46 protein-coding genes and 1 pseudogene (1 of these 47 running past the window's edge) are annotated in these 57347 nt (G+C 70.1%); 25 read left to right on the top strand and 22 right to left on the bottom strand.

What is annotated here, in order from left to right; genetic code table 11:
* Window positions 1-2522, bottom strand: partial view of a TonB-dependent receptor gene (locus tag ACFWZU_RS04510; protein WP_439700224.1) — the 5' portion only. 193 nt of this gene lie to the left of the window's left edge; 2522 of the gene's 2715 nt are visible here — the first part of the coding sequence; the start codon lies at window positions 2520-2522; its stop codon lies beyond the left edge, outside the window.
* Between the two features lie 94 nt (window positions 2523-2616).
* Complete coding sequence (gene glk / locus ACFWZU_RS04505) at window positions 2617-3651, bottom strand: glucokinase (protein ID WP_439700223.1); 1035 nt, start codon at window positions 3649-3651, stop codon at window positions 2617-2619.
* Between the two features lie 401 nt (window positions 3652-4052).
* Here glk and ACFWZU_RS04500 point away from each other — a divergent pair, with 401 nt between their 5' ends.
* The 4 genes from ACFWZU_RS04500 (at window position 4053) to nagA (ending at window position 8788) form a co-directional block, all read left to right on the top strand.
* Entirely contained in the window at window positions 4053-5354 is a 1302-nt protein-coding gene (locus ACFWZU_RS04500; protein ID WP_439700222.1) for a sugar MFS transporter, read from the top strand.
* Window positions 5355-5419: 65 nt separating this feature from the next.
* Window positions 5420-6451: a LacI family DNA-binding transcriptional regulator gene (locus ACFWZU_RS04495; protein ID WP_439700221.1), complete on the top strand. Its 1032-nt coding sequence runs from the start codon at window positions 5420-5422 to the stop codon at window positions 6449-6451.
* A gap of 148 nt (window positions 6452-6599) precedes the next feature.
* Entirely contained in the window at window positions 6600-7634 is a 1035-nt protein-coding gene (locus ACFWZU_RS04490) for an SIS domain-containing protein (RefSeq protein ID WP_439700220.1), read from the top strand.
* A complete protein-coding gene (gene nagA / locus ACFWZU_RS04485; protein WP_439700219.1) occupies window positions 7634-8788 on the top strand; it encodes an N-acetylglucosamine-6-phosphate deacetylase in 1155 nt (384 codons plus the stop codon). The genes ACFWZU_RS04490 and nagA overlap by 1 nt, the downstream gene beginning before the upstream one ends.
* Before the next feature lie 47 nt (window positions 8789-8835).
* On the opposite strand, the gene ACFWZU_RS04480 is transcribed toward nagA, so the two are convergent.
* The 6 genes from ACFWZU_RS04480 to ACFWZU_RS04455 all read right to left on the bottom strand — a co-directional run bounded on the left by ACFWZU_RS04480 (window position 8836) and on the right by ACFWZU_RS04455 (window position 15049).
* The gene (locus ACFWZU_RS04480) at window positions 8836-9081 is read right to left on the bottom strand and encodes a hypothetical protein (protein ID WP_439700218.1); all 246 of its coding nucleotides are present in this window, start codon (window positions 9079-9081) and stop codon (window positions 8836-8838) included.
* Between the two features lie 177 nt (window positions 9082-9258).
* Entirely contained in the window at window positions 9259-9507 is a 249-nt protein-coding gene (locus ACFWZU_RS04475) for a hypothetical protein (protein WP_439700217.1), read from the bottom strand.
* A 140-nt stretch (window positions 9508-9647) separates the two neighbouring features.
* Window positions 9648-11744 (bottom strand): S9 family peptidase, encoded by a 2097-nt coding sequence (locus tag ACFWZU_RS04470; RefSeq protein WP_439700216.1) that lies wholly within the window; start codon window positions 11742-11744, stop codon window positions 9648-9650.
* Between the two features lie 114 nt (window positions 11745-11858).
* On the bottom strand, window positions 11859-13703 hold the full coding sequence (locus tag ACFWZU_RS04465; RefSeq protein WP_439700215.1) for a hypothetical protein: 1845 nt from the start codon (window positions 13701-13703) through the stop codon (window positions 11859-11861).
* Window positions 13704-13714: 11 nt separating this feature from the next.
* Window positions 13715-14620, bottom strand: a complete 906-nt coding sequence (locus ACFWZU_RS04460; RefSeq protein WP_439700214.1) for an ABC transporter ATP-binding protein — start codon at window positions 14618-14620, stop codon at window positions 13715-13717.
* A 21-nt stretch (window positions 14621-14641) separates the two neighbouring features.
* Window positions 14642-15049 carry a GntR family transcriptional regulator gene (locus tag ACFWZU_RS04455; RefSeq protein WP_439700213.1) on the bottom strand — a complete coding sequence of 136 codons (408 nt, stop codon included), beginning with the start codon at window positions 15047-15049 and terminating at the stop codon, window positions 14642-14644.
* Window positions 15050-15224: 175 nt separating this feature from the next.
* Between ACFWZU_RS04455 and ACFWZU_RS04450 the strand changes: the two genes are divergently transcribed.
* The 3 genes from ACFWZU_RS04450 to thrC all read left to right on the top strand — a co-directional run bounded on the left by ACFWZU_RS04450 (window position 15225) and on the right by thrC (window position 19781).
* Window positions 15225-17255 carry a bifunctional 2',3'-cyclic-nucleotide 2'-phosphodiesterase/3'-nucleotidase gene (locus ACFWZU_RS04450; RefSeq protein ID WP_439700212.1) on the top strand — a complete coding sequence of 677 codons (2031 nt, stop codon included), beginning with the start codon at window positions 15225-15227 and terminating at the stop codon, window positions 17253-17255.
* Window positions 17256-17547: 292 nt separating this feature from the next.
* Window positions 17548-18477: a homoserine kinase gene (locus ACFWZU_RS04445; RefSeq protein ID WP_439700211.1), complete on the top strand. Its 930-nt coding sequence runs from the start codon at window positions 17548-17550 to the stop codon at window positions 18475-18477.
* Window positions 18474-19781, top strand: coding sequence for a threonine synthase (gene thrC, locus ACFWZU_RS04440; RefSeq protein WP_439700210.1), 1308 nt, complete (start codon window positions 18474-18476; stop codon window positions 19779-19781). The genes ACFWZU_RS04445 and thrC overlap by 4 nt, the downstream gene beginning before the upstream one ends.
* A 141-nt stretch (window positions 19782-19922) precedes the next feature.
* Here thrC and ACFWZU_RS04435 read toward each other — a convergent pair whose 3' ends face one another.
* Window positions 19923-21029 (bottom strand): diguanylate cyclase, encoded by a 1107-nt coding sequence (locus ACFWZU_RS04435; protein WP_439700209.1) that lies wholly within the window; start codon window positions 21027-21029, stop codon window positions 19923-19925.
* A gap of 199 nt (window positions 21030-21228) precedes the next feature.
* On the opposite strand from ACFWZU_RS04435, the gene ACFWZU_RS04430 reads away from it, so the two are divergent.
* Window positions 21229-21399, top strand: coding sequence for a hypothetical protein (locus ACFWZU_RS04430; protein WP_439700208.1), 171 nt, complete (start codon window positions 21229-21231; stop codon window positions 21397-21399).
* 245 nt (window positions 21400-21644) lie between these two features.
* The gene (ubiA, locus tag ACFWZU_RS04425; RefSeq protein ID WP_439700484.1) at window positions 21645-22538 is read left to right on the top strand and encodes a 4-hydroxybenzoate octaprenyltransferase; all 894 of its coding nucleotides are present in this window, start codon (window positions 21645-21647) and stop codon (window positions 22536-22538) included.
* Window positions 22539-22628: 90 nt separating this feature from the next.
* Here ubiA and ACFWZU_RS04420 read toward each other — a convergent pair whose 3' ends face one another.
* Both ACFWZU_RS04420 and ACFWZU_RS04415 read right to left on the bottom strand, forming a co-directional pair.
* The gene (locus tag ACFWZU_RS04420; RefSeq protein ID WP_439700207.1) at window positions 22629-23345 is read right to left on the bottom strand and encodes a ComF family protein; all 717 of its coding nucleotides are present in this window, start codon (window positions 23343-23345) and stop codon (window positions 22629-22631) included.
* A gap of 16 nt (window positions 23346-23361) precedes the next feature.
* A complete protein-coding gene (locus ACFWZU_RS04415) occupies window positions 23362-23568 on the bottom strand; it encodes a hypothetical protein (RefSeq protein WP_439700206.1) in 207 nt (68 codons plus the stop codon).
* Between the two features lie 139 nt (window positions 23569-23707).
* On the opposite strand from ACFWZU_RS04415, the gene bioB reads away from it, so the two are divergent.
* The 5 genes and pseudogenes from bioB (at window position 23708) to bioC (ending at window position 28343) form a co-directional block, all read left to right on the top strand.
* Entirely contained in the window at window positions 23708-24709 is a 1002-nt protein-coding gene (gene bioB / locus ACFWZU_RS04410; RefSeq protein WP_439700205.1) for a biotin synthase BioB, read from the top strand.
* Between the two features lie 8 nt (window positions 24710-24717).
* Window positions 24718-25905 (top strand): 8-amino-7-oxononanoate synthase, encoded by a 1188-nt coding sequence (gene bioF, locus ACFWZU_RS04405; protein ID WP_439700204.1) that lies wholly within the window; start codon window positions 24718-24720, stop codon window positions 25903-25905.
* A gap of 26 nt (window positions 25906-25931) precedes the next feature.
* Window positions 25932-26645, top strand: a pseudogene (locus tag ACFWZU_RS04400) (sulfurtransferase); the annotation flags it as partial.
* A gap of 49 nt (window positions 26646-26694) precedes the next feature.
* Window positions 26695-27468: a pimeloyl-ACP methyl ester esterase BioH gene (bioH, locus tag ACFWZU_RS04395; RefSeq protein WP_439700203.1), complete on the top strand. Its 774-nt coding sequence runs from the start codon at window positions 26695-26697 to the stop codon at window positions 27466-27468.
* Window positions 27465-28343: a malonyl-ACP O-methyltransferase BioC gene (gene bioC / locus ACFWZU_RS04390; protein WP_439700202.1), complete on the top strand. Its 879-nt coding sequence runs from the start codon at window positions 27465-27467 to the stop codon at window positions 28341-28343. Before bioH ends, bioC begins: the two co-directional genes overlap by 4 nt.
* A 253-nt stretch (window positions 28344-28596) precedes the next feature.
* Here the strand turns inward: bioC and ACFWZU_RS04385 are convergent, their stop codons facing one another.
* Complete coding sequence (locus tag ACFWZU_RS04385) at window positions 28597-29724, bottom strand: acyltransferase family protein (RefSeq protein ID WP_439700201.1); 1128 nt, start codon at window positions 29722-29724, stop codon at window positions 28597-28599.
* Between the two features lie 189 nt (window positions 29725-29913).
* Here ACFWZU_RS04385 and ACFWZU_RS04380 point away from each other — a divergent pair, with 189 nt between their 5' ends.
* Window positions 29914-30681, top strand: coding sequence for an SDR family NAD(P)-dependent oxidoreductase (locus tag ACFWZU_RS04380; RefSeq protein ID WP_439700200.1), 768 nt, complete (start codon window positions 29914-29916; stop codon window positions 30679-30681).
* A complete protein-coding gene (gene treF, locus ACFWZU_RS04375) occupies window positions 30678-32264 on the top strand; it encodes an alpha,alpha-trehalase TreF (protein ID WP_439700199.1) in 1587 nt (528 codons plus the stop codon). The genes ACFWZU_RS04380 and treF overlap by 4 nt, the downstream gene beginning before the upstream one ends.
* Before the next feature lie 116 nt (window positions 32265-32380).
* Here treF and ACFWZU_RS04370 read toward each other — a convergent pair whose 3' ends face one another.
* Both ACFWZU_RS04370 and ACFWZU_RS04365 read right to left on the bottom strand, forming a co-directional pair.
* On the bottom strand, window positions 32381-33256 hold the full coding sequence (locus tag ACFWZU_RS04370) for a DUF72 domain-containing protein (RefSeq protein WP_439700198.1): 876 nt from the start codon (window positions 33254-33256) through the stop codon (window positions 32381-32383).
* Window positions 33257-33520: 264 nt separating this feature from the next.
* On the bottom strand, window positions 33521-34075 hold the full coding sequence (locus ACFWZU_RS04365; protein WP_439700197.1) for a DNA-3-methyladenine glycosylase I: 555 nt from the start codon (window positions 34073-34075) through the stop codon (window positions 33521-33523).
* Between the two features lie 80 nt (window positions 34076-34155).
* Between ACFWZU_RS04365 and ACFWZU_RS04360 the strand changes: the two genes are divergently transcribed.
* Entirely contained in the window at window positions 34156-35052 is an 897-nt protein-coding gene (locus tag ACFWZU_RS04360) for a DMT family transporter (protein ID WP_439700196.1), read from the top strand.
* A 68-nt stretch (window positions 35053-35120) separates the two neighbouring features.
* On the opposite strand, the gene ACFWZU_RS04355 is transcribed toward ACFWZU_RS04360, so the two are convergent.
* Both ACFWZU_RS04355 and ACFWZU_RS04350 read right to left on the bottom strand, forming a co-directional pair.
* Window positions 35121-36068 carry a pyridoxal-phosphate dependent enzyme gene (locus tag ACFWZU_RS04355; RefSeq protein WP_439700195.1) on the bottom strand — a complete coding sequence of 316 codons (948 nt, stop codon included), beginning with the start codon at window positions 36066-36068 and terminating at the stop codon, window positions 35121-35123.
* Window positions 36065-37060, bottom strand: a complete 996-nt coding sequence (locus tag ACFWZU_RS04350; RefSeq protein WP_439700194.1) for an aldose 1-epimerase — start codon at window positions 37058-37060, stop codon at window positions 36065-36067. The genes ACFWZU_RS04355 and ACFWZU_RS04350 overlap by 4 nt, the downstream gene beginning before the upstream one ends.
* 63 nt (window positions 37061-37123) lie before the next feature.
* Here ACFWZU_RS04350 and pepN point away from each other — a divergent pair, with 63 nt between their 5' ends.
* Window positions 37124-39754, top strand: coding sequence for an aminopeptidase N (gene pepN, locus ACFWZU_RS04345; protein WP_439700193.1), 2631 nt, complete (start codon window positions 37124-37126; stop codon window positions 39752-39754).
* 63 nt (window positions 39755-39817) lie between these two features.
* Here pepN and ACFWZU_RS04340 read toward each other — a convergent pair whose 3' ends face one another.
* A complete protein-coding gene (locus ACFWZU_RS04340; protein ID WP_439700192.1) occupies window positions 39818-40003 on the bottom strand; it encodes a hypothetical protein in 186 nt (61 codons plus the stop codon).
* A gap of 571 nt (window positions 40004-40574) precedes the next feature.
* Here ACFWZU_RS04340 and mnmG point away from each other — a divergent pair.
* The 4 genes from mnmG (at window position 40575) to ACFWZU_RS04320 (ending at window position 48296) form a co-directional block, all read left to right on the top strand.
* The gene (mnmG, locus tag ACFWZU_RS04335; RefSeq protein WP_439700191.1) at window positions 40575-42449 is read left to right on the top strand and encodes a tRNA uridine-5-carboxymethylaminomethyl(34) synthesis enzyme MnmG; all 1875 of its coding nucleotides are present in this window, start codon (window positions 40575-40577) and stop codon (window positions 42447-42449) included.
* Window positions 42450-42571: 122 nt separating this feature from the next.
* Window positions 42572-43324, top strand: a complete 753-nt coding sequence (locus ACFWZU_RS04330; protein WP_439700190.1) for an RDD family protein — start codon at window positions 42572-42574, stop codon at window positions 43322-43324.
* A 120-nt stretch (window positions 43325-43444) separates the two neighbouring features.
* On the top strand, window positions 43445-45757 hold the full coding sequence (locus tag ACFWZU_RS04325) for a Tex family protein (RefSeq protein ID WP_439700189.1): 2313 nt from the start codon (window positions 43445-43447) through the stop codon (window positions 45755-45757).
* Between the two features lie 511 nt (window positions 45758-46268).
* A complete protein-coding gene (locus tag ACFWZU_RS04320; protein WP_439700188.1) occupies window positions 46269-48296 on the top strand; it encodes an autotransporter domain-containing protein in 2028 nt (675 codons plus the stop codon).
* Window positions 48297-48392: 96 nt separating this feature from the next.
* Here ACFWZU_RS04320 and ACFWZU_RS04315 read toward each other — a convergent pair whose 3' ends face one another.
* Window positions 48393-49247, bottom strand: a complete 855-nt coding sequence (locus ACFWZU_RS04315) for a DUF1481 domain-containing protein (protein WP_325165447.1) — start codon at window positions 49245-49247, stop codon at window positions 48393-48395.
* 280 nt (window positions 49248-49527) lie between these two features.
* Between ACFWZU_RS04315 and ACFWZU_RS04310 the strand changes: the two genes are divergently transcribed.
* A complete protein-coding gene (locus ACFWZU_RS04310; protein WP_439700187.1) occupies window positions 49528-50091 on the top strand; it encodes a helix-turn-helix domain-containing protein in 564 nt (187 codons plus the stop codon).
* Window positions 50092-50174: 83 nt separating this feature from the next.
* On the opposite strand, the gene glyS is transcribed toward ACFWZU_RS04310, so the two are convergent.
* Together glyS and glyQ are read right to left on the bottom strand one after the other, a co-directional pair.
* A complete protein-coding gene (gene glyS / locus ACFWZU_RS04305; RefSeq protein WP_439700186.1) occupies window positions 50175-52319 on the bottom strand; it encodes a glycine--tRNA ligase subunit beta in 2145 nt (714 codons plus the stop codon).
* The gene (glyQ, locus tag ACFWZU_RS04300; protein ID WP_439700185.1) at window positions 52316-53227 is read right to left on the bottom strand and encodes a glycine--tRNA ligase subunit alpha; all 912 of its coding nucleotides are present in this window, start codon (window positions 53225-53227) and stop codon (window positions 52316-52318) included. The genes glyS and glyQ overlap by 4 nt, the downstream gene beginning before the upstream one ends.
* A 98-nt stretch (window positions 53228-53325) precedes the next feature.
* Here glyQ and ACFWZU_RS04295 point away from each other — a divergent pair, with 98 nt between their 5' ends.
* Together ACFWZU_RS04295 and ACFWZU_RS04290 are read left to right on the top strand one after the other, a co-directional pair.
* On the top strand, window positions 53326-55143 hold the full coding sequence (locus ACFWZU_RS04295) for a GspE/PulE family protein (protein WP_439700184.1): 1818 nt from the start codon (window positions 53326-53328) through the stop codon (window positions 55141-55143).
* A 23-nt stretch (window positions 55144-55166) separates the two neighbouring features.
* Window positions 55167-55889, top strand: a complete 723-nt coding sequence (locus tag ACFWZU_RS04290) for a glutamine amidotransferase (protein WP_439700183.1) — start codon at window positions 55167-55169, stop codon at window positions 55887-55889.
* A gap of 40 nt (window positions 55890-55929) precedes the next feature.
* Here the strand turns inward: ACFWZU_RS04290 and ACFWZU_RS04285 are convergent, their stop codons facing one another.
* Together ACFWZU_RS04285 and ACFWZU_RS04280 are read right to left on the bottom strand one after the other, a co-directional pair.
* The gene (locus tag ACFWZU_RS04285) at window positions 55930-56253 is read right to left on the bottom strand and encodes a DUF1820 family protein (protein ID WP_439700182.1); all 324 of its coding nucleotides are present in this window, start codon (window positions 56251-56253) and stop codon (window positions 55930-55932) included.
* Between the two features lie 10 nt (window positions 56254-56263).
* Entirely contained in the window at window positions 56264-56947 is a 684-nt protein-coding gene (locus ACFWZU_RS04280) for a rhomboid family intramembrane serine protease (RefSeq protein ID WP_439700181.1), read from the bottom strand.
* Between the last annotated feature and the right edge of the window lie 400 nt (window positions 56948-57347).

Raw genomic sequence — 57347 nt, 5'->3', positions numbered from 1 at the left:
TGGAAGTAGGTGTCGGTACGGCTCACGCCGGCGTAGAACTCCGAGCGGTAGGTGTAGCTGACGCGGGCATTGAAGCGCTTGTTCTCGAAGTAACCCGACACGTTGTAGGTGTTCTTCGAGGTGCCCTGCAGCGGCACGTCGCCGGTGGCGTGTGCATCGGCGTAGGTGTAGTTCGCCTGCACGCCGAAGTTGTCGCCGATCGGCTGGATGTAGTTGAGCTCGACGCCGCGCACCTTGCCGTCGACGTTGCGCGGCACGCTGATCAGGTAGTCGGAGAAGACATCCTGGCCGGCGGCCTGGCTGGCCTGCATGTCCTTGAAGGTGCGTACCTCGTTGCCGAAGTTGACGTAGTCCTTCAGGTTCATCGCGTACACGCCGGCGGACACCAGCCCGCGTGGCGAGAAGTACCACTCCAGTGCCGCGTCGAAGTTGCTCGACACCAGCGGCTTGAGCTGCGGATTGCCGCCGCTGCCGGTGTGCGTCAGGTCGTCGGCGGAGACGTAGCCGGCGAGCGCGGAGTAGTCCGGCCGGGTCATCGTCTGCGACGCGGCGAAGCGCAGCAGCAGGTCGTCGGTGAGGGCGAACTTCAGGTTGGCGCTGGGCAGGAACTTGTCGTAGCTGGTCTGGTACGTGTTCCAGTAGTAGTCGCCGAAGGCCGAGCCGGTGATCGGCCCGGTGACGGTGGTGGCCTCGGCATCGGGCGCCGTGCTGGTGTAGCCGATGTTTTCCTTGGTCTTGACGTAGCGCACGCCGACGTTGCCGCTGACGATGCCCGACTGGAAGTTCAGCTGCAGGTAGGCGGCCGAGTCCTTCTCCTCGACCTTGTAGACGTCGTTGAAGTAGAAGCGCGCGACCGGATCGCGGTTGGCGTAGGCGTCATCGATCGCGGCCAGCTGAGCGGGCGTCCAGTACCAGATCGGGCCGGGGAAGCTGCCGCCCACGGAGCTGCCGAAGTCGCCCGGGTAGTGCTGCACGTCGGTCGGGTAGCCGGCCGGGTCGGTCCAGTTGGTGGCGAAATTCGGGCCCTGCGCGATCTCGCTGGGATTCTCGCGGGTGTGCTTGGCGTAGCGCGCGCCGAATTGCAGCGAGCTGATGGCGCCGTCGTCGAACGCCAGTTCGCCGTCGAACTGGCCCCAGTCCTCCTTGTCCTTCACCTTGATGCCCTGGCCGCCGAAGATCCAGCCCATGTCCGGGCGGATGCCGGAGGTCGAGCTGTTGTCGCCACCGAGCGTCCAGTTGATCGGCTTGCCGAGGCCACGCATGTCCCAGCTGGCGCCGGCGCCGACTGCGGTACCCAGCTCCATCACGTCCTGGGTCGGGCTGGAACCGGTGCCGCGGGTGGTGCCGACCTGGCCGCTCAGGGTGAGGTGGTCGCTGACGCGCCAGTCGGCATCGAGAGTGAGGTACTTCGATTCGGACGCCGCGCCCGGCCGGGAGATCTGGTCGTACACGCCATAGGCGCCGGTGCCGCCACTGATCGAGCCGCTGGTGACCACGTTGTTGTCGATCGACCCCGGCGTCAGCACGCCGCCGTTGGCCAGCGCGCTGCTGGCCCACATCATGTAGTTGCGGTTGAAGTTGTCGGCCTTGAGCTTGGAATAGAAACCGTTGAGGTCGAGCGTGAGGTTGTCGGTCGGCTTGAACTCGATGTCGATCACGCCGCCCTTGCGCTCGCGCTGCTGGGTGAACAGCACCGCGCCGATTTCGTTCGGGTAGTAGACGGTCTGGCCATCGATGGTCGTGGGCAGGTAGCCGCCGACGACTTCCTGGCCGTTGCGCTGCAGGCTGCGCTTCTCGTAGAAGGCCTGCACCATCACACCCGCGGTGCCGCCGTCGTTCTTCCAGTTGAACAGGCCGCTGAACTGCGGCTTGGTGTCGCCGGGCAGGTCCGAATAGACGCCACCGACGGAGGCCTCGGCCGTGATCGGCTTGGCGAACTCCAGCGGCTTGCGCGTGATGATGTCGACCGAGCCGGCGCTGCCACCCTCGACCAGATGCGCCTCGGAACTCTTGTAGACCACGACCTGGTTGACGATCTCCGACGGCAGCAGGCTGTAGCTGACGCTGCGGCCGACGGTCTGCACCTGGCTCAGCACGAACCAGTCGCCGGTACCGATGCTGTGGCCGTTGACCAGCGTCTGGGTGAGGCTCGGCGCGGTGCCGCGCAGGCTCACGCGGTCGCTCTCGTCGAAGCCGCCTTCGCTGGCGCTGGAGGAACTGATGTTCACGCCGGGCAGGCGCTGCAGGGTGTCGGCCACGTTCTTGGCCGGCAGCTTGCCGACGTCTTCGGCGGTGACCACCTCGACGTGCGAATCGAACGCCTTCTTGGTTTCCAGCGATTCGGTTTCGGCGTTGCGGATGCCGGTGACGGTGACGGTGCCCAGCTGCTTGACCTTGTCGCGGTCGGTGCGCTGGGTGCTGGCGTTGTCGCCCGTGGGCGTGACGTCCTGGGCGTGCAGCGCCCCGGCCAGGCAAAGGCCGGCGACGATGCTTGCGGCTAACAGCGTCTTGCGGTGTGACATGGTGCTCCCCTCCAGTCGGATCAGCAGCACGCGCGTCGCGGTGATGCTGGTTGGTTGCAAGGGCTTGCGCCCGTTTGTTATGCGGTCTCGAAGCTCACCCGGCCTCGACGTGGCCGGCCAGGGCCAGGCCGGCCGCGCCGATCACGCCGTGCTGGCCGTGCTCCATCAGCCGTACGGGAACCTGCTGCAGGTACGGGCGCATCACGCCCTTGTTGAAGAAGCGCTCGCGGAAGCGGCTGGCCAGCAGCAACTGGCGGATCTGCGGCAGGATGCCGCCGGCGAGGAATACCCCGCCGCGCGCGCCGTAGAGCAGCACCAGGTCGCCGACGAAGCTGCCGAGCAGGCCGCAGAACACCTCCAGCGCCTCGACCGCCGCCGCGTCGCTCTGCATCAGCGCCGCGTGGGTGATCGCGCTGGGCTCGCCCAGCACGGCCGGCGTGCCGCGCAGCGCGCTGATCGCGCGATACAGGTTGCGCAGGCCGGGGCCGGACAGCGCGTGTTCGAAGGCGACGTGCGTACGCTCGCGCGCGAGCAGCCGCAGGATCTCGATCTCGCGCTCGTTGCCCGGCGCGAGCGCGATCTGCCCCGCCTCGGTGGCGAGCACGGTCGCGTGCGGCTGGCCCGGCAGCAGCACCGCCGAGCCCAGGCCGGTGCCCGGACCCATGACCAGCACCGGGCCGCGCTGCGGCGGCGCGCTGGTCTCGATCACCGGCAGCGTGTCGGCGTCGGTGAGGAACTGGGTCGCCCAGGCGACCGCCTCGAAATCGTTGATCACCGCCAGGTGGTCGAGCGCCAGGTTCTCGCGGATGTCGCTGATCGACACCGGCCAGGCGAGGTTGTCGTTGACGATGGCGTCGTCCAGCACGTAGCCGGCGCTGGCGACCACGCACTGGTCGATCGGTGCGGGCGCGTCGAGGTAGGTGACGAAGTGCTGCAGTACCGCGGTGAGGCTGGGCCACTCGGCGCAGGCGTAGCGCTGATAGCGCAGCACGGTGACCGGGCTGGCACCGTGGGGCTGCCGGCTGAGCAGGCCCACGCGCGCATGCGTGCCGCCGACGTCGGCGGCCAGCAGCAGCGACTCCTGCGGCAGGCGCTGCGGCGCACTCCTCGGGTTGGCGACCTCGGCCACGACTCCTCCCTTTGCACTGGCCCGGCGTCGCGGGACGTCGGCGGAGGCGGAGTCTGGCCAGCGATGACAACGTTGTCAACGCGTTTTGGCGACATTTTCGGAAGGCCGGTTCACGCACTGCAGCAACCGGCTTCCCAATTACTTGTCGCGGCATACGAAAAGCGCGCAGCAACGGCGCCAGTACACTGAATCTCGGCGTTCGCGCCCAAGAACAATCGCGATGCGGCATTGCACCAGACAAACTGCGGATAGGCCGTTGGTCAGGGCCGGCGCAGACGCCATTTCGGCCTTCACGAAAGACATAAATTGACAACGTTGGTCTGCGAGGCCATAAAGCCGGCCAGGGGAGTGCCCATTGACGGCGCTCGCATCGCCATGCGTTTGCCTGACAGGAGCCGTCCATGTCGTCCACCACGCTCGCGACCGATCAATCCAAGCCATCGGCGCTGGGGCCGATGCTGGTGATCGGGCTGCTGTTCTTCATCTTCGGCTTCGTGACCTGGCTCAACGGGCCGCTGACGATCTTCGTGAAGCTGGCCTTCAATCTCGACGATGTCAGCGCGTTTCTCATCCCGGTCGCGTTCTACCTGTCCTATTTCGTGCTCGCACTGCCCTCGGCCACCGTGCTCAAGCGCACCGGCATGAAGAAGGGCATGGCGCTCGGCCTGTTCGTGATGGCGGTGGGGGCGGTACTGTTCGGGCAGTTCATCGATCTGCGGCAATACCACGGGGCTTTGGTTGGCCTGTTCGTCATCGGTGCCGGCCTGTCCCTGCTGCAGACAGCGGCCAACCCGTACATCAGCGTGCTCGGTCCGATCGATAGCGCGGCGCAGCGCGTCGCAGTGATGGGGATCTGCAACAAGGCGGCCGGCGCGTTGGCTCCATACGTCTTCGGCGCGCTGGTGCTCAGCGGTATCGACAGCTTCGCCCAGCAAGTGCAGGACGCGCCCACTACCGATGCGCGCGAAGCGCTGCTGGCCGCGTTCGCCTCGCGGGTGTATTGGCCCTACATGGGCATGGCCTTGTTGCTGGCGGGGCTGGCCGTGTGGGTGGTGCGATCGCCGCTGCCGGAGATTCGCCCCGCCGCGGGAGATCCCCACGCGCCTGCGTACGATGCGCGTGGCATCTTCGGCCACCCGCACCTGTGGCTAGGCGTACTGTGCCTGTTCCTCTACGTGGGCGTGGAGGTGATGGCCGGCGATGCGATCGGCATCTATGGCCAGGGCTTCGGGTTGCCGCTGGATGCGACCAAGCATTTTACCTCGTACACGATGCTGGCGATGCTCGCCGGCTACCTTGCCGGCCTCGTACTTATTCCGCGCCTTGTCTCGCAGCAGCGCTACCTTGCCATCTCCGCGACCATGGGCGTGCTGTTCTCGCTGGGCGCCTACGTCACCCAGGGTTATGTCTCGGTCGGCTGCGTGGCGGCGCTGGGTTTTGCGAACGCCATGATGTGGCCGGCGATTTTTCCGCTCGCCATCAGGGGGCTGGGACGGCATACCGAAGTCGGCTCCGCGCTCCTGATCATGGGTATCGCCGGTGGCGCAATCGTGCCGCAGCTGTTCGCCCACCTGAAGCAGCATGCCAACTTCCAGCTCGTGTTCACCGGCCTGATGGTGCCCTGCTACCTCTACATCCTTTTCTACGGCCTGCGCGGCTACCGCGTGGGCCTGCGTGACGGCGATGGCGCCCGTTCGCGGTGAAGGCGCCGCCACGCCGGCGTGGCGGTGGGCTAGGATGGCGCGCCGATCCGAAGGAGAACCCCTCGTTGCGTCACGCCACCATCAAGGACGTCGCCAAGCGCGCCGGCGTGTCGCTGAAGACCGTATCGCGGGTGATCAACCGCGAGCCTTCCGTGCGCGAGGACACGCGCGAGAAGGTCGAACGCGCCATCGAGACGCTGGGTTACCGCCCGAATCTTTCCGCGCGCAGCCTGCGCGCGGCGCACTCCTACGCGATCGGGCTGGTCTACGACAACCCGAACGCGCACTACGTCATCAGCATGCAGAACGGCGTGCTCTCGGCCTGCCGCGAGCGCGGCTTCGGCCTGCAGATCCATCCGTGCGACTCGTCCTCGCCGCACCTGGCCGAGGAGCTGTGCGCGCTGGTGCGCCGTTCGCGCCTGGCCGGGCTGGTGCTGGCGCCGCCGATGTCCGAGCAGCCGCAACTGGTCGCCACGCTGAAGGCGCACGACATTGCCTTCGTGCGCATCCTCGCCGCGCGCCAGGATCCGTGCGACGGCTCGCCCTGCGTGTGGGTGGACGACCGCGACGCGGCCTACGCGATCACCGAGCACCTGATCCAGCTCGGGCACACGCGGATCGGCTTCCTGTGGGGCGAGCCGCACCACCGTTCCAGCCCGGAGCGGTACCAGGGCTATGCCGATGCGCTGAAGGACTATGGCATCGCGCTCAACAAGAAGCTGATCCTGCCCGGGCGCTATGCGTTCGACGACGGCTTCCGCGGCGCGCGCAAGCTGCTCGCGCTGAAGGAGCCCCCGACGGCGATCTTCGGCAGCAACGACGAGATCGCTGCCGGCGTGCTCGCGGCCGCGCGCTCGGCCGGGCTGGACGTGCCTTGGGATCTCTCGATCGCCGGCTTCGAGGACAATCCGTTTTCCAAGCAGGCCTGGCCTGCGCTCACCACCGCGCGGCAGTCGACCGCCGAGATCGGGCGGCATGCGGCCTTGCGGCTGATGGCAGAGCTGCAGCAGGACGGGTCGGCGCCGGATACGGCCAACGAGGGCTTCGTGCCGGAGCTGGTGGTGCGCGGCTCGACGGCGCCGCCGCGGAAGGGCTGAAGCCTCCACGACCGGGCCCCTCTCCCCCGCGGGAGAGGCGAAGGGCCGGCGCCGCTGCGCACCCCGCTCCATTCGAACCGACACCTGCCTCCGGGCAACCTCTCCCGGAGGGGGAGGGAACGTCCATGCGCCATTCCCCGGGACTCCCATGAAATCACCCCATGACACGCTGATGTACCAGGAGGCGCAGTCGGCCGCCGACGTGATCGCGCACCAGCTCGCCGCCAATGCGGGGCTGCTCGCCGAGCTCGGCGAGCGCCTGCGCGCAAGGCCGCCGCGCTGCATCGTGACCTGCGCGCGCGGCAGCTCCGACCACGCCGCCGCCTACGCCAAATACGTGTTCGAGACGCGCCTGGGCGTGGTCACCGCCTCGGCCTCGCCGGCGGTGAGCTCGATCTACGACGCGCCGCTGCAACTGGAAGGCGCACTGTTTCTGGCGATCTCCCAGTCGGGCAAGAGCCCGGACCTGCTGCTCAGCGCGCGGGCGGCCAAGGCGGCCGGCGCCGAGGTGGTGGCGCTGGTCAACGACACCGACTCCCCGCTCGCGCAGCAGGCCGACACGGTCGTGCCGCTGCATGCCGGTCCCGAGCGCAGCGTCGCGGCGACCAAGAGCTACCTGGCCACGCTCTCGGCGGTGCTGCAGCTGACCGCCTGCTGGAGCGGCGACGAGGCGTTGCATGCCGCGCTCGACCGCCTGCCGACCGACTTGCGCCAGGGCTGGGCGATGGACTGGCGTGCGCTGGGCGAGGGCCTGCGTGAGGTGCACAACCTGTTCGTGGTCGGCCGTGGCTATGGTTTCGGCGCGGCCCTGGAGGCGGCGCTGAAGTTCAAGGAGACCTGCGGCCTGCACGCCGAGGCGTTCAGCGCCGCCGAGGTGAAACACGGGCCGATGGCGCTGGTCGGCGCCGGCTTCCCGGTGCTGGTGTTTGCGCAGGACGACGGTTCGCTGGAGGGCACGCTCGCCGTCGCCAGCGAGTTCCGCGCGCGCGGCGCACGGGTGTGGGTCGCGGCACCGGGCGCGAGCGGACCGGACGCCCTGCCGCTGCCGGCCGGCGTGCCGGCGATCACCACCCCGCTGCTCGCCGTACAGAGCTTCTACCGCGCAGCCAGCGCGCTTTCACTGGCGCGCGGCTACGATCCGGACGTGCCGCCGCACCTGCGCAAAATCACGGAGACGTTGTGATGACCCAGCCCCTGCTCGCCCTGGTCCACGGTCGCGTGCTGACCGACGAGGGCCTGCGCGAGGACGTCGCGGTGCTGGTGCACGACGGCCACGTGCTCGCGCTGGCCGCGGCCGATGACCCGCGCCTGGCGCAGGCGCAACGCCACGACCTGGCCGGCGCGCTGCTGCTTCCGGGCTTCATCGACGTGCAGGTCAACGGCGGCGGCGGGCTGCTGTTCAACGACGCGCCCACGGTGGCTACGCTGCGCGGGATCGCCCAGGCGCACCGGCGCTTCGGCACCACCGGCCTGCTGCCGACGCTGATCACCGACACCGCGGAGAAAATGCGCGCGGCGCTGGATGCGGTCGACGCAGCGATCGCGCAGTGCGTGCCGGGCATCCTGGGCATCCACCTGGAAGGCCCGTTCCTTGCGCCCGCGCGCAAGGGCATCCACGACGCCTCGCTGTTCCGCACGCCCGGAGCGGACGACCTGCTCGCGCTCACTGCGCAGCGCCGCGGCGTGGTCATGCTGACGCTGGCGCCGGAACAGGTGGAGCCCGCCGTGATCGCGCGTCTGGCCGGCGCCGGCGTGCGCGTGGTGGCCGGCCACACCGCCGCCGACTACGCGACCACGCGCGACGCGCTCGACGCCGGCGTGTGCGGTTTCACCCACCTCTACAACGCGATGACTCCGCTCACCAGCCGCGAACCGGGCGTGGTGGGCGCGGCGCTGGACGACCCGGCCAGCTGGTGCGGGCTGATCGTCGATGGCCACCACGTGCACCCGGCTTCGCTGCGCATCGCCATCAACGCCAAGCCGCCGGGCAAGTGCGTGCTGGTCACCGACGCGATGCCGCCAGTGGGCAGCGCACGGCCGGACTACACGCTCAACGGCCAGACCATCGTCGCCCGCGAGGGCATCTGCATGAACGACGCCGGCGTGCTCGCCGGCAGCGCGCTGGACATGGCCAGCGCCGTGCGCAACACCGTCAACCTGCTCGGCCTGCCGCTGGCCGAAGCCTCGCGCATGGCCAGCGCCTATCCGGCCGAGTGGCTCGGGCTGGAACAGACCCATGGCCGCATCGCGCCCGGCCAGCGCGCCGACTTCGCCGTGCTGGACGACACCCTGCACGTGCGCGAGACCTGGATCGGCGGGCAGCGCCAGGCGGCGTAGGCCGCAACCTCCCGGCCGGCACGCGCCGACCGGGAAGCCGCTACGCGTCAGTGCTTCCTGACCGCCTCGAGCAGCGCATCCACCGCATGGGGCGGGATGGCCCCACCGCTGCATTGTTCGAACGCCTGGTTGCAGATCATCCGGTCCCTCAGCGAGGCCGCCTGCGCCATGCAGGTTGCCCGGGCGGTATCGCACTTGGCCGGGTAGGCCTGCGCGGTCCGGGCGGGAAAGAGGGTGAAAGCGGCTGCTGCCGCCGCCACCGGCAAAGCGATCGTCACGATCTTGCGAAGCATGCTCGAACTCCTTTCAAGCAAGTTTCCCCTGCATCGCCGAGTAACACGCGCCCGGACTGCGGCAACCGCCAGCCAGGCAAACGGCGAACGTCGCCACAGTCCCGGTCGTGGCCGCAAGGCGGGTCCCGGCCACCGCCCCCGGGGGCATCAGGGCGGTGGCGGGCGCTCCGTTGCCTGTCAGGGCTGCCGCAGGGCCATGCCGCGGGCGCGCGGTGGCGGGGGCGGCGGGGTGGCGCCGCCGCTGCAGACCTGGAAGTCCAGCACGCATTGCTGCAGGCCGGCGATCGAGGTGGCGCTGTACATGCAGGTCCAGTAGGTGCTGTCGCAGACCGCCGGATAGGCCTGCACCGGCCGGGCCGGGAAGAACGTGAAAGCGGCCGCCGCGATCGCGGTGGGCAGTGCGAAAGCGAGAATCCTGCGAAGCATGCTCGAACTCCTTTTAAGCAACTTTTCCCCCGCACGGACCGGACTAACACGTACCTCGCTTCTCCAACAACGGCGGAGCCCCCAAACGGAGAACCGTGCCGCAGTCCGGCCGCCGCGCGCGCCGGTGAGCCGACGCCACCCTACGGCGATGGCGCGAGCCCGGCCGCACGCAGGTCGCTGCCGGCGATGCGCAGGGCGCGCGCGAGGTATTGGCGCAGGGCCGGGTCGGGCGGCTCGGGCGCGGCGCCGCCCAGATGCCGGTGCAGCATCAGCACGATCAGGTAAAGCTGCGCTTCGCGCGCCAGTGGATCGGCATTGGCGTGGCCTGCATCGGCATCGACCAGCAGGCTGACGTCCTTGCCCCGTTCCTTCAGCCGCGCCGCGTAACCCAGCACGCCGCGGATCGCCACGCGCCGGTCCTCGCCGCCGGCGAACAGCAGCAACGGGCGGTCCATCCGCGAGGCGTGGGCCAGCGGCGACTGCGCATGCAGGCGCGCCATCGTGGCCGCATCGCGCGGGTCGAGCGAGAGCGCGGCGAGCCAGGATTCGAACGGGACATAGCGCGCCAGCTCCAGCGCCTCGGTGCTGCGCCCGACCCAGCGAAGCGTCCAGGCGAAGTCCGCCGGCGGCACGGTCGCCACTCCGACCTTGAACAGCCACGGCTGGAAGGTGACACCCAGCAGCGTGCTGTAGCCGCCGAAGGAGGCGCCGACGATGCCCACGCGCCCGGCATCGCCGATCCCCTGGGCCAGCAGCCAGAGGGTGCCCTCGACGATGTCCTGCTGCACGCGCCCGTTGCCGAAGTCGCCCTGCGCCGCCATCGAGTACGCACGCCCCAGGCCGGTGGAGCCGCGGAAGTTCGGTTCGAACACGGCATAGCCGCGGTTGGCCAGCGCCTGCACGGAACCTCCGCCGAACTCGTCCGGGCGCGAGGCGTTCCATGGACCGCCGTGCACCAGTACCACCAGCGGCAGGTGCGCCGGATCGACCCCGGGCGGCAGCCACACGAAACCGTGCAGGCGCATGCCGTCGGAGGCGGTCCACGCCAGCGGGATCTTGCGCGGCATGGCCGCTTCCGGAAGCCACCGCGCCGGGCGACCGTCGCGGCCGGACAGCGGCGGGAACGCGAGGATGTCGCGCAGCGCGCCGCCGTGCACGTCGAACACGTGCCAGCGCGCGCCCTGCAGGGTGCTGGCCTGCTCCTGGACCAGCCAGTGCGTCGCGCCCAGGGCGATGTCCAGGTTGCGTCGGGGATAGCGGGCCTGGAGCTTGTCCAGTGCAGTTCGCGCCGACGCGTCCACTGCATGGTTGGCGGCCACCGTGCTGCGGTAGCTGGCGATGCGCGGGGTGCCGTCGGCGGGGTCGAGTGCGAGCGTGTCGAGGTCGGCCTCGCCGCGCGGATCCTCCTCGAGCATGCCGAGCGTGCCGTCGGGTTCCAGCCGGCGCAGCGCCTCGAAGCCATCACCGAGATCGCTGCGCAGCAGGAGCCGGCCCTGGGCGTCGGTCAGCGGAAGCGGTGCGCAGCGATGCAGTCCGGCGCAGCGCAGGACCTCGTGCAGTTCGCGGGCAGCATCGACCCGATGGAACACCAGCGCCGCACCATCGACGCGCTCGATGAAGGCCACGCGCCCGCTGCCATCGATCGCGGCGTCGACCAACTGCTGCGCATCCTCGCGCAGCAGCGTCCGGCGTCCCTGCATGTCGACGCGCACGAGGCGCCAGCGCTCGGGCGTCTCCAGCGTGGCCGGCACGCGCTCGCGCAGCAGCACCGCGGCGGGATACCACGGATCGATCCGCAGCAGTTCGCGCTGTTCGCGCCCACCCAGCGGGGCGACGAGCCGCGAGCCGCCCTGCTCACGGGCGGCTACGGCGAACAGCTGGCCGGGCGAGGCGAGCAGCAACCAGCGGCCGTCGTGCGACCAGCCGATCTGCCGGGCGTCGGTGCGGCCGAGCAGGCGGCGCGGCGTGCCACCGTCGGACGGCAGCAGCCACAGGCTGCGCTGGCCAGCCTGTTCACGCAGGTAGGCGACCTGCCGACCGTCGGGCGACAACGCCACGACAGGCGTCGCGCTGCGCACCAGGAAAGCGGCGCGGGGGAAGTGGGGTGCGGCCGGGCGGGCACGTTCGCGTGCGACGGCGGCGCGGAGCGCGTCGCTGTCGGCGGCGAGGGAGGGCAGCGCCGGCAGCAGGCATGGGAGGGCGCACAGGAGGCGCAACAGGTGGATCGTCGAGCGCATGAGCGTCTCCTCGGGCGTCGGACGCTTCGTGGGTAGGTGCCAGGCAAGAACGGCCTCTCACCCGGCCGCTCCCTGCAGGGAGAGGCCGCGGCTCCGGGCAGGTGACAAAACGGGCTACGCGGCGGCCGGCTCCAGGCGACTGCGCGGCGCCGGTTCGCAGGCCGGATAGAGCAGCCACAGGCTTGCCAGCGCCGGCAGGCCGATCGCACCGCACGCGACCACCCAGGCGACCTGCCCCGGCAACGGCAGCGGGCGTCGGCGCACCAGCCACAGCGCGGCCAGCAACGACGCGAACATCAGGATCCCCGCCAGCCCGAGCACGCCGGGTGGCCGTGGCTCCGGGTTGGCGACCTGCATCGGATCGGGCACGGCAAACAGGCCGGTCACGCCCTGGCGCAGCCCGTACAGCACCGGCGAGGGCCACCACGACTGGTAGCGGAACCACGCCGGGTAGTCGAACACGATCGGCCGGCGCGCGGCGAGCGTGACGCGGCCGTCGTCGTGCACCCAGGTGACGCTCTGGTAGGGCGCGGCACCGGCCATCGTGTAGTCGTAGCTGGTGTACGCGTTGGAGACCAGGTAGCCGTCGACCAGTTCGATCAGCTCCAGGTTGTGCAGGCCGCCGGGGCCACCCGGGATCGGCATGCGCTGGCGTGGCCGGAGCAGGTCCTCGCTTGCCACCACGTCGCGCCCGTCGAAGAAGTACAGCGCCCGGTTGCTCAGCGCAGCCAGGTTCTCGCCGACCGGCGCGGTGCCAAGCAGCCACTCCCCGGCCGGCAACCGGATGCGCGGGAACACCCGCCCGGTCTCGCTGACGTAGTGGTAGAGCATGTTGCCGGCGAGCAGGCTGCGGTCGTCCTTCGGCTGGCCGGGCAGGCCGCGGGTGGCCACCGCCGGCGCCGGGAACGCCGCGTTGGCGCCGCCCACGCCGAGCATGCCGACCGCGCGACCGCCGGCGATGCGGTAGCCGGACAGGCGCATGCGATCGTGGCTGAAGGTCCAGCGCACGCCATGTGCCGGATCATCGAAGTCGACCGGCGCGGCGTTGGTCAGCGCGCCGCGCACCGGCACCACGTCCAGGTCCGGCGCGATCGCCACCACGTCCGACAGCGCCACCTGCTCGCGCCACAGCGGCGCTTCGGGCGCGGTGCTCAGCGCCAGCCCGGCGAGCATGCGCTGCTGCGGGGTCATGCGCTCGGTTTCGTTCTGGCCGCCGCGCGGCGGCGTCTCGGTGTTGTTCGGATGGGTGCCCTGGACCACCCAGATCACCTGCGCACCGACCTGCACCACCACGATGATCGCCACATAGACGGCCATCTGCAGCGGCAGCGCCAGCAGCACGGTAGCCGGCACGCCGCGGGGCGGCGCAGACAGGTCGGGCTTGAACGATACCGTTGCCATCGCGGCCAGCCCCGCCAGCGCGCCGGCCTGCATCAGCAGGGCCCACGCGCCGCTGGCCTGGCTCGCCACCGGCACCAGCAGCAGCACCAGCGCCGCGATCGCGCTGCGCGGGCGCCCCAGCATGCAGCAGGCGCCGGCAAGGTAACCGCAGGCGGCGAGCGACCACGCGGCCAGCGGCAACAGCCAGTGGCGCAGGTCGACCACGCGCGCGGTGAGGCCAGCCTGGTAGCCCGCGGCGAGCAGCACCGGCAGCGCCACCGCGGCCACCAGCCACGCCAGCCCCGCGCCGAGCAGCGCGGCGGCGATGCGCCCCGGCGCGAGCGGGCGGTGCAACAGGTTCAGCCACACGTTCGGCCGGCGATAGCTGCCCATCTGGTACAGGCCCAGCAGCACGCCGGCGAGCACGTCGACGCCGCCGGCCACGCGGTAGACGAACACCGGCTGCTGCGCCAGGTCGACCAGGCGGGTGAAGAACAGCAGCACCAGCAGGTGCGCCCCGAACGCACCGAGCGCCCAGCCGCGGAAGCGCAGCAGCTCGGCCGTGAACAGGTCACGCATGTCGCCCCTCCTCATGCCGCCGCCGGCATCGCGTGGTTCTTGGCCAGGAAGCCGTTGACCGCGCGGTCCAGGCTCACCGGCATGCTCTGCACCGTGCGCGCGCCGGCGCCGCGCAGGAACTGCGCGAAGTCCCCGTCCTGGTCAAGCACCAGATAGTGGTGCAGGCCGTCGATGCGCTGCACCTGCAGCAGACCGGGCACGCTGGCTGGCGGCGGCCCGGCGAACGGGATGTCGGCGACCCAGTGGGTGACCCGTGCGCAGAACTCCTCCGGCGCCGACATGTGCGCCAGGCGCCCGCGCTCGAGGATGATCAGGTTCTCTGCGACGCGCTCGATCTCTTCCATCTGGTGCGAGCAGTAGATCACCGTGCACGACTCGGCCGCGCTCGAATACATCAGCGATTCGAGGAAGGCGCGCTTGGCGACCACGTCCAGGCCCAGCGTCGGTTCGTCCAGCACCAGCAGTTCCGGCCCCTGCGCCAGCGTCAGCGCGAGGTTGAAACCGGCACGCTCGCCACGCGAGAGCTGGCCGACCTTCTGCTCCGGCAGGACGTGGTAGTGGCCGATCACCTCGTCGTAGGCGCGCTGGTTCCAGCGCGGGTACTGGCGGCGCTGCATGGCGGCGACCGCCGAGACGCGCATCCAGTTCGGCAGCGTGTGCTCCTCGTTGACGAAGCCGATGCGGCCGCGATCGTCCGGCGTGAGACGCTGGCTGTCGCGGCCGAGGATGCGCGCGCTGCCGCTGGTCGGCGGCAGGAAGCCGAGCAGGATGCGGAACAGCGTCGACTTGCCCGCGCCGTTGGCACCGACGATGGCGTGGATGCGGCCCGCGGCGATGGAAAGATCCAGCGCGTCGAGCGCGAGCTTGCTGCCGTAGCGCTTGCTCAGCGCGAGGGTTTCGATGACGTGGTCGGTCATGGCTCAAGGTTCCCGGGCAGGTCAGGCGCTTTTGCGGGACAACACCTGGAGCGCGCGGTCCAGCCGTGCCAGCGCGCGCTCGGGCGGGTAATCCAGCGCCGCCACCTCGTGCACGAAGGCCTGGACCGCCTCGTCCATGCGGCGGTCGCGCTCGGTGTTGGACAGCCGCTGGCGCGGCGTGGCGACGAACAGGCCCAGACCCTGGCGCGACTCCAGCCAGCCCTCGCTGGTGAGTTCGGCGTATGCCTTGGCCACGGTGTTGGGGTTGATCGTCAGTTGCTGGGCGAGGCCGCGCACGCTGGGCAACTGATCGCCGGGACAGAGTTCGGCGGTGGCGATCTTCATGCGCACGCCGTCGACGATCTGCTTGCTGATCGGGCGCGCATCGCCGGTGGCGATCTGGAGCATCAGGGCCTGGCTGCGGGGCATGGTGGTCCGTCCTGTCTGTACTATGTGTAGTAGTACAGATGGATTGGGACCGCGTCAAGCACTCCCGTCGCCGCGCAGGAGCGGCGATGGGGGGACAGGACAGCGCAGCGCCCGCCCCTCGCCCCATCGATCTGCTACGTTCCCGGCCCTGCCCGTTTGCCGCTGGACGTTCCCGATGTCGCTCCGCCCGCTGTTGCCCCTGCTCGCCGCCGCCGTGCTCGCCGGCTGTGCCGCCAGCCCGACCATGCCCGCCGCCGCACCCGACGGCACGCGCGCGGACGTGGCGATCCTGGAAACCACCGACGTGCACGCGAACGTGCTGAGCTGGGACTACTTCAAGGCCAAGGGCGATCCCACCGTCGGCTACGAACGGGTCGCCACGCTGATCCACCGTGCGCGTGCCGAATTTCCCAACAACTTCCTGTTCGACAGCGGCGACACCATCCAGGGCACCGTGCTGGCCGACTATCAGGCGCTGGTTGCGCCGGTCGGCTGCGAGCAGGAGCTGGCCATCTACAAGGCGATGGACGCGATGGGCTACGACGGCGGCACGGCCGGCAACCACGAGTTCAACTACGGGCTGCCGTTCCTGTCGCAGGTCACCGGCACGCCGATGGACATCGACGGCAAGCGCACCGAGCGCTGCGCCGGCCCGCACTTTCCGCTGGTGCTGTCCAACGTGTTCGACGCCAGGAGCGGCAAGCCGATCTTCAAGCCGTGGACGATGGTGAAGAAGACCATCGAGGCGTACACGTCCGATGGCAGTCGCCTGCAGGTGCCGCTCAAGGTGGCGATCATCGGCTTCACGCCGCCGCCGATCCTGAAGTGGGACCAGCGCAATCTCGAAGGCAAGGTGACCGTCAGCGGCGTGGTCGAGGCGGCGCAGCGCTACCTGCCGCAGATCGAAGCGCAGCACCCGGACCTGGTGGTGGCGATCCTGCACGGCGGCCTCGACACCGCGCCCTATACCAGCGACATGGAGAACGGCGGCTGGTACCTGGCCGGCCTGCCGGGCATCGACGTGCTGCTGCTGGGCCACTCGCATACGGAGTTCCCGGGGCCCCGCTACGCCGGCATGAAGGACGTGGACGCCACGCGCGGTTTCGTGCGCGGCAAGCCCGCCGTGATGGGCGGCTTCTTCGGCAAGGACCTGGGGGTGATCAAGCTGGCGCTCGAACGCGCAAACGGCCACTGGATCATCGACCGCGACGACACCCGCAGCGAGGTGCGCCCGATCTGCCCGCAGAAGAACACGTGCGTGCCGACCGACCCGGCGATCGCGCCGCTGGTGGCGCAGGCGCATGCGGCGACGCTGGCCTACGTGAACACGCCGATCGGCCAGAGCACGCTGCGGCTGTCCAGCTATTTCTCCGACGAAGGCGACATGACCGCGCTGGCGGTGGTCAACGCGGCGCAGCGTGACTACGTGCAGCGGGAGTTGCCCAAACTGCATCCCGAACTGGCAGGCGTGCCGGTGCTGGCCGCGGGGGCCGCCTTCCGCACCGGCTTCGGCGGTCCGGACGACTACACCGACGTGCCGCCCGGTCCGCTCACCCTGCGCAGCGCGGCGGACCTGTACTTCTATCCGAACACGCTCGCCGCGGTGAAGACCGATGGCGCGGGCGTGAAGGCCTGGCTGGAGCAATCGGCGGCGCGCTTCAACCGCATCGATCCGGCGAAGGCCGGCGAACAGGCGCTGATCAACACCCACGTGCCGGGCTTCAACTTCGACCAGATCCAGGGCGACCTCCGCTACGCGATCGACCTGAGCAGACCGGTGGGCCAGCGCATCGTGTCGCTCACGTACCAGGGCAAGCCGGTCACCCCGACCCAACCGTTCGTCGTCGCCACCAACAACTACCGCGCCAGCGGCGGTGGCAACTTCCCGGGGCTGGACGGCAGCAACACCGTGCTCGCCTCGCAGGATGGCGTGCGTGAGATCGTCGCCGCGTGGCTCAGGCGCACCGGCACGCTCGATCGCGCGCAGCTGCCGGCCGCCTCCTGGCACTTCGCGCCGCTGAAGACGCGTGGCGCGGTCACCTTCACTGCCGCCGCGGGCAAGCAGGCGATCGCGGCGGACGACGGCGTGCCCGGCATCCGCCAGTTGCGCGAGAACGGCGACGGCACGGCGGTGTACGCGATCGACCTCGGGGCTGGAGCCCCGCGCGGCGGACCGGCCGCCCGTCGCCATCGCCCGCGCCGGTAGGGCGGCCTGGCGAGGGCGGTGGGTCTTCGCAGGGCTTCCCCCTCCGCCCTTCGGCACCTTCCTCCGTGAGACGGGGGGAAGGATTTCCTTACTGCGCGGCACCCAATCGACCCTTCCTCCGCGAACGCGGGGGAAGGTGCCCGAAAGGGCGGATGGGGCGCTCCTCGGCCCCGACAGAGGCGGCCACCCCCTCTCGCGCCCGCGCTGCGACAATGGCGAATCGTGCAAAGCCCCCCTGCACCCGGCTTCCCGCCAGGCGCACAGGCCAGAACCTTCGAACCGGGAACCGCCCATGTCATCCGTCCGCACAGCCAGCGCCTTTGCCCCCGCCTGCGTGGGCAATGTCGGCGTGGGCTTCGACATCCTCGGCCACACCCTGGCCGGCGCCGGCGATCGTGCGCAGGTGACGCGCATCGACGCACCGGTGGTGCGCATCGCGCGCATCGAGGGCGTGGTCCGCGACCTGCCGACGGAAGCCGGGCGCAACACCGCCGGCGCCGCGTTGATTGCGTTGCGTGACGCGCTGCGGCTCGAGCACGGCTTTGAACTGACCTTGCACAAGGGCATCGCGCTGGGCTCGGGCATGGCCGGCTCGGCCGCCTCCTGCGTGGCCGCGCTGGTCGCCGCCAACGCGCTGCTGGACGAACCGCTGCCGCGCGAGGCGCTGTACGGCTTCGCGATGGACGGCGAGGCGGTGGCCAGCGGCGGCCGTCACGGCGACAACGTCGGCCCCCAGTTACTGGGCGGGCTGGTGCTCGCCACCGCCACCCGGCTGGTACGCATCCCGGTGCCGGCGGCCTGGCATTGCGCGCTGGTGCACCCGCACTGCGTGCTGGAAACACGCCGCGCGCGTGCGGCGCTGGCCGGCAGTTATGCGCTCGATGAGTTCGTCGCGCAGAGCGCCAACCTGGCGCAGGTGATCGCCGGCTGTTGGCAGGGCGACGCGACGCTGGTGCGCGAAGGCCTGCGGGACGTGCTGGTCGAGCCGCGCCGCGCGCCACTGGTACCCAACTTCGCCCGCGTGCAGCAGGCCGCGCTCGACCATGGCGCGCTCGGCGCCAGCATCTCCGGCGCCGGGCCGAGCGTGTTCGGCTGGTTCGAGGACGCGGGCACGGCGCAGGCCGCGGCCAACGCGATGCGTGCGGCGTTCGCCGAGGCGGGGCTGGGCAGCGACGTGCTGGTCGGCCCCATCGACGGCCCCGGCGCGCAGCTGCTCGCATGAGCGTGCGGCGCTACCTGAGCACGCGCGATCAGGCGCCCGCGGTGTCGCTGGACGAGGCGATCGCCGCCGGCCTGGCGCCGGACGGCGGGCTGTATGTACCCGAGCGCCTGCCCCGCGTGGATCTGTCTGCGTTCGACCCGGATGGCGACCTCGCCGCGACCGCGGCCACACTGCTCGGGCCTTTCTTCGAGGACGGCGTGCTGGTCCAGGCGCTGCCGGCGATCTGCGCCGAGGCATTCGCGTTCGACGCTCCGCTGCGCCCGCTCGCGCGGCCGGATGCCTCGGTGCTGGAGCTGTTCCACGGCCCCACCGCGGCCTTCAAGGATTTCGGCGCGCGCTTCCTCGCCGCCTGCCTGCGCCGCCTGCGCACCACCGATGCGCCGCCGCTGACCATCCTGGTCGCGACCTCCGGCGATACCGGCGCTGCGGTCGGCGCTGCGTTCCACCGGCAGCCCGGCGTGCGCGTGGCGATCCTCTATCCCGACGGCCGCGTCTCGCCGCGCCAGGCGCACCAGCTCGGCAGCTTTGGCGACAACGTGCACGCATTGCGCGTGGCAGGCAGCTTCGACGACTGCCAGCGCATGGTGAAGGCGGCGCTCAACGACACGGCGCTGCAGCGCGAGATGCCGCTCAGTTCCGCCAACAGCATCAGCCTGGGCCGCCTGCTGCCGCAGATGGGCTACTACGCGCATGCGGCCCTGGGCTGGTGGCGCCGCCATGGCGCGCCTCTGGATTTCATCATCCCCACCGGCAACCTCGGCAATGTCCTGGCCTGCCTCTGGGCGCGCGGCATGGGCCTGCCGATCGGCGACATCCGCCTGGCCTGCAACGCCAACCGCACGCTGCCGGAGTTCTTCGCCGGTGCCGACTACCGCCCGCGCGACGCCATCGCCACGCTGGCCAATGCCATGGACGTGGGCGCACCGAGCAACTTCGAACGGCTGCGCTGGACATTCGATGGCGACGACGACGCCCTGCGTCGCACCCTGCGCGCGACCAGCGTCGACGACGCAACGATCCGCGCCGCCCTGCTGCGCCACGCCCGCGACCACGGCGAAGTGGTCTGCCCGCACACCGCCACCGCGCTGGCGGTGCTCGACCAGGCGCCGCGGCGCGACGGGCGCGCCTGGGCAGTGGTCGCCACCGCGCATCCGGCCAAGTTCGAATCGGTGCTCGAACCGCTGCTCGGCCAGCCCGTCCCGATGCCACCCGCGCTGGCCAGCATGCTCGATCGTCCGGAGCACTCCGCGCCGATGCCGGCCGACGACTCCGCGTTCGGACAATGGCTTCGGGCGCTGCGCTGAGCGCCCTCCGCGATGCCGGGAACGGCGGAATGGTTACGCCGGACCGGCCCGTGTGAGGGACGGCATCCGGCGGAGCGGGCTATTTACCTCGCCACACGCGGCACGGCGGAAATCCTCCCGCTTGAGGGGAGCGGACGCTGCTCAGAAAAGATCGATGCTGCCGGTGCTCACCACCTCGGAAGCCAGCGCGCCGCGACCGACCAGTTCCTCGTAGCCGTGGGTCCGGTTGCGGCCGTTTTCCTTGGCGTAGTACAGCGCCTTGTCGGCGCGGTCGATCACCGTTTCGGGGTAATCGCCGGCCGCAGCCAGCGCGTAGCCGACGCTGACGGTGACGTGGCCGACCTGCGGGAACAGGTAGTTGGCCACCCGCTCACGGAAGCGCTCCAGCGCGTGGCGGGCTTGTGCCTCGTCGTGGCCGGCCAGCAGGATCACGAACTCCTCGCCGCCGAAGCGGAACAGCACATCGCCCTGGCGGAAGCTGGCGCGCATCTGCTGTGCCAGCAGCAGGATCACCTCGTCACCGTAGATGTGGCCGTAGGTGTCGTTGATGCGCTTGAAATGGTCGATATCGAAGATCGCCAGCCACACGCCTGCCGGCGCGCGGCTGGCGCGGCGCTCGTCGGTGGCACGGGCCGCGGCTGGACAGTGGAACAGCCGCTGCAGGTGGCGCTCGAAGGTGCGCCGGTTGTACAGGCCGGTGAGCTTGTCGCGCTCGCTCTCGTTGAGCAGGGTGATGTAGTTGGCGTAGATCCGCGCGAAGCCCTCGGCGAGGGCATGGGCGCCGTCCAGCGGCGTATCGGATTCCAGCTGCAGCGCGCCCAGCGCGCGTCCCTCGTGCACGATCGGCACGTACAGGCGATGCTCGTCCGCCTGCGTCCAGGCGTGGCTCTGCTGCTGGTCCATGCAGCGCCATACCGGCTCCAGCGCGGGATCGTCGGCGGCCGGTTCGCTGGCGCACAGCGCGAACACGCCCTGCGCGTCGGCGGCGCATCGCACCAGGCTTTCCAGCCGGCGGCCGTCGGCTGCCCGCTTGCACAGCACCACGGCGCGCGCCGGTGCCAGCTCGGCCAGCGACAGCGCAAGGCTGTGGTCCAGTGCGTCGATGTCGCGGTGGTGGGTGAACGCGGCGACCGAGGCGAGCAGGCGCGCCTGCGCCGGCGCCATCGGGCTTCGCGGCACCGGTGCCAGGGCGGCCAGCGCCCGCGCCGAGGCGGCTTCCTGCGCAACGATGTCGTATGCCACGGACATGCCCGGCCTCCTGCGAAAAGGCTCTTGCCCTACGGCCGCCGCTCGTGCGGTGACCTTCGCCTGACATATCGGCCGGGGCGGAGCGTGCTTGAACGGCCTGCACCGCCCGACGCGGGAACTGTGCCGCAGCGCGCCTTTTGCACGCGCTTGACGGGGCCTGCGCGAGGCTGGCACGCATCCGACCGAACGGAGCGATGCCATGCCGAACAATCCCCAGCACCCGGAGCCGCCGATCGCCCAGCCGGGCAAACTGCGGCCCGACGAGGAGATCCGCAACCCTGGCCACGCCAGCCCCGCGCGGGACGCCGATTCCGATCCGCTGGGCAGCCCGCTGGAGGAGAACGATCCGCTGCAGCCGCCGCTGCCCTGAGTTGAGCGCCCTCTTTCGCAGGGCGTAGAGCGACCCGGGCCAAGCGCCCAGCGGCGGAGACCCGGCCCGAACAGCGCCGTGCGGCCCGGATGCCGCGCGGCGTGCCGGGCTAAACTCCACGCATGGCCCCTCCTCCCCGCAAGCGCCAGCGCCGCACGCCGCCGACCACGGCGCGACCGCGCCACCCCGCACCCGCACCTGCCCGCCCGACCCGACCGGCCGACAGCTCGACCCGCGCCACGCGCGTGCTCGACCTGCTGCTGCGCCGGCTGCCGCCGCACTGGCGCGAAAAGGCGGCGGACTACCTCGTGCTCACCCGCATGGATCGGCCGATCGGCGCGCTGCTGCTGCTGTGGCCGACCTGGTGGGCGCTGTGGCTGGCTGCCGGCGACTTCCCGCCGTGGGGCGCGCTGGTGATCTTCACCCTGGGCGTATTCGCGATGCGCTCGGCCGGGTGCGCGATCAACGATTTCGCCGACCGCAAGCTCGACCCGCAGGTGGCGCGCACCGCCGGGCGGCCGATCGCCAGCGGCCGGGTCAGCCCGCGCGAGGCGCTGATCGTGTTCGGCGCGTTGCTCGCGCTCGCCTTCGTGCTGGTGCTGTTCACCAACGCGCTGACCATCAAGCTCTCCTTCGCCGGCGCGGCGCTGGCGGCGATCTACCCGTTCACCAAGCGCTGGACCTACCTGCCGCAGGTGGTGCTCGGCGCGGCGTTCGGCTGGTCGATCCCGATGGCGTTCGCCGCGGTGACCAACACCGTGCCGCCGCTGGGCTGGCTGCTGTTTCTGGGCAACATCCTGTGGTCGGTGATCTACGACACCGAATACGCGATGGTCGATCGCGACGACGACCTCAAGGTCGGCGCCAAGTCCACCGCGATCCTGTTCGGCGATGCCGACGTGCCGATCCTGGGGATGCTGATCGGCACGTTCCTGCTGGCGATGCTGTTCGTCGGCCAGCGTGCGCAGCTGCCGTGGCCGTACTGGCTCGGCCTGCTCGCCGCCGCCGGGCTGTTCGGCTACCAGCTGTGGCTGATCCGCAGCCGCGCGCGCGACGCCTGCCTGGCCGCGTTCCGCCACAACAACTGGGTCGGCCTGACGCTGTGGATCGGCATCGTGCTGGGCCTGGCGGTGAAGTGACCCTCCCGTAGGGTGGGCTTCAGCCCACCGCCACGGTGCGGAACGGTGTGCTAAAGCCCACCCTACGTCGATGCGGCGCTGGTGGAGGGTTCACCGCCCGCGAGCCGAGGGCGCCCGTGCCAATGCCCACACATCCACCCGCGCCGCACCCGCCCGCCTGAGCACCCGTGCGCACTCGGCCAGCGTCGCGCCGGTGGTCATCACGTCATCCAGCAACGCCACATGGGCCGGCAACGCCGGTCCTTCGCGCAGCGCGAATGCCCCGCGCACGTTGCGCCGGCGCGCCGCCGCATCCAGCTCGGTCTGCGCGTCGGTCTCACGCACGCGCAGCAGCCCGTCGTGGCGCACCGGCACGCCGAGTGCACGACCGAGCGGCCGCGCCAGCTCCAGCGCCTGGTTGTAGCCACGCTGGCGCAGGCGCGAGCGATGCAGCGGCACCGGCAGGATCAGCCCGGGCCGCGCCACCGGCGGCGCCGCGCACTGCCACAGCCGCGCCAGCGTGCGCCCGGCGGCCAGGTCGCGACCGAACTTGTAGCGCGCCTCAAGCCGGTCCAGCGGCCAGCCGTAGCGAAACGGCGCCCAGGCGGCGTCCCACGGCGGCGGCTTGCGCTGGCACCGGCCGCAGGTCGCCGCCGCACGGGGCAAGGGCAGCGCACACCGCGCGCAGCAACTGGTGTTGCGGGGCAGCTCCGCGGCGCAGGCCTGGCACAGGTCCAACCCGTCGCCGCCGGCATCGCCGCACAGCAGGCAGCGCCATGGCAGCAGCCAGGCATGCAGGCGGGAGAGCGGGTGGGCAAGCGCGTCCATGCGCATCGGCGGGATGTCAGTTCCCGGGCTTGTACAGCGCCGCGTCGAGGATCGACCACAGGTGGATGATCCAGCCCATCCAGACGATCCACAGTGCGGCGGCGAGCACGAACATGATGATCGCCTTGAGCAACCGCCCCTGCACCAGTTGCCCCAGGCCGGGAATGAAGAAACTGCACACCGCCGCGATGACGTTGCCGGTGCTGCCCTGACCTGCGCTCATCTGGTTGCTCCGTGGTGGGGACCTCGATGGTAGCGGACCGGCGCGGGCGCCGTGGCGTCAACCCGCTGCATGTCAGATTGGTTGACAGACGCAAGACCCGTTCCCACACTGCCGCGTCCCCACGCGGAGTCGCCATCCCATGTCCCCTGCCCCGATCCGCCACGACTGGACGCGCGCGGAAGTCGCCGCGCTGTTCGCGCTGCCGTTCAACGACCTGCTGCACCGCGCGCACACGGTGCACCGCGAGCACCACGATCCGAACGCGGTGCAGGTGTCGACCCTGCTCTCGATCAAGACCGGCGGCTGCCCGGAGGATTGCGCCTACTGCCCGCAGGCACAGCGCTACCAGACCGGCGTGAAGGCGGAAAAGCTGATGAGCGTCGATGCCGTGCTCGAGCGCGCCCGGGCCGCGCGCGACGCCGGCGCCAGCCGTTTCTGCATGGGCGCCGCCTGGCGCAGCCCGAAGGACCGCGACGTCGCCAAGGTCGCCGAGATCGTCACCGCGGTAAAGGCGCTGGGCCTGGAAACCTGCGCCACGCTGGGCATGCTGAGCGGCGAGCAGGCCGGCACGCTGAAGCAGGCGGGCCTGGACTACTACAACCACAACCTCGACAGCGCGCCGGAGTTCTACGGCCAGATCATCCACACCCGCGAATACCAGGATCGCCTGGACACGCTCGAACACGTGCGCTGCGCGGGCCTGAAGACCTGCTGCGGCGGCATCGTCGGCATGGGTGAATCGCGCGAGCAGCGCGCCGGCCTGCTGCAGACGCTGGCCAACCTGCCCGAGCACCCGCAGTCGGTGCCGATCAACCAGCTGGTGCAGGTCGAGGGCACGCCGCTGCACGGCACCGAGGCGCTGGATCCGTTCGAGTTCGTGCGCACCGTTGCGGTGGCACGCATCCTGATGCCCGCCTCGATGGTGCGCCTTTCCGCCGGCCGCCAGCAGATGGACGAGGCGGTGCAGGCGCTGTGCTTCCACGCCGGCGCCAACTCGATCTTCTACGGCGAGAAACTGCTCACCACCGGCAACCCCGACGTCGCCGCCGACCGCGCACTGTTCGCGCGGCTGGACCTGCATCCGCTGGACGTGGTGGAACACTCGGGCACGGTGCACGCCGACATCCTCGAATCCGCCTGACCGCCGCCATGCGCGCGGACCTTCTGCAGCGGCTGGCCGTCCGGACATCCGAACGCGCACAGGCGGACCTGCTGCGCCGCGCCCGCGCCATCGACCACGCCCAGGGTCCCTGGCTGGAGATCGGCGAGCGCCGCCTGCTCGCCTTCTGCTCCAACGACTACCTGGGCCTGGCCCAGCACCCGCAGCTGATCGCCGCGTTCATGCGCGTGGCCGGCGACGAAGGCGTGGGCAGCACCGCCGCGCACCTGGTCTGCGGCCACCGCCGCGAGCACGCGATGCTGGAGGACGCGCTGGCCGACTGGACCGGCCGCGAGCGTGCACTGCTGTTTTCCACCGGCTACATGGCCAACCTGGGCGTGCTGCAGGCGCTGCTCGGTCGCGGCGACCTGTGCGTGCAGGACAAGCTCAACCACGCCTGCCTGCTCGATGGCGCCACGCTCGCCGGCGCCACGCTGCGCCGCTATCCGCACGGCGATGCCGCGGCCGCCGCCCGCCAGTTGGCCGGCATGCCCGACGCCGCCGCGCTGCTCGCGACCGACGGCGTCTTCAGCATGGACGGCGACCGCGCGCCGCTGCGCGAGCTTTCCGCATGGTGCCGGCGCGAAGGCGCCACGCTGATGGTCGACGATGCGCACGGCCTGGGCGTGCTCGGGCCGGAGGGCGCCGGCAGCGTCGCCGACGCGGGACTGGGCCCGCGCGACGTGCCGGTGCTGATGGCCACGCTGGGCAAGGCGCTCGGTACCCACGGCGCCTTCGTCGCCGGCTCCGCCGCGCTGATCGAAGGGCTGACCCAGTTCGCCCGCACCCATGTCTACACCACGGCCATGCCACCGGCCGTGGCCGCCGCGACGCTCGCGGCGGTGCAACTGGCGCGCAGCGAACACTGGGGGCGCGAAAGGCTCGCCGCGCTGATCACCCGCTTCCGCGCCGGCGCGGCGCAGCTGGGCCTGCCGCTCGCCGCCTCGGACACGCCGATCCAGCCCTTGCTGCTGGGCGATGCCGCCGACGCACTCGCGGCAGCGCACGCGCTGGAGGCACAGGGCCTGCTGGTGACCGCGATCCGCCCGCCCACGGTGCCGGCCGGCCAGGCGCGCCTGCGCATCACGCTGAGCGCAGCGCACGAGGACGAGCACGTCGACCGCCTGCTCGACGCGCTGGCGACCCTGCCGCGGGGCAAAGACGGCGCGTCGGTATAATCGGCGGCTCGCCGTATCCCATTCCCATGATCGTCAACGTCGCCGCCTACCGCTTCGTCCCGCTCGCGGACCTCCCCGCGCTGCGCGCATCCCTGCACGCCCGCGCCGCCGCGCTGGCGCTCAGGGGCACCATCCTGCTCGCGCCCGAGGGCATCAACCTGTTCCTGGCCGGTACCCGCGAGGCGATCGACGCCTACCTCGGCTGGCTGCGCGAAGACGTGCGCTTCGCCGACCTGCCAGTGAAGGAATCGCTGTCGACGGAGGTTCCGTTCGGGCGCCTGCGGGTGCGGCTCAAGCGCGAGATCATCACCCTGCGCGCGCCGGTCGCGCCCCACCAGGGCCGGGCGCCTGCCGTCGGGGCGGCCACGCTCAAGCGCTGGCTCGACCAGGGCCATGACGATGCCGGTCGCGAGGTGCTGTTGCTGGATACGCGCAACGACTACGAGACCGACGTGGGGCGCTTCGCCGGTGCGGTCGACTATCGACTGGCCAGTTTCACCGCCTTGCCCGAGGCGGTGCTCGCCGACCGCGAGCGCTACCTGGGCAAGACGATCGTTTCCTACTGCACCGGCGGCATCCGCTGCGAGAAGGCGGCGCTGCACCTGGCCGGGCTGGGACTGGGCGAGGTGTGGCAGCTGGAGGGCGGCATCCTCAAATACCTCGAAGAAACCGACGGCAGCCACTGGGAAGGCGATTGCTTCGTGTTCGATGGGCGAGGGGCGGTGGATCGCACCTTGCGACCGACCAAGCCCCCTCTCCCCGGAGGGGAGAGGGAGCGGAACGCGCCGCGTGACCCTGCATATCGACAATCTGGGCCACGGCCCGCAGCCGCTGGTCCTCCTCCACGGCTGGGCCATGCACGGCGGCGTGTTCGCGCCACTGGTCGAGGCCTTGGCCGCGCAGTGCACGCTCTACGTGGTCGACCTCCCCGGCCACGGCCACTCGCGCGCCTGCGGCCTGCCACTGGACCCACACGCGATCGCCGGCGCCATCGCCGCCGCCACGCCCCCGGCTCCCTGGCTGGGCTGGTCGCTGGGCGGCCTGGTCGCACTCACGGCGGCGCTCGACATGCCGACACAGGTACGCGGCCTGGCGATGCTCTGCGCGACGCCCAGGTTCGTGCGCGGCGCCGGCTGGCCGCACGGCAGCGACGCCGCCCTGGTGCACCAGCTCGCGCTTGACCTGGAAACCGACTACCACGCCACGCTCGAGCGTTTCCTCGCGCTGGAGGCGATGGGCAGCAACGACCCCAAGGCCGAGCTGCGCCGCCTGCGCGCGGAAGCCTTCGAGCGCGGCGAACCGGAACTGCGCGTGCTGCAGGAAGGCATCGGCCTGCTCGAAGGCAGCGACCTGCGCGCACGCGTGCCGCAACTGGCCGTGCCCAGCACGTGGATCGCCGGCCGCCGCGACCGGCTGGTGCCTCCGGCCGCCATGGCCTGGTCGGCCGAGCGCTGCGGCGGCCGTTTCGTGGAGATCCCCGGCGCCGGCCACGCGCCCTTCATCGGCCACGCCGATGCCGTGGCCGAGGCACTGCAACCCCTGTTCGCGGACATCCCGGCATGAGCACGTTCCATCTCGACCGCGCCCGCGTGCGCCGCAACTTCGCGCGCGCCGCGGCCACCTACGAGCAGCACGACGTGCTGCAGCGCGAAGTGCAGGCCGATCTGCTTGGCCGTCTGGACTTCTATCTGCAGACGCCCGAACGCGTGCTGGACGTCGGCGCCGGCACCGGCCGCGGCAGCGCGCTGCTGAAGAAGCGCTACCCGAAGGCGCAGGTGATTGCGGTCGACCTGGCGCAGCCCATGCTGCACGCGGCGCGCAAGCACCAGGCGCTGCTGCGCCCGTTCCAGCGCGTCTGCGCCGAGGCCACCGCGCTGCCGCTGCCCGACCGCAGCGTCGACGTGTTGCACTCGAACCTGTGCTTCCAGTGGATCGACGACCTGCCCGCGCTGTTCGGCGAGTGCGTGCGCGTGCTCAAGCCCGGCGGCCTGCTCGCCTTCTCCAGCTTCGGCCCCGATACGCTGAAGGAACTGCGCGCCGCCTGGGCGGCGGTCGACGAGCACTCGCACGTCAGCCGCTTCCTCGACATGCACGACGTGGGCGACGCGATGATCAACGCAGGCCTGCGCGACCCGGTGCTGGACGTGAACCGCTACACGCTCACCTACAGCGAGCCGCGCGCGCTGCTGAAGGAGCTCAAGGGCCTGGGCGCGACCCATGCCGACCGCGCGCGCGAGCGAAACCTCACCGGCAAGAGCCACTACCGCGGCATGCTCGCCGCCTACGAGGCGATGCGCGTGGACGGCCGCATCCCGGCCACCTGGGAAGTGGTCACCGCGCACGCCTGGGGCCCGCCGCCCGGCCAGGCACGCCGCACCCCCGAAGGCGAGATCGCCACCTTCTCGCTGTCCAGCCTGCGCGGCTCGCGCCGGCGCTGACGCTCAGCTCCCCCTGTGGGAGCGTACCTGTGCGCGACCGCGGGCATCCCGGTCGCGCACAGGTGCGCTCCTACAACAAGCCAGGCAGCCTCGGGTGTGTCTGCGGTGATGCGGCGGGCGCCTTCCCAGCCGCTCGCGCCAACGCAAGGAACGGATGCTTCACCACGCAATAGGGCGCCACGCCCCCTGTAGGAGCGCACCTGTGCGCGACCGTGAACCTCCCGATCGCGCACGGGTGCGCTCCTACAACAAGCTAGGCAGCCTCGGGCATGTCTGCAGTAATGCGCGGCCGGCGCCCATCCAGCCACTCGCGCCAACGCAGGAACGGCCGCTCCACCGCGTAGTACAGCGCCGCACCGGCCGCCAGCACGCCAACCGCGTACAGCGCGAACGCGCTCAGCCCATGCAGTTGCCACGGACCCACCCACCACGTCGCCACCGCATGCAGCGCCAGCTTGTGGCTGAGGTACAGGCTGTAGGAAACCCGCGCCAGCCAACCCGCCCCCGGCACCGCCCAGCCCGCGGGCAGCGCGGTGGCCGCGCCCACGCACAAAGCCAGCGCGAGCGACAGCAGCGGATAGCCCACTACCGAGGGCCAGAACCCCAGCCGCTCGCGGAACAGGCACCACGCCAGCGCGAACAGGCCCAGCCCCGCCATGAGCACCACCCCCGCATGCCGCTGCAGGTGCATCCAGGCTTGAGGCCGGCCCACGCGCAGTGCCGCCAGCGCCACGCCGGCGAGCAGGCCGTCTAGCCGCGCCCAGGTCGGGTAGTAGATGCCCTCGACGAAGCGCAGGCCGAACGCCGGCCCTGGCTGCCCGATCACCGGCCCCATCGCGTGCAGCCACACGTAGCCGCGCACGGCCATGCCGATGGCGGCCACGCCCAGTCCCACCGCCAGTGCCTTGCCCAGCGATGGCCGTCGCACCAGCCACCAGGCCAGCCACGGGAACAGCAGGTAGAAGTGCTCCTCTACGCACAACGACCAGGCGTGCGAGAACGCCTTGTCGTGTTCGTAGTCGATCAGCAGGTTGAGCGTGAAGCTCAGGAACTGCCACGCCGGCGCCAGACCCGGCGCCTCGCGCAGCGCCGGCCAGGCCAGATACACCGCGAGCACCGCCACGAAGGCCGGCAGGATGCGGAATGCGCGGCGCCGGTAGAACGCCGGCCACGCCAACGCCTCCCCGCGCGCCAGCGACGCCAGCAGCGGGTAGCCGATCAGGTAGCCGGAGAGGACGAAGAACAAGTCCACGCCCATCCAGCCGTCGTTGCCCAGCCAGGCGAAACGATCGCCCAGCCCGCCGACCACGTAGGAGTGAAACAGCATGACCCACACGATCGCCCAGGCACGCAGCAGGTCCAGGCCGGGAAGGCGGTGCATCGCAACATCCTTTTCGTATGCAGTGGAAACGCGCAGTCTGGCCGATGCACCGGTGTCCGGTCGGGCAGATTCGTGGCGGGACGCAGGCACTCCGATGACCGCCCATAGCCTTGGCACGCCATCGCTGGCGCCGTCTTCACCCGCGGAGTCCTAGGCTGGGCGACCTCATCCACTTCCGAAGGAGCCGTGATGGGGCTGCAAGGCAAGGTCGCGCTGGTCACCGGCGCGGCGCAAGGCATTGGCCGCGCGATCGCGCTGCGGCTGGCGCAGGAAGGCGCGTCGGTGGTGATCGAGGACCGCGTCGCCAACGACCGCGCCCGCGAGACCCTCGCGCAGGTGCAGGCCACCGGTGCACGCGCCTGCCTGATCGAGGGCGACGTCGCCCAGGTCGAGGCCGTCCGACAGGTGATGACCGAGGCGGTGGCGCAGATGGGCCGGGTCGACATCCTGGTCAACAACGCGGGCGTGGAGCGGCGCGCCGGGTTCCTCGACGTCACCGAGGCCGATTACGACCTGGTGCTGGACGTCAACCTCAAGGGCGTGTTCTTCCTCACCCAGGCGTTCGCGCGCCACGTACGCGATCGCGGCGACGGCGGGCGCATCGTCAACATCAGCTCGGTGCACGAGGAACTGCCGTTCCCGCACTTCGCCAGCTACTGCGCCAGCAAGGGCGGCGTGAAGATGCTGATGCGCGACCTGTCGGTCGAGCTTGCCCCGCTGGGCATCACCATCAACAACATCGCGCCCGGCGCGATCAAGACACCGATCAACGCGCACCTCATGAGCGACCCGGCGCTGATGGCCGCGCTCAAGCGCAACATCCCGCTGCAACGACTTGGCTCGCCCGAGGAGGTGGCCGGCGCGGTGGCCTTCCTGTGCGGCGATGACGCCAGCTACATGACCGGCAGCACGCTGTTCATCGACGGCGGACTGTTGTGGAACTACTCCGAGCAATGACCGACCAGACCAAGCGCCAGAACGAGGAGAGGGCGGCCAGCGTCCCCAAGGCGGACACCCTCACGCCGGCGGACCGCTACCAGGAGCTGTTCATCGCGGTGCAGATGGGCTGCGTGTTCACCGACAGCAAGACCTTCGTCGACTGCGTGCCGCGCGGCGACCCGGAGGACATCCTGGAGGAGTACCGCGAGCAATGCGACGAGGACGGCTTCGACCTGGCCGGCTTCGTGCACGCGAACTTCGACCCGCCCCAGGTGCACACCAGCCACTACAAGTCGCCGCCGGGGCAACCGCTCAAGGCACACATCGACAGCCTGTGGGACGTGCTCACCCGCCACCCGCGCCAGCATCCGCCGAACTCGTCGATCCTGCCGCTGCCCAACGATTACGTGGTGCCCGGCGGGCGCTTCGCCGAGCTGTACTACTGGGACTCCTACTTCACCATGCTGGGCCTGGCCGAGAGCGGCCGGCACGACCTGCTGGCATCGATGGCGAACAACTTCGCCTACCTGATCGATACCTACGGCCACGTGCCCAACGGCAACCGCACCTATTACCTCAGCCGCTCGCAGCCCCCCGTGTTCGCACTGATGGTGGAGCTGTTCGAGTCGAAGGGCGTGTGCAAGGCGATCGAATACCTGCCGCGCCTGCGCAAGGAGTACAACTTCTGGATGGCCGGCGCCGAGGAGATGCGCCCGGGCGACGCGCGCCGGCACTGCGTGTGCCTGGACGACGGCAGCATCCTCAACCGCTACTGGGACGACCGCGACACGCCGCGCGAGGAGTCCTACCGCGAGGACGTACTCACCGCGCGCAAGTCCCATCGACCGGCGCACCAGGTGTACCGCGAGCTGCGCGCGGGCGCGGCCTCCGGCTGGGATTTCAGCTCGCGCTGGTGCGACGGCTCGGAGCTGTCGACCATCCGCACCACCTCGATCCTGCCGGTGGACCTCAACTGCTTCCTGTACAAGCTGGAGCGGCAGATCTGCCTGCTCAACCACGCGGTGGGTCAGCGCAAGCAGGCGGAGAAGTTCCAGCAGCGCGCCGAACTGCGCAAGCAGGGCATCGAGCGATTGCTGTGGAACGAGCAGGCCGGCGCCTTTCTCGACTACGACTTCGAGCGCGACGCGCCGCGCGAGGCACTCAACAGCGCCACCGCCGCGCCGCTGTTCATCGGCCTGGCCAGCCATGAACAGGCCCATCGCACCGCGCACGCACTGCGTGACCGGCTGTTGCGCGAGGGCGGCCTGGGCACCAGCGAGCACGACAGCGGGCAGCAGTGGGACCAGCCCAACGGCTGGGCACCACTGCAGTGGATGGCGATCCGCGGCATGCGCAACTACGACATCGATGCCGACGACATCGCCTGCCGCTGGCTGCGCACCGTGGGCACGCTCTACAAGAAGGAGAGCAAGCTGGTGGAGAAATACGTGGTCACCCACGACGGCGAGGACGCCGAGGGTGGCGGGGGCGGCGAGTACCCGCTGCAGGACGGCTTCGGCTGGACCAACGGGGTGACGCGGCGGTTGCTGCACGAGGATCCGGGCAACGAGGCGAACCAGGCCAAGGCCGCGAGCAAGTGAGCTGCTTGCGGCGAAACCCACCCCAATCCAGACCGTCCCCTTGAAAGGGAGGGGCCAAGGCACGCGTCGCGATTGGCTCCCTCCCTTTCAACGGGAGGGCCGGGTCTCCCCTCCCCTCACTCCGCCAGCCCCAGCTTCCGCATCAATGCCTGCGCGTCGAACGGTGCGTGCACCTTGGCGTCGTTGTCGAAGTAGCAGTACACGTCGCGGCTGGCGCGCTTGGGCGGCGGCCGCGGGCTGGCGCGCACGGCATCCTCCGGCTCGCCACCCTGCGACCAGGCACGGATGCGCGCCGCCCAGCGTTCCAGCGCCTGGTCGCTGTAGCCGCTGGTGTAGAGCTTCTCGTCGCCGTGCAGGCGCAGGTACATGAAGTCGGCTGTGACGTCTTCCAGGTAGGGCCAGCGCCCGGCGGTATCAGCCACCACCAGCGCGACCTTGTGCCGGCGCAGCAGCGCGATGAACGCCTCGCAGATGAAACTCTCGTGGCGGATCTCCAGCGCGTGGCGCAGGCGACGCTTGCGGTCGGGGCTGACGCTCGCGCCGTGCTTCAGGCGGTGGTCGTGCCGGCGTGCGAGTGCGGCGGCCTGGAGCGTGTCGCGGGGCAGCGCGCCAAGGAAATGGTCGAACAACGCCTCATCGAAACGCTGGGTCGGCGGGCACTGCCACAGGATCGGGCCCAGCTTCGCGCCCAGTTCGAACAGGCCCGATGCGAGGAAGTTGGCGAGCGGCCCGTCGAAGTCGCGCAGCCGCTTGATGTGCGTGATGAAGCGCGGTCCCTTCACCGCGAACACGAAGCCGCGCGGCGTGTCCGCGCTCCAGCACGCGTAGCTGGAGGGCCGCTGCAGGCTGTAGAACGAGCCGTTGAGCTCGACGCTGCCGACCTGACGCGAGGCGTACTCGAGTTCGGCCCGCTGCGGCAGGTCCTTCGGATAGAACACGCCGCGCCAGGGCGCATAGCGCCAGCCGGAAATGCCGATGCGCAGTGTGGCCACGCTCCATCCTGTCCGCGGAAACCGCCCTCCATGCAAGCGTCCGCCGGGTGATGCACCGGTGAATCGCTGCCTTCCGGTGCCCCAGGCGCCACTGACGCAAGCGCGCTTGGCGTCGCCGAACGCGCGCCCATCCGCCTGTCGGCATCGTCCCCCGGGTTGGCAAGGGAAAGGCTCGACAGCGCGGCACTACGCTTTCGATCCTTCCCCGTTCGCGGGGGAAGGGGCCCGAAGGGCGGATGGGGGAAGCCTTGCGAAAGTGCCCGTTCAGACCTGGCGATGGCGAAAGCAGCCGACCAGGTGGTCGTTGACCATGCCGGTGGCCTGCATCAGCGCGTAGCAGATGGTGCTGCCGACGAAGCGGAAGCCGTCCTTCTTCAACCCCTTGCTCATGCGGTCGGACGCCGGCGTCGTGGCGGGCACCTCGGCGCTGGTCTTCCAGCGGTTGCGCCGCGGCTCGGCGTCGACGAACGACCACAGATAGGCGTCCAGGCTGCCGTGCGCCTCGATGGCCTTCAACGCGGCACGGGCGTTGTCGCGCGTGGCGGTGACCTTCAGGCGATTGCGGATGATGCCCGGATCGGTGAGCGCCTTTTCCAGCTCGCGATCGGTCATGCGCGCCACGCGCGCGATGTCGAAGCCGTGGAATACCGCGCGGTAGCGCTCGCGCCTGGCCAACACGGTGCGCCACGAGAGCCCTGCCTGCGCGCCTTCCAGGGAGAGGAACTCGAACAGCTGGCGGTCATCGTGCAGCGGCACGCCCCACTCGGTGTCGTGGTAGGCGCATAGCACGTCGTCGGTGGCCCAGGCGCAGCGGTGCATGGAAATCCCCTGATGGCAGCAAGGCCAATGTAGCGCAGCGCGCGGCGTACACTGGCGCACTTTCCCGCGCGTTCCTTGCCATGTCGACAACCTCCCCGCAGCGCAGCGCGCTGGGCGCCCTCGCCGGCACCATCCTGATCTGGGCCTACAGCTGGGTGGTGATGAAGCAGGCGCTGAACTGGGCGGGGCCGTTCGACTTCGCCGCGTTGCGTTACCTGCTTGGCGCGGTGGTGCTGTTCGCCGCATTGGCCGTGAGCCGGCAGTCGCTGCGTCCCCCGCCGCTGCTGTCCACCGTGCTGATCGGCCTGTGCCAGACCGCCGCGTTCCAGGGACTGGAGCAGTGGGCGCTGGTCGGCGGCGGCGCCGGGCACGTGGCATTGCTGGCCTACAGCATGCCGTTCTGGTCGGTGCTGCTGGCCTGGCCGCTGCTGGGCGAGACGCCCTCGGCGCGGCATTGGCTGGGCCTGGCGCTCGCCGCTGCCGGACTGCTGTGCATCCTCGAACCCTGGCAGGGCCTGGGCAGCCCGCTGAGCACGGCGCTGGCGCTCGCCGGCGGCGCCGCGTGGGCGGCCGGAACGGTACTCAGCAAACGGCTGTTCCAGCGCCACGCGGTGTCGGCCCTGTCGTTGACCAGCTGGCAGATGCTGGTCGGCGCATTGGCTCTGGGACTGGTTGCGCTACTGGTGCCCTCGCGGCCGATCGCCTGGAACTGGGCCTTCGCCGGCGCGCTGGTCTACAGCGCGGTGATGGCCTCCAGCGTGGCCTGGGGGCTGTGGCTGGTGGTGCTCAAGCGCCTGCCGACCACGGTCGCGAGCCTGTCCAGCCTCGGCGTGCCGGTGGTCAGCGTGCTGCTGGCCTGGCTGATCCTCGACGAGCGGCCCGATGCGATGGAATGGCTGGGGATCGCGCTGGTGCTGGCGGGGTTGGGGGCCGTGGTGGGCGTGCGCCTGGGCAAGCGCGAAAGAACGCTGGTGTAGGAGCGCACCTGTGCGCGACCGCGGTCTCCCGGCGACGGCGGGTCGCACACAGGTGCGCTCCTGCACAGTCACCACGGCAGCGCGTCCAGATCGACGTTACCGCCGGTGAGCACGACGCCGACGCGGCGGCCGGCGAAGCGCTCGCGAGCTTTGAGCACCGCGGCGAAGGCGGTTGCGCTGGAGACTTCCACCACTTGCTTGAGCTCCTGCCACAGCGGCCGCATGGCCGCGACGCTCTCCTCGTCGGTCACCGTGACGATAGCGATCCGGTGCTGGCGCAACGCCTCGAGGTTAGGCTCGCCGACCAGTGCACGCAGGCCATCGCAGACGGTCTGCGGTACCACGTCGGTGACACGTTCGCCGCGGGCAAGCGAACGCGCGGCGTCATCCGCACCCGCCGGTTCGCCGGCATGAAGGGCGAGCTCCGGGCGCAGCGCATGCGCGGCGATCGCCACGCCCGAGGCCAGTCCGCCGCCGCCGACCGGCGTGACGATCGCATCGAGACCGGCCACCTGCGCCAGCAGCTCCAGCGCGATGGTGCCCTGCCCGGCCATCACCTGCGTGTCGGCATACGGATGCACCAGTACCGCGCCGGTGTCCCGTACGAGTTGCGCAGTGGTCGCCTCGCGCGCGGCCTGGGTCGGGGCGCAGCGGTGCAGTACGGCGCCGGCGCGTTCGATCGCCTCGAGCTTGGCGCGCACGGCGCCCTCGGGCACCACCACGTGCGCGCGGATACCACGGGTCGCCGCCGCCAGCGCCAGCGCATTGCCGTGGTTGCCGGAGGAATGCGTGACCACGCCGCGCGCGGCGGCCGCCTCGTCCAGCGCCCACACCGCGTTGCAGGCGCCGCGGAACTTGAAGGCACCGCCACGCTGCAGGTTCTCGCACTTGAAGTGCAGCTGCGCGCCGGCCAGCGCGTCGAGCGCGTCGCTGCGCAGTACCGGCGTGACCCGCGCATGCGGCGCGATGCGGGCGGCGGCGTCCTGGATCTGGGCGAACGTGGGCAAGGCAGTCATGGCGTATCGATCTCCACGCCGCAGCGGAACGTGCGCGCGGCACCGGGTTCAAGTCGGATGGCCTGGGCGCAGTCGGGCCGGTTGAAGGCGTCGGGCAGGCTTTCCATCGGTTCGAGTGCGAGCGAGCGGCGCGCACCGCGTTCGAGCGTGTCGCCGGTGTAGGCGAGCAGCACGCCGCGCTCCTGCCATACCGCGATGCCCAGGCCGCTGGCCGGATCACGCAGCCGCGTGCGCACGCGGCCATCGGCATCGGCCTGCAGGTCGGCGTAGGTGTGGTTGAGTTCAAGCGCACCGACGGCGCGCGGCTGGCGGAAGTCGAGTGCCGGGGCCTGCGCCAGTGGCTGGTAGGCGGCCTCGCCCGCCAGCGGAATATGGTCCGCGTCGGTGCGGATCACGCAGGCGGCGGGAATGGTGAGTTCCCATGAAGGCAGCGCGTCGCCGCCCAGGCGGAAGTAGGGATGCCAGCCGGCGAAGGCCGGTGCCACGCGGTTGCCCACGTTGCGCAGCGTCGCCTCCAGCGTGAGCCCCTCGGCCGCCAGCGCGTAACGCACGGCGAGGTCGAGTGCGAACGGATAGCCGGCTTGCGGCGGAATGTGCGTAGCCAGCAGCACGCTGGCCGCATGCTCGTCCGCATCGAGTGCGCCCACGATGAACCCGGCATCACGCACGAAGCCATGGCGGCTGGCGCGCGCGGCGCCGGTCGCGCCAGGCATGAGGTCGTACCCGGTGCCCTCGAAGCGGTAGCGCGCGTCGGCCACGCGGTTGGCGAAGGGCGCCAGCACCGCGAAACGCGAGCCGGGACGGGCCGTCACTTCCGCGGCATCGCGATACCCGTCGGCCAGCTCCACGCGCGCGCCGCCGACCGCCGCCTCGATGCCCAGCACGCAGGCACCGTGCCGCGCAATGCGCACGCGGCGACCACGCGCACTGTCGTTCAATACCACGACCGGCTGCGTGCCCAGCCACTCGATGGCGACGTCGAAAGCACCCATGTCCCGTCCGGTCGCGAAAGCGTCGCATGTTAGCCTGAGCCTTCCCCCAGCGGCTGCTTACTCATGACTGCGCGCGACGATCAGACCCCCTCGCCCATCCGTCTTGCCGACTATCGCCCGCCCGCCTGGACGGTCGAGCGGATCGAACTGGAGTTCGACCTTGGCATCGACACGAGCGAGGTGCTCTCGCGCCTGCACCTGCGCCGCGACCCCGCACAGGATGTGCCGCTGCGCCTGGACGGCGAGGGCCTGGAGCTGCTCGCCATCGCGCTGGACGGCCAGCCGCTCGAGGGGAACCGCTACCGGTACCGCGACGCCATGCTGGAAGTCGACGGCGTTGCCGACGGCAGCGTGCTGGAGACCCGCGTGCGCGTGCGTCCGGCGGCCAACACCGCACTGGAGGGGCTGTACCTGTCCGGCTCGCGCGAGCGGGGTTTCCTGCTGACCCAGTGCGAAGCCGAGGGCTTCCGCCACATCACCTTCTTTCCCGACCGTCCGGACGTGCTGACGCGCTACGCCGTCACGCTGCGCGCCGACCGCGAGCGCTTCCCGGTGCTGCTCGCCGGCGGCAACCCGGACGGTGCCGGCGAGCTGCCGGACGGACGACACTGGGCACGTTTCGTCGATCCGTATCCGAAGCCCTGCTACCTGTTCGCGCTGGTGGCCGGCCGGCTGGAAAAGCTCGAGCGCGACTACGTCACCGCCGACGGTCGCCAGGTGGCGCTGGTGATCTGGGCCGAGCCGGATGTGATCGAGTGCTGCCACTACGCCATGGACGCGCTCGAGCGCGCCATGCGCTGGGACGAGCAGGCCTACGGGCGCAATTTCGACCTGGACGTGTTCCACGTCGTGGCCACGCACGACTTCAACATGGGCGCGATGGAGAACAAGGGTCTCAACATCTTCAACGCCAAGTACCTGCTGGCCGATCGGGACACCACGACCGACGACGAGTACCGCGCGGTCGAGGCGGTGATCGGCCACGAGTACTTCCACAACTGGAGCGGCAACCGGGTCACCTGCCGTGACTGGTTCCAGCTGTCGCTGAAGGAAGGGCTGACCGTGTTCCGCGAGCAGCAGTTCTCGGCGGACATGTATTCGGCCTCGCTCAAACGCATCGACGACGTCGCCCTGCTGCGCCGCGCGCAGTTCCCCGAGGATGCCGGCCCGCTGGCGCATCCGGTGCGTCCCTCGCAGTACAGCGAGATCAACAATTTCTATACCGCCACGGTGTACGAAAAAGGCTCGGAGCTGGTGCGCATGCTGGCCGGGCGGTTGGGTCCGCAGGGATTCCGCCGCGGCATGGACCGGTATTTCGAGCGCAACGATGGTCGTGCCGCCACGCTGGAGGATTTCCTCGCTGCGCTGGGTCAGGCCAACGGCATCGACCTGTCGCCGTACCTCGCCTGGTACGGGCAGGCCGGCACGCCACGGCTGTCGGGCGAGGGGCACTACGATGCCGCCACGCGCTCCTACACGCTGACCCTGCGCCAGCACACGCCGCCCACGCCCGGCCAACCGGACAAGCGGCCGCTGCCGATCCCGGTCAAGCTCGCGCTGTTCGATCCGGATGGGCGCATGCTGCCGCTGCACGAGGGCGCCACGGAGCAGGTGGTGGTGCTCGATACGCAGGAGCAGTCGTTCGTGTTCCCCGGCATCGGGCGCGCGCCGGTGCCCTCGCTGCTGCGCGGTTTTTCGGCGCCGGTCATCCTCGACTACGCATACGCACCGTCCGAACTTGCGCTGCTGCTGACCCACGACACCGACGGCTTCAACCGCTGGGAGGCTGCGCAGCAACTGGCCTGGCGTGCCTACGCGGCATTGCGCGACGGCCACGGCCAGGAGGCGCTGGCGGTATGGGTCGACACGCTCGCCGGGCTGTTCGGCCAGTCCACGCTGGATCCGGCGCTGCTGGCCGACCTGCTGACGCCCCCGGGCGAGGTGGAACTGGCCGAGCGCGAGACCGACGTTGACCCTGCGCGCATCCATGCGCTGCGCCAGACGCTGCAGCGCGAACTGGCCGCACGCATCGGCGCGGGCGTACTGGCCGACCGCTACCGCGCGCTCACCGCGCAGGCGAGCGACGCGCTGGATGCCGCCAGCCAGGCGCAGCGCCGGCTCAAGCGTCGCGTGCTGGAGCTGCTGGTGCTGCTCGATGCGCCCGCGGCGCAGGCTTTCGCCGCGGCGCAGTTCGCCCACGCCGCGACGATGACCGACCGCCTCGCCGGTCTCGCCGTGCTGGTCCGCAGCGGGGCGCCGCAGGCGGCCGATGCCCTGGCCCGCTACCGCACGCGCCACGCCGACAATGCGCTGGCGCTGGACAAGTGGTTCGCGGTGCAGGCGCAGATCCCCGGCGAGCCCGCGCTGGCGCGCGTGCGCGCGCTGGAGGCCGATCCGAAGTTCACCCTGAAAAACCCCAACCGCGTACAGGCGCTGCTGGGCACCTGGGCGCGCGGCAATCCGAGCGGCTTCCACCGCGCCGATGGCGAGGGTTACCGGTTCCTGGCCGCGCGGCTGGCCGAACTGGATGCGCTCAACCCGCAGGTGGCGGCGCGGCTGGCCACGGCGTTCAACGGCTGGCAGCGGCTGGAGCCGATGCGGCGCGAACAGGCGCGCGCGGCAGTGGCGGGGCTGGCCGAACAGCGCCTCTCGCGCAACCTGGCCGAGATCGTCGGCAACATGCTCAAGGGCTAACGGGGCCGCAAGACGTTGCCGGGCGGAGCGCTGGCGACGTCGCTCCGCCCGGCAACGGGGCGGTCAAGCGGCGAGCTGGCTCAGCGCGTTGCGCAGGCGAACCATGTGCGATTCCAGGCGCGGAGCCAGGTTCTGGCGCTCCTGCTCGGTGCGCGCGGCCAGGTGTTCGATCGCCATCTGCACCTTGCCGATCTCGATCATCAGGTCGTGGCGCGGGTAGACCGGCTGGAAGTCGAAGATGTTGGTCATGACGGGACGCAGGGATGGGTTGGTGAAGCAGGCTCTGCAATGGCCGTGCCAGAGCGTGATCACCGTCACAATCGGCTTGGCGCCTGGTCCCGGGGCTGACGCTCCGCGTCACCGCCCTTACAAAAAAAAGCCGGAATTAGTCACTTTTTATTCACGGCTATACTGGGAATATCCTTCCCGCAGTCGCGACGGATCGCGACGGCGCCCGCGACTTTCCGGTTTCTGGCGCCCGGCAACACGGTCATCCTGGATTCCCCCTGTTCCTGAGACCGCCGGGCGCCAGATCTAAGCACGGCCAAGCCCCGCCACTGGCGGGGCTTGGTTTTTGCGGGGCCGGAAAAGGCGACGGCGCCGTGGGAAACCCAGCGGCGCCGTCATGCTTCCTTTCCTGGTACACGGTCGGGCCCCTGTCTGCCCAGCCTCGGCGCGCGTTACGCGCAGCGTCTGCCCATGGAAAGTGCACGAGAGGTGAAGCAGCAATCGTGCCAAGCTCTTGATTATGTTCGGGCACGCGGCCTGAAGCGCTAACATACGCACGTTTCGTCCCTCGCATGCGCCAGGCGCCCTACCGATGATCCATCCCACCCGCTACGACGTGATCGTGGTCGGCGGCGGCCATGCCGGCACCGAGGCGGCGCTGGCCGCCGCCCGCTGCGGCGCGCGCACCCTGCTGCTCACCCACAACCTGGAAACCGTGGGCGCGATGAGCTGCAACCCGGCCATCGGCGGCATTGGCAAGGGCCACCTGGTCAAGGAAATCGACGCGCTGGGCGGCGCCATGGCACAGGCAGCCGACCGCGCCGGCATCCAGTGGCGCACGCTCAACGCCTCCAAGGGCCCGGCCGTGCGCGCGACGCGCTGCCAGGCCGACCGCGCGCTGTACCGCGCGGCGATCCGGCGCATCGTGGAATCACAACCGAACCTGGAGCTGTTCCAGCAGGCGGTCGACGACCTGGTGATCGAGGGCGGGCGCGTGGTCGGGGTGGTCACGCAGATGGGCCTGACCTTCCGTGCGTCCGCGGTGGTGCTCACCGCCGGCACCTTCCTGGCCGGCAAAATCCACATCGGTCCGGCGCAGTACGCCGGCGGACGCGCGGGCGACCCGCCCGCCAGCACGCTGGCCCGCCGCCTGCGCGAACTGCCGGTGGCGGCCGACCGCTTGAAGACCGGCACGCCGCCGCGCATCGATCTGCGCAGCATCGACTTCAGCGGACTGGACGAGCAGCCCGGCGACGATCCCGCGCCGGTGTTCTCCTACCTGGGCACGCGCGAGGAACACCCGCGCCAGGTCAGCTGCTGGATCACCCACACCAGCGAACGCACGCACGAGATCATCCGCGGCGCGCTGGACCGCTCGCCGCTCTTCAGCGGCCAGATCGAGGGCACCGGCCCGCGCTACTGCCCCTCGATCGAGGACAAGGTGGTACGTTTCGTCGACAAGGGTTCGCACCAGATCTTCATCGAGCCCGAAGGGCTGGACAGCATCGAGATCTATCCCAACGGCATCTCCACTTCGCTGCCGTTCGACGTGCAGCTGGAGGTCGTGCATTCGATCCCCGGCTTCGAGCACGCCCACATCACCCGCCCGGGCTACGCGATCGAGTACGACTACTTCGACCCGCGCGGGCTGCAGCCGTGGCTGGAGACCAAGGGCATCGGCGGGCTCTATTTCGCCGGCCAGATCAACGGCACCACCGGCTACGAGGAAGCCGCCGCGCAGGGCCTCGTCGCCGGCCTCAACGCCGCGCGCATGGTCCGCGGCGAGGCGCCTTGGTATCCCCGCCGCGACGAGGCCTACGTCGGCGTGCTGATCGACGACCTGACCAGCAACGGCACGCTCGAGCCCTATCGCATGTTCACCTCGCGCGCCGAGTACCGACTGCACCTGCGCGAGGACAACGCCGACCTGCGCCTGACCGAGCAGGGCTTCGCGCTCGGCGTGGTGCCGCAGGCGCGCTTCGATGCAGTGCGCGCCAAGCGCGAGGCGGTCGAGCGCGAGACGCAACGGCTGGCCTCGCAGTGGGCTGCGCCGACCAACGCGCTGGGCGCGGCGATCGAACGTCAGCTTGGCATCACCGTGAGCCGCGAAACCAACGCGCTGAACCTGCTGCGCCGCCCCGAGCTCGACTACGGCAAGCTCACCGCTGTCAGCGACCTGGCCCCCGCCGTGGAGCGTGAGGACGTCGCCGCGCAGGTCGAGGTGCAGGCCAAGTACGCCGGCTACCTCGAGCGCCAGCGCGAGGAGATCGAGCGCCAGCGGCGCCACGAGCACACCGACATTCCCGCCAGCTTCGACTACGACAAGGTGCGCGGGCTGTCGTCCGAGGTGCTGTTCAAGCTCAAGCGCACGCAACCGGCGACACTCGGCCAGGCCGCGCGCATCAGCGGCGTCACGCCCGCGGCGATCTCGCTGCTGCTGGTGCACCTGAAACGCCGCAGCGCCTGAGTCGCGACCCGCCGGCGCGACGCCTCTCCGTGGTCGCCGGAGTCATCCGGATCGCTCGGGCGCTTCCTACAGGGCGCGTCCTCCGTGGCATCATCGAATGCATCCCTTTCCCGGAGCAAGCGATGGAAATCTGGATCGGCCGCGACGGCCAGCGCCATGGTCCCTACAAGGAGGAGGACGTGCGCCAGTGGCTGGGCAGCGGGCAACTGGCCGCCGAGGATCTGGGCTGGTACGAGGGCCTGGCCGACTGGCAACCGCTGTCGGTGCTCTTTCCCGACGCGCTGGCCGCCACGCCGCCGCCGTTCGCGCCCGCCGCGGCGGTGCCGCCGCCGACCACCGCCGCGACGCTGGAGGACTACGCCGGCTTCTGGAAGCGCCTGGTCGCCTACGTGATCGACGCGATCGTGCTCTACATCCCGCAGATGCTGATCATGGACGCGTTCGGCAACGGAGCCGCCCAGGCAAAGCTGCAGCAGGCGCTGCTCGCGGCGGGCACCGACGCCAACGTGATGATCGCGGCCTACGGCCAGTACTACGAATCCGTACGCGCGGGCGTGGCGCTCACCGCCATCGTGGTCTGGCTGTATTTTGCCCTCTGCGAGAGTTCGGCCTGGCAGGCCACCGTGGGCAAGCTGGCGATGGGCATCCGGGTGACCGACCTGGACGGTGGCCGCATCAGCGTCTGGCGCGCACTCGGCCGCTACGCAGCGAAGCTGCTCAGCTGGATGATCCTGGGCGTTGGCTTCCTGATGATCGGCTGGACACGCCGCAAGCAGGGCCTGCACGACATGATCGCCAACACGCTGGTACTCAACGGCCGAGCCGGTGCGTTCCGTCACACGGCGCCGCGCGACGATCGCTCGTTCCACGCTTGACCCGCAGACGGGGCTTCAGCACCCTGCCAAGCGTCGAAGGTGGGCGGGAACCCACCCTACGGACCCTTGTCCGGTTGCTATGATCGACGGCTTCCTGCACCACGCGAAGTCGTTGATCACATGCTCAGCATCGAACACCGCATTGCCCAGGACATTGCCGCCAAGCCCGACCAGGTGCGCGCGGCGGTGGGCCTGCTCGACGAGGGCGCGACCGTGCCCTTCATCGCCCGCTACCGCAAGGAAGCCACCGGCGGCCTGGACGACACGCAGCTGCGCCTGCTCGAGGAGCGCCTGCGCTACCTGCGCGAGCTGGAGGAGCGCCGCGGCGCGATCCTGGCCAGCATCGAGGAACAGGGCAAGCTGTCCGACGCGCTGAAGAACGACATCCTCGCCGCCGACACCAAGGCGCGGCTGGAAGACCTCTACCTGCCCTACAAGCCCAAGCGCCGCACCAAGGCGCAGATCGCCCGCGAGGCCGGCCTGGAGCCACTGGCGACCGGCCTGCGCGACGATCCCACGCTGGTGCCCGAAACGTTCGCCGAACGGTTCGTCGATGCCGACAAGGGCGTGGCCGACGTGCGCGCGGCCCTCGATGGCGCGCGCGCGATCCTGATGGAGTCGATCGCCGAAGACGCCCGCCTGGTCGGCGAGCTGCGCGACTGGCTGTGGGACAAGGGCCAGATCCGCGCGAAGGTGGTCGAAGGCAAGGAGAACGAGGGCGCCAAGTTCCGCGACTACTTCGACCACATCGAACCGGTCGGCAAGATCCCCTCGCACCGCCTGCTGGCGCTGATGCGCGCGCGCAACGAGGGCGTGATCGAACTGGAACTGCAGCCGGCGCTGGACGCCGAGCAGGGGCACCTGGAAGGCGAGGGCCGCGTGGCCGCGCACGCCGGCATCCACGACCGTGGCCGTCCGGCCGACGCCTGGCTGCGCGAGACCGTGCGCCTGACCTGGCGCGTGAAACTGCACCTGCACCTGACACTGGACCTGTTCGGCCGCGTGCGCGAGGGCGCCGAGGACGAGGCGATCCGCGTGTTCGGGGAGAACCTCAAGGACCTGATGCTGGCCGCGCCGGCCGGCGCGAAGACCGTGATGGGCCTGGACCCGGGCATCCGCACCGGGGTGAAGGTCGCGGTGGTCGATCCCACCGGCAAGCTGCTGGCGACCGAAACGATCTACCCGCATGAGCCGCGCCGCCAGTGGAACGAATCGCTGGTCACGCTGGCGAAGCTGTGCAAGCAGCACGGCGTGGACCTGATCGCGATCGGCAACGGCACCGCCTCGCGCGAGACCGACAAGCTGGCGGGCGAGCTGATCAAGAAGCTGCCGGACACGAAGCTTTCCAAGATCGTGGTGAGCGAGGCCGGTGCGTCGGTCTACTCGGCCTCGGAAACGGCCGCCAAGGAATTCCCCGATCTGGACGTCAGCCTGCGCGGCGCCGTCTCGATCGCACGCCGCCTGCAGGACCCGCTGGCGGAGCTGGTGAAGATCGAGCCCAAGGCGATCGGCGTGGGCCAATACCAGCACGACGTCAACCAGGTAAAGCTGGCGCGTGCGCTCGACGCCCGGGTCGAGGACTGCGTCAATGCCGTGGGCGTGGACGTCAACACGGCTTCGGCCGCGCTGCTCTCCCGCGTGGCGGGGCTGTCGGCGAGCGTCGCGGAGAACGTGGTCAAGCACCGCGACGCCAACGGCCCGTTCGCCAACCGCAAGGCGCTGCTCAAGGTGCCCCGGCTGGGCGACAAGGCGTTCGAACAGTGCGCCGGCTTCCTGCGCGTGCCCAATGGCGACAACCCGCTGGATGCCAGCGCAGTCCACCCGGAAGCCTATCCCGTGGTCGAGCGGATCATCGCCCAGTGCGGGCGCGAGGTGCGCAACATCATCGGCGACACCGGCTTCCTGCGCGGGCTCAAGGCCGAGCAATTCACCGATGAAAAGTTCGGTGTGCCCACCGTGCGCGACATCCTGAAGGAACTGGAGAAGCCGGGCCGCGACCCGCGCCCCGAGTTCGTCGCGCCGAGCTTCGCCGAGGGCGTGGAAGACCTGAGGGACCTCAAGCCCGGCATGATCCTGGAGGGCCGCGTCACCAATGTCGTCGCCTTCGGTGCCTTCGTCGACATCGGCGTCCACCAGGACGGGCTCGTGCATGTGTCGGCGCTGTCGCACAGTTTCGTCAAAGACCCGCGCGATGCGGTCAAGGCCGGCGACATCGTCAAGGTCAAGGTGATGGAGGTCGACCTTCCGCGCCAGCGCATCGGCCTGTCCATGCGCCTGGACGACGAACCCGGCCAGGCCCGCGGCGCGCGTGCCGGCGACGACAACCGTGGCGCCCGCCAGCAGCGTGGCGCCGCGACGTCGAAGCCCGCGGCGGCACCGGCCAACAACGCGTTCGCCGACGCGTTGCTGCGGGCACGCCAGGGCAAGCGCTGAAGGGGCGAAGGCGTGCAGGCCGCGCCCGGGCTTGCGACGCCCGGGCGCGCGTTAGGCTTTCATTGGAACGACGCGCGCGGCAGGCGGCGTGTGGACCGGGCAGCTTTTCCGCCGACCGGTTACCGATCGGCCGGGGCGCGCGTAGTCCCATCGCGAGACAACGGCCGGCCAGGGGTGGGCACGACGCCCGATCGCCCGCCGGCAGGCCTGGATGCCGGTCGGCGGGGGCGAGGCTGGCCTGGTATCGGTCGCGCGCTCCCATCAACGACCACGGCCGGGCCCGTTCCGCCAAGGCGGGCCGCTGCACCGCGGCCTCCCGTCCAGAAGGCAACTGCCGCAACGGTGACCCGGCGGCGGGCGGCGCCCGGCATCACCGGCGAATGGCGGACAGCCCGGGCGAAGCTCGCCGGCAACCGCGATGCGCCGCAGCATGCGCTTCCGTATGGAGTGCATTACCGTAACGCTCAAATAACGAAAGGCCATCCCGGCCCCTCGAAGGAGCGTCACCGTCATGCCCCGTACCCGTCTTGCCGGCGCCATACTCGCCGGTCTGCTGTTCAGCACGGCCGCTGTGGCCACCGATTTCAGCCAGGTCGTCGTGTTCGGCGACAGCCTGAGCGACAACGGCAACATCTCGCTGGCGACCGCGCCGGGCGTGCAGCCGCCGCTGCGTTTCACCACCAATCCCGGCACCCTCGCCATCGAGAACGTGGCCGACGCGCTGGGCCGGCCGATCGCGCCCTCGCTGATGGGCGGTTCGGACTACGCCTGGGGTGGCGCCGGCGTGCTCAACAATTCGCCGGGCACGCCCGGCTCGGTGCCGACGCTGACCAGCCAGGTAACCGGCTATCTGGCCACCGGTTCGGTCGACCCCGATGCGCTTTACTCGATCTGGGGCGGCGCCAACGACATCTTCTATCACGCTACCGCCGCGGGCGCGGGCGCGACGGCACAGCAGCTGATCGCGGCGACGATCTCGCAGCAGGTCTCGCTGGCGATCGCCAACAACCTCATTCCGAACGATCCGGCCGCGATCGCCGCCTTTACCGCGCAGATCACTCCGACCGTCACCGCGCAGGTGAACGCCGCGGTGCTGGCCGGCGCGGGCGTGAGCGGGTTCGAAACGGCCGACCAGGCGCAGGCGAGCGTCGCCGCCGCGGCGGCGCAGGAAGTCGCCCTGATCGGCCAGCTGCAGGCGGCGGGCGCCAAGAACATCCTGGTGTTCAATTTGCCCAACATCGGCCTGACCCCATCGGCGCTGTCGCAGGGCCCGGACGCGGCCGCTTCGCTGGCCGGGCTCGGCGTGATCTTCAACGGCACGCTCAACGCCGGCCTGTCGCAGATGGGCGTGGGCATCGTTCCGGTGAACGTCTACAGCCTGTTCAACGAGATCATCGCCGGCCCGCAGACCTACGGTTTCAGCAACGTCAACACGCCGGCCTGTGGCGCCAACTCCTCGTCGGTGCAGTGCGGCCCGGCGGGCTCGGGCCTGCCCTATACCTACCCGGACGGCGCCGACCAGAGCTACGTGTTCGCCGACGGCGTGCACCCGACCACCGCCGCGCATGCCGTGCTGGGCCAGTACGTGGTGTCGATCCTGGAGGCCCCTGGCCAGATTTCGCTGCTCGGCGAGGCGCCGCTGGCGGCGACCGGCGCGCAGTACCGCACCGTCCGCAACCAGTTGCTGGCCGATGGCCGGGGCAGTGACACCCGCTTGTTCGCCAGCGTGGATTACGGTCGCCAGCGGTTTGACGCGACTAGTGGTTCGCCACATGCCGACAGCGACAACGTCAACCTGGCGCTGGGTGCCGACGCGCGCGTGAACGACAACCTGTCGATCGGCGTAGCGCTCTCGCTGGGCCAGAACAACGCCGATTTCGCCGGTGGCGCGGGCGGCTACAAGATGCAGGACATCTCCGGCCTGGGCTACGTGCTCTATCACAACGGTGGCGGCTACGTGGGCGGCTTCGGCAGCTTCGGCCAGTCGAACTTCAAGGACATCAACCGTCGCATCCAGCTGGGTGCCGCGATCCGCAACGAGAGCGGCAAGGCGGACGGTACCCACCTGGGTGCCGGCCTCGAAGGCGGCTGGTGGTTCGGCACGAACGGCCTGAAGACCGGCCCGTTCGCCCGCGCCGAATGGCAGACCGTGAAGGTCAGTGGCTACAACGAAAGCGGCAACGACAGTACCGCCATGTGGTTCGGCGACCAGCAGCGCGATGCCATGGTCGAGTCGCTCGGCTGGCGCCTGCAGGGCCAGTGGCAGGCCGGTGGCGCCACGCTGATGCCGTTCGTGGAAGTGTCCTGGAACCACGACGACAAGGCTGATCCGCGCGAGGTCCAGGCAGGCCTGGTGGGCATGCCGGGCACCTTCGCCCTGACCGGCTACGTGCCGGACAAGACCTGGGCCGGCGCCGACCTCGGGCTGTCCGCCCAGTTCAGCAGCAACGTCACCGGCTGGTTCGGTTACCACGGCCGCTTCAGCGACGACAACCAGAAGGACAACAGCCTGAGTCTGGGCGTCAAGATCGGCTTCTGAGGCGGGTCGCTCCCACATGAAAAAGCCGCCCCGAAAGGGCGGCTTTTTTTACGGCTGGACGTCCAGATGGCTGGACGTCCGCGTCAGGCAAAAGGCTTACTTGCCCTTGCCGCCGGTGGCCAGGTTCAGGATGTTCTCGGCCTGGTTCTTCAGGCTCGCGGCCTCGTCGTCGCTCAGCGACTCGGTCTTGCTGCCGGACACCGCCTGCTTGAGCACCAGGTTGCCGTCCTTGTCCCAGCCGGCGCGCTCGGTCGAACTGGGCTTGGCGTCCTGGCTGGCCTTCTTCTGCTGCACCACCACCCACGGCTTGCCGTCCTTGTAGGCGTAGTCGGTGCTGGTGAAGCCCTTGTCGCCGTAGTCGGCGCGGGCGCGGATGAACTGCACCTGGCCGTTCTGGCGGAACACCTGCCAGGCGCGCGAGACGTCCTTCTCCAGCTTGGTGCCGTTGCTGATCTTCATGCCGCCGATCTGCTTCTGCACCGCCTGGAAGTCGGCCAGCTCCTTCTCGCCCGGGGTCTGTTCGGGCACCAGCTCGATCGACACCTGGCTCGGCGCGCCCTTGGTCAGTACCGGCGCCTGCAGCGCCATCTTGTAGTGGCGCTCGCCGTCGGTCAGGTCGGCCTTGACCACGTACAGGTCGGCCGGATTGACGTCGGCCGGATTGAAGGTGAGCTCGAACGACTGCGGGAACTGCACCGGAGCGATGGTCTTGCTGGCCAGCGGCGCGGCGCCGGCCTGGTCGGTCGAGGACACGTCCACCAGGTTGACCACCAGCTTGGCGTCGGGCGAGACGGCGCTTTCGCCGCGCACGGTGATCGTGCCGCTGACCGAGTTCGCCTTCGCCGCGGTGGCGGCGGTATCGCCGTTGCCCTGCTCGGGCGCGTTGGAGCCGTTGCAGCCAGCCAGTGCCAGCGCAGCTACCGACATCAGCGACCAGACCATCCTGCGCATGGGAAAACCTCTATTCGATTAAAAGCAATTGCTTGGGGAATGCACGGAAACCGCACGGCATCTCGCGTACGTTTTCCGCGGGGGAAGTTCCAAGCATAGCGGAAAAAATCGGCCCCGGGCAAAAGTCAAGCCAGACTGATGGCAGCCCCCGCGGTCCGTTCCGGTGGCGTGGCCGGAGTGGGCAAGCCAAAGCTCGCGGTAAGCACCACGCGATAGGATGACGCAAGGCGGCTTCCGGTCGGCGGCTGCCAGTGTCGCTTCCTGACGCCAGGAAATGCCCATGAACCTCGCACCGCCCCCGCTCCAACCGGAAAGCTCCGGCTCCTTTGCAGATCGCATCAAGCTGCTCATCCAGCGCGTCGGCAGCGCCACCGAGATCGCCCGCATGTGTGGTTTCTCCGAGGGCGTGGTGCGCAGCTGGCGCGACGGCAACACCGATCCGTCGCGTGCACGCTGCGTGACCCTTGCGCGCACCCTGGGCATTTCGCTGGTGTGGCTGGTCGCGGGCGAAGGCGCGATCGTGGCGGACGTGGACCAGTCCGGCTTCGACGAGCAGACCACCAGCGACACGACCCAGCGGCCGCGCACCCGCATGGACGGCGCAACCGGCCATGTCCTGGGGGTTCAGGGCGCCGGTATGGACACGAAACGCCTGAACGCCGCGATGCGCATCCTGCAGTCGGAACTGGAATTGACCGGGCAGCGGCTTTCGCTGGCCGACCACAGCGACCTGCTGGCCAAGCTTTACGAGGCCGTGGGTCCGGGCGGCATGCGCGTGGATACCGACGCGATGCTGAGCTTCAACCGGCAGTTGGCCGAGCGGATCGGACGGGCCAGCGCCTGATCGACCCTGAGGCCGACGTCGTCGCGCCGGCCACGGGAGAGCGCTTCAGTCGGTGCGGCGCGCCACACCGAGCGCCGCCGTACTTACAGCCGGGCGATGTCGGCGACCGTCGCGAACTGCGCCTTCAGGCTGGCCAGGAGGGCTAGGCGGTTGGCACGCACGCGAGCGTCCTCGGCATTGACCAGCACGCCATCGAAGAACGCGTCCACCGGCGCCTGCAACTGGGCAAGGCGCGTGAGCACGGCGGTGTAGTCGCCGTTGGCGCGGGGCCGGGCGGTGTCCGCCAGGGCGGCGTCCAGCGCGCGGGCCAGGTCGTGCTCGGCAGGCGATTCGAAGCAGGCCGGGTCGACGGCTCCGCCGGGCGCGGTCCCCGTCTCTTCCTCGGCCTTGCGCAGAATGTTCGCCACCCGCTTGTTGGCGGCGGCCAGGCTTGCCGCTTCCGGGCGGCGGCCGAATTCCGCCACCGCGCGCAGTCGGCGATCGAAGTCCGGCAGCGTGGCCGGCACTACGGCCAGCACCGCCTCGAACTGCTCCGGGGTGAACCCGAGCTCGGCGTAGTAGCCGCGCAGGCGGTCGAACACGAACTCCACCAGCTCCCCAAGCAGTGCAGCGCGGCGCGCGCCGGCATCGAACGCGGGCGGCTTGCCGTCCTTGCCGGGCTTGAGGCCCGCGGCGAGCGCCGTGTCTGGCAGCAACTCCAGCGCCTCGGCGAAGCTGGCGCGCAGGTCCAGTTCCAGGCCGGCCTCGACCAGCGTGCGGGCCAGCCCCAGGGCGGCACGACGCAGCGCGAAAGGATCCTTGTTGCCGCTGGGCTTCATGCCGACCGCGAAGATACCGGCGAGCGTATCCAGTCGCTCCGCTACCGCGAGCACCTGACCCACCGGGTCGGCCGCGATGGCATCGCCGGCGAAGCGTGGCTGGTAGTAGCTGTCCAGCGCTTGCGCCACCGCCGCGCCCTCATCCTGGCGCTGTGCGTAGTAGCGGCCCATCACGCCTTGCAGCTCGGGGAATTCGCCGACCATGCGTGTCAGCAGGTCGCACTTGGACAACGAGGCGGCCCGGGTCGCCGCACCGGCGTCGACGCCCACGCGGCTGGCGATGACGCGCGAGAGCTCGGCCACGCGCACGCTCTTGTCCCACAGGCTGCCCAGCGCCTGCTGGTAGGTGACGCTCTTCAGCGACTCCTGGTAGCTCGCCAGCGGCGTCTTGAGGTCCTCGTCCCAGAAGAACTTCGCGTCGGCGAAACGCGGACGGATCACCCGCTCGTAGCCCTTGCGGATCTCGGTCGGGTCCTTCGACTCGATGTTGGCGACACCGATGAAGCGCTCGGTGAGCGTGCCGGACGCATCGAACACCGGCACGAACTTCTGGTTGGTTTCCATGGTGGTGACCAACGCCTCGGGCGGCACCGCCAGGAACTCCCGCTCGAACGCGCAGGCGATCGCGGCGGGCCATTCGGTCAGGTTGGCGATTTCATCGAGCAGGGACTCGTCCAGGCGCGGCTCGCCGCCGGTCTGCGTGGCGACGCGTGCGACTTCGGCGCGGATGCGTTCGCGCCGTTCGCGCGGATCGGCCAGCACCTTGGCCGCGCGCAACGCGTCCAGCCAGCCGTCGGCATCGGTCACGTGCACGGGGTTCGGATGCATGAAGCGGTGGCCGCGCGACTTGCGCCCGCTCTTCAGGCCGAGCACTTCGCCGTCGATGATGTCGGCACCGTGCAGCATCACCAGCCAGTGAGCCGGTCGCACGAAGGCGTAGTCGTGGTCGGCCCAGCGCATCGGGCGCGGGATCGGCAGGCCCTTGAGCGCCTCCTCGACGATCTCCGGCAACAGCGCGGCCAGCGGCTGGCCCGGCTTGACCGCGCGGAACACGAACCACGCGCCCTTGTCGGTTTCCAGCTTCTCCAGCTGCGAAACCTCTACGCCGCAGGACTGCGCGAAGCCGGTCAGCGCCTTGGACGGCTGGCCCTGCGCATCCAGCGCGGCGTTCACCGCCGGGCCGCGGCGTTCGACGTGCTGCTCCGGCTGCGTGCCTGCAACCGCCGGCACATGGACGGCCAGCCGCCGGGGCGTGCAGTAGGCGCGCGCCTCGTCCAGCGCACCATCGATGCCGCGGCGGGAAAGGCCCTGCAGCACCCCGTCCAGGAACGACTGCGAGAGTTCGTCGAGCGCCCTGGGTGGCAGCTCCTCGGTGCCCAGTTCGATCAACAGCGACTTGGCGGCGCTCATGCGGCCTGCTCCTTCTTGACGTTCTTCAGGCCGGGAAAGCCGAGCTTTTCGCGCTGCGCCACGTAGGACTCGGCGACGGCGCGCGAAAGCGTGCGCACGCGCAGGATGTAGCGCTGGCGTTCGGTCACGCTGATCGCGCGCCTTGCGTCGAGCAGGTTGAACGTGTGGCTGGCCTTCATCACCTGCTCGTAGGCAGGCAGCGGCAGGCCGGCGGCGATCAGCTGGTTGGCGGTCGCCTCGCAGACGTCGAACCAGCGCAGCAGCTCCGGCACGTTGGCGTGCTCGAAGTTGTAGGTGCTCTGCTCGACCTCGTTCTGGTGGAACACGTCGCCGTAGGTGACGACCCCTCGCGGGCCGTCGGTCCAGATCAGGTCGTAGACGTTGTCCACATTTTGCAGGTACATCGCCAGGCGCTCGAGGCCGTAGGTGATCTCGCCGGTCACCGGCCGGCATTCCAGGCCGCCGGCCTGCTGGAAGTAGGTGAACTGGGTCACTTCCATGCCGTTGAGCCAGACCTCCCAGCCCAGGCCCCAGGCACCCAGCGTGGGCGATTCCCAGTTGTCCTCGACGAAGCGCAGGTCGTGAACCAGCGGATCGAGGCCCAGCTCCTTCAGCGAACCGATGTAGAGCTCCAGGATGTTCTCCGGGTTGGGCTTCATCACCACCTGGTACTGGTAGTAGTGCTGCAGGCGATTGGGGTTCTCGCCGTAACGACCGTCGGTGGGACGGCGCGAGGGCTGCACGTAGGCGGCGGCCCAGGGTTCGGGGCCGAGCGCACGCAGGAACGTCGCGGGGTGGAAGGTACCCGCGCCGACCTCCGTGTCCAGCGGCTGCAGGAGCACGCAACCCTGCGCCCCCCAGTAGCGGTTGAGGGTCTGGATCACGTCCTGGAAAGTGCGCGCGGGCATGGCGATCGGCCTTGCAACAAAGCGCGTTAGTATAGCCAAAGCCCGCGCCCGCACTGGCCCGGCGCCGCTCGAACGCACACGGGGGAGGCCCGTCCTCGATGGCCGCATCACCGCAAATCGCATCCCTGCTCGGTCGTCGCGGCCGACTCGGACTGGACGACGTGCTGGCCGCGCTGGTGGTCGACGGCTACGTCGCCGCCGACGACGCCAAGAACGTGCGGATGGGCGTCCGCGCCGGCCGCAGCACGGTTGAGCTGCATCCGCTGGTGCTGATCGCCAACGCCAAGCTGGCGAACCTGCGCGAGCCCGGGCGCCCGCTGAGCCTCGAGAGCCTGACCGAATGGCTCGCTGGCCAGGCGGCGCTGCCCTACCTCAAGATCGACCCGATGAAGATCAACGTGGCGGCGGTGACCCAGGTGGTCAGCCATGCCTACGCCACGCGCCACCGCATCCTGCCGGTGGCGGCGACGCCAGCGGAGGTCACCTTCGCCACCAGCGAGCCGTTCGATGCGGCCTGGGCGGGTGACCTGGCCCAGATGCTGCGCCGCGACGTGCGCCGGGTGGTGGCCAGCCCGCTGGACATCAACCGGTACCTGGCCGAGTTCTATGGCGTGCAGCGCTCGATCCAGATGGCGCAGGACGCCAAGGCCGCCGGCTACGACAGCTCGGCGGCGATCCTGAACTTCGAACAGCTCGTCGAACTGGGCAAGACCGGCGAGGTCGGCGCAGACGACCGCCACGTCGTGCACATTGTCGACTGGCTGCTGCAATACGCCTTCGAGCAGCGCGCCTCGGACATCCACCTGGAGCCGCGCCGCGAGGCGGGCCAGATGCGCTTTCGCATCGACGGCGTCATGCACAAGGTATTCGAGCTGCCGCCGCCGGTGATGACCGCGGTGACCGCGCGCATCAAGATCCTCGCGCGCATGGACGTGGCCGAGAAGCGGCGTCCGCAGGACGGTCGCATCAAGACCCGTTCGTCTGCCGGACGCGAGGTGGAGCTGCGCATCTCGACCATGCCCACGGCCTTCGGCGAGAAGGTGGTGATGCGCATCTTCGATCCGGACATCGTGGCCAAGGACTTTTCCCAGCTGGGCTTCTCGCCGGCGGAAGACGCGATCTGGCGTTCGCTGGTCGAGCGTCCGCACGGAATCGTCCTGGTGACCGGCCCGACCGGCTCGGGCAAGACCACCACGCTGTACTCCACGCTCAAGCACCTGGCGCGGCCGGAGCTCAACGTCTGTACGGTGGAAGACCCGATCGAGATGGTCAGCCCCGAGCTCAACCAGATGCAGGTGCAGGCATCGATCGAGCTGGACTTCGCCGCCGGCGTGCGCACGTTGCTGCGCCAGGACCCGGACATCATCATGATCGGCGAGATCCGCGACCTCGAGACCGCGCAGATGGCGGTGCAGGCCTCGCTGACCGGCCATCTTGTGCTCTCCACCCTGCACACCAACGACGCACCCAGCGCGGTGACCCGCCTGCTCGACCTGGGCGTGCCGCACTACCTGATCCAGTCCACGCTGACCGGCGTGGTCGCCCAGCGCCTGGTGCGCACGCTGTGCCCGCACTGCAAGCGCGAGGCACAGCAGGACCCGCACACCTGGACCGCGCTCACCCACGGCTGGACGCTGCCGGTCCCGGCCAGGGTGTACGAGCCGGTCGGCTGCCTGGAGTGCCGCAACACTGGATTCATGGGCCGCACGGGCGTCTACGAGATGCTCAGGATCAGCCCCCGCCTGCGCGGGCTGATCTCGGCCCAACTCGACTTGGCCAGGCTGGGCGAAGCCGCGCTGGCCGAAGGCATGCAGCCCTTGCGCATTTCAGCGGCCGCGCAGGTAGCCAAGGGCGTGACCACGGTGCAGGAAGTGCTGACCGTGTTGCCGCCCATCGAACACGAGAACCTGTCCTAGCTTCGGGCTATCCAGACGTCCATATGAAACCGATCCTGATCATCCGTACCGGCCGCGCGCCGGACGCCATCCGCGCACGCCACGGCGATTTCCCGCACTGGTTTCGCCTGTGCGCGGCGCTGTCGCCGGTGCGCCTGCAGGTCGTCGACGTCGCCGCGGGCGAGAGCCTGCCTTCGCCGAAGGACGTCGCCGGCGCGTTGATCACCGGTTCGGCGGCGATGGTCACCGAACGCGCCGCCTGGAGCGAGCGCACGGCCGGGTGGATCCGGGATGCCATGGACGCCCACCTGCCGTTGTTTGGCGTGTGCTACGGCCATCAGCTGATGGCGCACGCACTTGGCGGCCGCGTCGACTACCTGCCTGGCGGGCGGGAAATCGGCACACTGCCGATCGAGCTGACGCCGGCTGCCTGTCACGATCCGCTCACCGCGCGGCTGCCCGGCAGCTTCCGCGCCCACACCACGCACGAGCAAAGCGTGCTGGAGCCGCCATCGGGCGCGACGGTGCTTGCCCGCTCGGCGCGCGACCCGCACCACCTCCTCCGCTACGGGCCCAATGCAGTCAGCGTCCAGTTCCATCCGGAGTTCAATGCGGACGTGATGCGGGCGTACATACGCCGCAAGCGCGATGCGATGCACCGTGAAGGCAGCGATCCGCAGCAGATCTGGCGCGAGGTGGCGGCCACGCCGATCGCACGTCGGGTCATGCGCGGCTTCGGCCTGCGGCACGGGCTGAGCGTGGGCTGATCTCTCTGGTCGCTCGCGGCTGGACCGTCCGGCAGACCGGTCAGCGCAGCTTGGGCGGCAGCGGAAACGGCGTTACCTTCTGCCCATCGCCGGCCTCGCGAATCACCAGGGCGCCTTTGCGATCGACCTCTTCGATGCGCATGATCGATTGCATCGGCAGGTGAAGGACGCGGGTATCGGCAAATTCCTCGCGCAGGCGTTCCTCGGTGGGGTCGACCAGCAGCCCCGACCCAGCCGGCTCGAATACCAGCTCGCCCACTTCGGTGAAGCCCCATAGCGGGCTGGTGTCCACGTGCCGCGCATACAGCTCGTAGCACTTGCCCAGATGCAGGAAGGTGACCTTGTAGAGTTTCTTGGCGCGCATGTCGCGCAGTTTAGCCGCGCAGGCGGCGCGCGATCGCCTCGCGCGAGAACAGCGCGAACAGCATCCCGAACAGGAATCCGGCGATGTGCGTCCACCACACGACCGCGCCATAGCTGGGCCCGGCGTAGCTGAAGAGCAACTGCAGCAGCACCCATATGCCGATCAGCAGGTAGGCCGGCACGCGCACGAACTCGAGGAACAAGCCCAGCGGCAATACCAGGCCCAGCCGCGCCCGCGGGAACAGCGCCGCGTAGGCGCCCAGCACCGCCGACACCGCGCCGCTGCAGCCGATGATCGGCAAGCGCACGCCCGCCAGCGTCAACGCACCGACCAGATTGGCCACGATGCCGCCAGCGACAAACAGCGAAAGGAAGCGCGCCGAGCCCAGCGTACGCTCCGCCGGCAGCCCGAAGATCACCAGGAAGAGCAGGTTGCTCAGCAGATGGATCCAGGCCACATGGATGAAGAGCGCGGTGAAAAGGCGCAACAACGCCGGGTCGCCCAGCTGCCGCCAGAACGCTTCGCGGGTGTCGAAGATGTTGGCGGGGATGGTGCCCCACTCCAGCAGAAACGAGATCCGCTGTGGCGGCGGCATCAGCGCAAGCGCGACAAAGCTGGCCACGCACAGGAGCACGAGAAGCAGCGTCGCCCATTGCGTGGTTGAGCGCCGCCGGGTTTCCACATGGACGAACAAGGCGGCGTCTCCCTCGGCGCGGCGTCGTGTCTCCACGCATCATAGAGGTACGGCTGGAAAGTTGACCGTGTCCCGGGCGATTTCGCTGGAGCGGCGCAGCGCAACATCCGCGACTGCGAGAGAAGTCACACGAACCACTCCTCCGCCCTCAAGCGTCGCGAGAGCTCTCGTGGCAGCGCACCTGTGCGCGACTGCGATGCCGGGGCCGCGGGGACCGGTAGGAAGGGCCCAACCCTGCCGCGTTCGACACCGTGACGTGCGTGGCAGGCAGGCCCGCTCATGCCAGCGCACGGACGCGGCGCGGGCATCGGATGGATTCCAGCCCGCACAGCGTGGCGGTGGATCCCGGGCCGCAGCTGGCGGAAGCGCTCAGGTCCCCCGCGACCGCGGCGTTGGACGG

Origin of the sequence: Frateuria sp. GZRR33, from assembly GCF_051900425.1 — a bacterium.
Classification (GTDB): domain Bacteria; phylum Pseudomonadota; class Gammaproteobacteria; order Xanthomonadales; family Rhodanobacteraceae; genus Frateuria_A.
Note: the sequence above shows the minus strand (reverse complement) of the source record. Positions and strands in the feature narration are given on the sequence as shown.

Bases quoted from the DNA above. Each gene is read 5' to 3' on its own strand.
- ACFWZU_RS04385 (WP_439700201.1), bottom strand. From the start codon at position 29,724: ATGCACCGCCTTCCCGGCCTGGACCTGCTGCGTGCCTGGGCGATCGTG.
- ACFWZU_RS04340 (WP_439700192.1), bottom strand. From the start codon at position 40,003: ATGACCAACATCTTCGACTTCCAGCCGGTCTACCCGCGCCACGACCTG.
- ACFWZU_RS04380 (WP_439700200.1), top strand. From the start codon at position 29,914: ATGGGGCTGCAAGGCAAGGTCGCGCTGGTCACCGGCGCGGCGCAAGGC.
- ACFWZU_RS04315 (WP_325165447.1), bottom strand. From the start codon at position 49,247: ATGCGCAGGATGGTCTGGTCGCTGATGTCGGTAGCTGCGCTGGCACTG.
- bioB (WP_439700205.1), top strand. From the start codon at position 23,708: ATGTCCCCTGCCCCGATCCGCCACGACTGGACGCGCGCGGAAGTCGCC.
- ACFWZU_RS04455 (WP_439700213.1), bottom strand. From the start codon at position 15,049: ATGCCCCGCAGCCAGGCCCTGATGCTCCAGATCGCCACCGGCGATGCG.
- ACFWZU_RS04480 (WP_439700218.1), bottom strand. From the start codon at position 9,081: ATGCTTCGCAAGATCGTGACGATCGCTTTGCCGGTGGCGGCGGCAGCA.
- ACFWZU_RS04435 (WP_439700209.1), bottom strand. From the start codon at position 21,029: ATGTCCGTGGCATACGACATCGTTGCGCAGGAAGCCGCCTCGGCGCGG.
- ACFWZU_RS04290 (WP_439700183.1), top strand. From the start codon at position 55,167: ATGAAACCGATCCTGATCATCCGTACCGGCCGCGCGCCGGACGCCATC.
- ACFWZU_RS04350 (WP_439700194.1), bottom strand. From the start codon at position 37,060: ATGGGTGCTTTCGACGTCGCCATCGAGTGGCTGGGCACGCAGCCGGTC.
- ACFWZU_RS04365 (WP_439700197.1), bottom strand. From the start codon at position 34,075: ATGCACCGCTGCGCCTGGGCCACCGACGACGTGCTATGCGCCTACCAC.
- ACFWZU_RS04355 (WP_439700195.1), bottom strand. From the start codon at position 36,068: ATGACTGCCTTGCCCACGTTCGCCCAGATCCAGGACGCCGCCGCCCGC.
- ACFWZU_RS04490 (WP_439700220.1), top strand. From the start codon at position 6,600: ATGAAATCACCCCATGACACGCTGATGTACCAGGAGGCGCAGTCGGCC.
- ACFWZU_RS04360 (WP_439700196.1), top strand. From the start codon at position 34,156: ATGTCGACAACCTCCCCGCAGCGCAGCGCGCTGGGCGCCCTCGCCGGC.
- glyS (WP_439700186.1), bottom strand. From the start codon at position 52,319: ATGAGCGCCGCCAAGTCGCTGTTGATCGAACTGGGCACCGAGGAGCTG.
- ACFWZU_RS04320 (WP_439700188.1), top strand. From the start codon at position 46,269: ATGCCCCGTACCCGTCTTGCCGGCGCCATACTCGCCGGTCTGCTGTTC.
- glyQ (WP_439700185.1), bottom strand. From the start codon at position 53,227: ATGCCCGCGCGCACTTTCCAGGACGTGATCCAGACCCTCAACCGCTAC.
- bioF (WP_439700204.1), top strand. From the start codon at position 24,718: ATGCGCGCGGACCTTCTGCAGCGGCTGGCCGTCCGGACATCCGAACGC.
- ACFWZU_RS04325 (WP_439700189.1), top strand. From the start codon at position 43,445: ATGCTCAGCATCGAACACCGCATTGCCCAGGACATTGCCGCCAAGCCC.
- ACFWZU_RS04445 (WP_439700211.1), top strand. From the start codon at position 17,548: ATGTCATCCGTCCGCACAGCCAGCGCCTTTGCCCCCGCCTGCGTGGGC.
- treF (WP_439700199.1), top strand. From the start codon at position 30,678: ATGACCGACCAGACCAAGCGCCAGAACGAGGAGAGGGCGGCCAGCGTC.
- nagA (WP_439700219.1), top strand. From the start codon at position 7,634: ATGACCCAGCCCCTGCTCGCCCTGGTCCACGGTCGCGTGCTGACCGAC.
- ACFWZU_RS04420 (WP_439700207.1), bottom strand. From the start codon at position 23,345: ATGGACGCGCTTGCCCACCCGCTCTCCCGCCTGCATGCCTGGCTGCTG.
- ACFWZU_RS04285 (WP_439700182.1), bottom strand. From the start codon at position 56,253: ATGCGCGCCAAGAAACTCTACAAGGTCACCTTCCTGCATCTGGGCAAG.
- pepN (WP_439700193.1), top strand. From the start codon at position 37,124: ATGACTGCGCGCGACGATCAGACCCCCTCGCCCATCCGTCTTGCCGAC.
- ACFWZU_RS04415 (WP_439700206.1), bottom strand. From the start codon at position 23,568: ATGAGCGCAGGTCAGGGCAGCACCGGCAACGTCATCGCGGCGGTGTGC.
- thrC (WP_439700210.1), top strand. From the start codon at position 18,474: ATGAGCGTGCGGCGCTACCTGAGCACGCGCGATCAGGCGCCCGCGGTG.
- mnmG (WP_439700191.1), top strand. From the start codon at position 40,575: ATGATCCATCCCACCCGCTACGACGTGATCGTGGTCGGCGGCGGCCAT.
- ACFWZU_RS04460 (WP_439700214.1), bottom strand. From the start codon at position 14,620: ATGACCGACCACGTCATCGAAACCCTCGCGCTGAGCAAGCGCTACGGC.
- ACFWZU_RS04465 (WP_439700215.1), bottom strand. From the start codon at position 13,703: ATGCGTGACCTGTTCACGGCCGAGCTGCTGCGCTTCCGCGGCTGGGCG.
- ACFWZU_RS04295 (WP_439700184.1), top strand. From the start codon at position 53,326: ATGGCCGCATCACCGCAAATCGCATCCCTGCTCGGTCGTCGCGGCCGA.
- ACFWZU_RS04475 (WP_439700217.1), bottom strand. From the start codon at position 9,507: ATGCTTCGCAGGATTCTCGCTTTCGCACTGCCCACCGCGATCGCGGCG.
- ACFWZU_RS04450 (WP_439700212.1), top strand. From the start codon at position 15,225: ATGTCGCTCCGCCCGCTGTTGCCCCTGCTCGCCGCCGCCGTGCTCGCC.
- ACFWZU_RS04310 (WP_439700187.1), top strand. From the start codon at position 49,528: ATGAACCTCGCACCGCCCCCGCTCCAACCGGAAAGCTCCGGCTCCTTT.
- ACFWZU_RS04430 (WP_439700208.1), top strand. From the start codon at position 21,229: ATGCCGAACAATCCCCAGCACCCGGAGCCGCCGATCGCCCAGCCGGGC.
- ACFWZU_RS04330 (WP_439700190.1), top strand. From the start codon at position 42,572: ATGGAAATCTGGATCGGCCGCGACGGCCAGCGCCATGGTCCCTACAAG.
- bioC (WP_439700202.1), top strand. From the start codon at position 27,465: ATGAGCACGTTCCATCTCGACCGCGCCCGCGTGCGCCGCAACTTCGCG.
- ACFWZU_RS04500 (WP_439700222.1), top strand. From the start codon at position 4,053: ATGTCGTCCACCACGCTCGCGACCGATCAATCCAAGCCATCGGCGCTG.
- ACFWZU_RS04470 (WP_439700216.1), bottom strand. From the start codon at position 11,744: ATGCGCTCGACGATCCACCTGTTGCGCCTCCTGTGCGCCCTCCCATGC.